The organism is Bacillus sonorensis NBRC 101234 = KCTC 13918 (assembly GCF_001592005.1).
Classification (GTDB): Bacteria; Bacillota; Bacilli; order Bacillales; family Bacillaceae; genus Bacillus; species Bacillus sonorensis.
Map to the genome: position 1 here is coordinate 1 of NZ_BCVZ01000009.1, position 57,671 is coordinate 57,671.

54 protein-coding genes and 2 pseudogenes (1 of these 56 running past the window's edge) are annotated in these 57,671 nt (G+C 44.5%); 25 read left to right on the forward strand and 31 right to left on the reverse strand.

Annotation, left to right across the window (positions count from 1 at the left end):
* Positions 1-190: CotG/ExsB N-terminal domain-containing protein (locus tag BTR1S_RS11780; RefSeq protein WP_439951636.1), on the reverse strand; the 190-nt coding region annotated here is incomplete at its 3' end.
* 164 nt (positions 191-354) lie between these two features.
* Between BTR1S_RS11780 and BTR1S_RS11785 the strand changes: the two genes are divergently transcribed.
* Both BTR1S_RS11785 and BTR1S_RS11790 read left to right on the forward strand, forming a co-directional pair.
* Positions 355-1,437, forward strand: a complete 1,083-nt coding sequence (locus BTR1S_RS11785; RefSeq protein ID WP_006636771.1) for a CotH kinase family protein — start codon at positions 355-357, stop codon at positions 1,435-1,437.
* 181 nt (positions 1,438-1,618) lie between these two features.
* The gene (locus BTR1S_RS11790) at positions 1,619-1,807 is read left to right on the forward strand and encodes an aspartyl-phosphate phosphatase Spo0E family protein (RefSeq protein ID WP_006636770.1); all 189 of its coding nucleotides are present in this window, start codon (positions 1,619-1,621) and stop codon (positions 1,805-1,807) included.
* Positions 1,808-1,902: 95 nt separating this feature from the next.
* On the opposite strand, the gene BTR1S_RS11795 is transcribed toward BTR1S_RS11790, so the two are convergent.
* Entirely contained in the window at positions 1,903-2,196 is a 294-nt protein-coding gene (locus BTR1S_RS11795; RefSeq protein WP_006636769.1) for a DUF3784 domain-containing protein, read from the reverse strand.
* 169 nt (positions 2,197-2,365) lie between these two features.
* Between BTR1S_RS11795 and BTR1S_RS11800 the strand changes: the two genes are divergently transcribed.
* Genes BTR1S_RS11800 through BTR1S_RS11825 form a run of 6 tightly spaced genes read left to right on the forward strand, consistent with a single transcriptional unit; the run spans position 2,366 to position 4,275 of the window.
* A complete protein-coding gene (locus BTR1S_RS11800) occupies positions 2,366-2,587 on the forward strand; it encodes a spore germination protein (protein WP_006636768.1) in 222 nt (73 codons plus the stop codon).
* 11 nt (positions 2,588-2,598) lie between these two features.
* Positions 2,599-2,835: a spore germination protein GerPB gene (locus BTR1S_RS11805; RefSeq protein ID WP_006636767.1), complete on the forward strand. Its 237-nt coding sequence runs from the start codon at positions 2,599-2,601 to the stop codon at positions 2,833-2,835.
* Positions 2,832-3,446, forward strand: a complete 615-nt coding sequence (locus BTR1S_RS11810; protein ID WP_006636766.1) for a spore germination protein GerPC — start codon at positions 2,832-2,834, stop codon at positions 3,444-3,446. The genes BTR1S_RS11805 and BTR1S_RS11810 overlap by 4 nt, the downstream gene beginning before the upstream one ends.
* A complete protein-coding gene (locus BTR1S_RS11815; RefSeq protein ID WP_006636765.1) occupies positions 3,443-3,619 on the forward strand; it encodes a spore germination protein GerPD in 177 nt (58 codons plus the stop codon). The genes BTR1S_RS11810 and BTR1S_RS11815 overlap by 4 nt, the downstream gene beginning before the upstream one ends.
* The gene (locus tag BTR1S_RS11820) at positions 3,619-4,002 is read left to right on the forward strand and encodes a spore germination protein GerPE (protein WP_006636764.1); all 384 of its coding nucleotides are present in this window, start codon (positions 3,619-3,621) and stop codon (positions 4,000-4,002) included. The genes BTR1S_RS11815 and BTR1S_RS11820 overlap by 1 nt, the downstream gene beginning before the upstream one ends.
* Before the next feature lie 54 nt (positions 4,003-4,056).
* Positions 4,057-4,275, forward strand: coding sequence for a spore germination protein (locus tag BTR1S_RS11825; RefSeq protein WP_006636763.1), 219 nt, complete (start codon positions 4,057-4,059; stop codon positions 4,273-4,275).
* Positions 4,276-4,358: 83 nt separating this feature from the next.
* On the opposite strand, the gene sbcC is transcribed toward BTR1S_RS11825, so the two are convergent.
* From sbcC to modA, 6 genes are all read right to left on the reverse strand, one after another.
* Positions 4,359-7,751 carry an exonuclease subunit SbcC gene (gene sbcC / locus BTR1S_RS11830; RefSeq protein ID WP_029419007.1) on the reverse strand — a complete coding sequence of 1,131 codons (3,393 nt, stop codon included), beginning with the start codon at positions 7,749-7,751 and terminating at the stop codon, positions 4,359-4,361.
* Positions 7,748-8,932 (reverse strand): exonuclease subunit SbcD, encoded by a 1,185-nt coding sequence (gene sbcD, locus BTR1S_RS11835; RefSeq protein WP_029419008.1) that lies wholly within the window; start codon positions 8,930-8,932, stop codon positions 7,748-7,750. The genes sbcC and sbcD overlap by 4 nt, the downstream gene beginning before the upstream one ends.
* Before the next feature lie 69 nt (positions 8,933-9,001).
* Positions 9,002-12,691 (reverse strand): helicase-exonuclease AddAB subunit AddA, encoded by a 3,690-nt coding sequence (gene addA, locus BTR1S_RS11840; protein ID WP_006636760.1) that lies wholly within the window; start codon positions 12,689-12,691, stop codon positions 9,002-9,004.
* Positions 12,678-16,178 (reverse strand): helicase-exonuclease AddAB subunit AddB, encoded by a 3,501-nt coding sequence (addB, locus tag BTR1S_RS11845; RefSeq protein ID WP_029419009.1) that lies wholly within the window; start codon positions 16,176-16,178, stop codon positions 12,678-12,680. Before addB ends, addA begins: the two co-directional genes overlap by 14 nt.
* A gap of 109 nt (positions 16,179-16,287) precedes the next feature.
* Entirely contained in the window at positions 16,288-16,944 is a 657-nt protein-coding gene (modB, locus tag BTR1S_RS11850; RefSeq protein ID WP_006636758.1) for a molybdate ABC transporter permease subunit, read from the reverse strand.
* Between the two features lie 8 nt (positions 16,945-16,952).
* Complete coding sequence (modA, locus tag BTR1S_RS11855; protein ID WP_006636757.1) at positions 16,953-17,744, reverse strand: molybdate ABC transporter substrate-binding protein; 792 nt, start codon at positions 17,742-17,744, stop codon at positions 16,953-16,955.
* A 183-nt stretch (positions 17,745-17,927) separates the two neighbouring features.
* Here modA and BTR1S_RS11860 point away from each other — a divergent pair, with 183 nt between their 5' ends.
* The 3 genes from BTR1S_RS11860 (at position 17,928) to BTR1S_RS11870 (ending at position 20,523) form a co-directional block, all read left to right on the forward strand.
* Entirely contained in the window at positions 17,928-18,368 is a 441-nt protein-coding gene (locus BTR1S_RS11860) for a ferritin-like domain-containing protein (RefSeq protein ID WP_006636756.1), read from the forward strand.
* Between the two features lie 114 nt (positions 18,369-18,482).
* Positions 18,483-19,175, forward strand: a complete 693-nt coding sequence (locus BTR1S_RS11865) for a response regulator transcription factor (RefSeq protein ID WP_006636755.1) — start codon at positions 18,483-18,485, stop codon at positions 19,173-19,175.
* The gene (locus BTR1S_RS11870) at positions 19,156-20,523 is read left to right on the forward strand and encodes a sensor histidine kinase (protein ID WP_029419010.1); all 1,368 of its coding nucleotides are present in this window, start codon (positions 19,156-19,158) and stop codon (positions 20,521-20,523) included. The genes BTR1S_RS11865 and BTR1S_RS11870 overlap by 20 nt, the downstream gene beginning before the upstream one ends.
* A 67-nt stretch (positions 20,524-20,590) precedes the next feature.
* Here BTR1S_RS11870 and BTR1S_RS11875 read toward each other — a convergent pair whose 3' ends face one another.
* A complete protein-coding gene (locus BTR1S_RS11875; RefSeq protein WP_029419011.1) occupies positions 20,591-21,523 on the reverse strand; it encodes a VanW family protein in 933 nt (310 codons plus the stop codon).
* A gap of 204 nt (positions 21,524-21,727) precedes the next feature.
* On the opposite strand from BTR1S_RS11875, the gene BTR1S_RS11880 reads away from it, so the two are divergent.
* From BTR1S_RS11880 to BTR1S_RS11890, 4 genes are all read left to right on the forward strand, one after another.
* The gene (locus tag BTR1S_RS11880; protein ID WP_029419012.1) at positions 21,728-22,975 is read left to right on the forward strand and encodes a cell wall-binding repeat-containing protein; all 1,248 of its coding nucleotides are present in this window, start codon (positions 21,728-21,730) and stop codon (positions 22,973-22,975) included.
* Between the two features lie 103 nt (positions 22,976-23,078).
* A complete protein-coding gene (locus BTR1S_RS21970; protein WP_081723740.1) occupies positions 23,079-23,534 on the forward strand; it encodes an MFS transporter in 456 nt (151 codons plus the stop codon).
* The gene (locus tag BTR1S_RS11885; RefSeq protein ID WP_081723741.1) at positions 23,488-23,994 is read left to right on the forward strand and encodes an MFS transporter; all 507 of its coding nucleotides are present in this window, start codon (positions 23,488-23,490) and stop codon (positions 23,992-23,994) included. The genes BTR1S_RS21970 and BTR1S_RS11885 overlap by 47 nt, the downstream gene beginning before the upstream one ends.
* 89 nt (positions 23,995-24,083) lie before the next feature.
* Entirely contained in the window at positions 24,084-25,703 is a 1,620-nt protein-coding gene (locus BTR1S_RS11890; protein WP_029419013.1) for an AMP-binding protein, read from the forward strand.
* 59 nt (positions 25,704-25,762) lie between these two features.
* Here BTR1S_RS11890 and cotJC read toward each other — a convergent pair whose 3' ends face one another.
* Genes cotJC through BTR1S_RS11905 form a run of 3 tightly spaced genes read right to left on the reverse strand, consistent with a single transcriptional unit; the run spans position 25,763 to position 26,856 of the window.
* Positions 25,763-26,332: a spore coat protein CotJC gene (cotJC, locus tag BTR1S_RS11895; RefSeq protein WP_006636749.1), complete on the reverse strand. Its 570-nt coding sequence runs from the start codon at positions 26,330-26,332 to the stop codon at positions 25,763-25,765.
* A gap of 21 nt (positions 26,333-26,353) precedes the next feature.
* Entirely contained in the window at positions 26,354-26,617 is a 264-nt protein-coding gene (locus BTR1S_RS11900) for a spore coat protein CotJB (RefSeq protein WP_006636748.1), read from the reverse strand.
* Positions 26,614-26,856: a spore coat associated protein CotJA gene (locus tag BTR1S_RS11905; RefSeq protein WP_006636747.1), complete on the reverse strand. Its 243-nt coding sequence runs from the start codon at positions 26,854-26,856 to the stop codon at positions 26,614-26,616. The genes BTR1S_RS11900 and BTR1S_RS11905 overlap by 4 nt, the downstream gene beginning before the upstream one ends.
* Positions 26,857-27,076: 220 nt before the next feature.
* On the opposite strand from BTR1S_RS11905, the gene BTR1S_RS11910 reads away from it, so the two are divergent.
* On the forward strand, positions 27,077-28,231 hold the full coding sequence (locus BTR1S_RS11910) for an AbrB family transcriptional regulator (protein ID WP_006636746.1): 1,155 nt from the start codon (positions 27,077-27,079) through the stop codon (positions 28,229-28,231).
* Positions 28,232-28,583: 352 nt separating this feature from the next.
* On the opposite strand, the gene arcC is transcribed toward BTR1S_RS11910, so the two are convergent.
* The 9 genes from arcC to allB form a co-directional block, all read right to left on the reverse strand.
* On the reverse strand, positions 28,584-29,516 hold the full coding sequence (gene arcC, locus BTR1S_RS11915; RefSeq protein WP_029419014.1) for a carbamate kinase: 933 nt from the start codon (positions 29,514-29,516) through the stop codon (positions 28,584-28,586).
* A gap of 5 nt (positions 29,517-29,521) precedes the next feature.
* Entirely contained in the window at positions 29,522-30,292 is a 771-nt protein-coding gene (locus tag BTR1S_RS11920; protein ID WP_029419015.1) for an oxamate carbamoyltransferase subunit AllH family protein, read from the reverse strand.
* Positions 30,289-31,554, reverse strand: a complete 1,266-nt coding sequence (locus BTR1S_RS11925) for a YlbE family protein (RefSeq protein ID WP_029419016.1) — start codon at positions 31,552-31,554, stop codon at positions 30,289-30,291. The genes BTR1S_RS11920 and BTR1S_RS11925 overlap by 4 nt, the downstream gene beginning before the upstream one ends.
* Positions 31,555-31,571: 17 nt before the next feature.
* Positions 31,572-33,311 carry an acyl-CoA synthetase FdrA gene (locus BTR1S_RS11930; protein WP_034326209.1) on the reverse strand — a complete coding sequence of 580 codons (1,740 nt, stop codon included), beginning with the start codon at positions 33,309-33,311 and terminating at the stop codon, positions 31,572-31,574.
* 17 nt (positions 33,312-33,328) lie between these two features.
* A complete protein-coding gene (gene allD / locus BTR1S_RS11935) occupies positions 33,329-34,378 on the reverse strand; it encodes an ureidoglycolate dehydrogenase (protein ID WP_006636741.1) in 1,050 nt (349 codons plus the stop codon).
* Between the two features lie 25 nt (positions 34,379-34,403).
* Positions 34,404-35,432 carry an ureidoglycolate dehydrogenase gene (gene allD / locus BTR1S_RS11940; RefSeq protein ID WP_006636740.1) on the reverse strand — a complete coding sequence of 343 codons (1,029 nt, stop codon included), beginning with the start codon at positions 35,430-35,432 and terminating at the stop codon, positions 34,404-34,406.
* Between the two features lie 15 nt (positions 35,433-35,447).
* Positions 35,448-36,236: a (S)-ureidoglycine aminohydrolase gene (gene allE / locus BTR1S_RS11945; protein ID WP_006636739.1), complete on the reverse strand. Its 789-nt coding sequence runs from the start codon at positions 36,234-36,236 to the stop codon at positions 35,448-35,450.
* A gap of 23 nt (positions 36,237-36,259) precedes the next feature.
* Positions 36,260-37,489, reverse strand: coding sequence for an allantoate deiminase (gene allC, locus BTR1S_RS11950; RefSeq protein WP_029419017.1), 1,230 nt, complete (start codon positions 37,487-37,489; stop codon positions 36,260-36,262).
* A gap of 649 nt (positions 37,490-38,138) precedes the next feature.
* A complete protein-coding gene (gene allB / locus BTR1S_RS11955; RefSeq protein ID WP_029419018.1) occupies positions 38,139-39,503 on the reverse strand; it encodes an allantoinase AllB in 1,365 nt (454 codons plus the stop codon).
* A gap of 834 nt (positions 39,504-40,337) precedes the next feature.
* On the opposite strand from allB, the gene BTR1S_RS11965 reads away from it, so the two are divergent.
* Complete coding sequence (locus BTR1S_RS11965; protein ID WP_006636734.1) at positions 40,338-41,954, forward strand: PucR family transcriptional regulator; 1,617 nt, start codon at positions 40,338-40,340, stop codon at positions 41,952-41,954.
* Between the two features lie 13 nt (positions 41,955-41,967).
* On the opposite strand, the gene BTR1S_RS11970 is transcribed toward BTR1S_RS11965, so the two are convergent.
* From BTR1S_RS11970 to BTR1S_RS11990, 5 genes are all read right to left on the reverse strand, one after another.
* Entirely contained in the window at positions 41,968-43,209 is a 1,242-nt protein-coding gene (locus BTR1S_RS11970; protein WP_029419019.1) for an MFS transporter, read from the reverse strand.
* A gap of 406 nt (positions 43,210-43,615) precedes the next feature.
* Complete coding sequence (locus tag BTR1S_RS11975; RefSeq protein WP_029419020.1) at positions 43,616-43,999, reverse strand: cupin domain-containing protein; 384 nt, start codon at positions 43,997-43,999, stop codon at positions 43,616-43,618.
* 113 nt (positions 44,000-44,112) lie between these two features.
* Positions 44,113-45,072, reverse strand: a complete 960-nt coding sequence (locus BTR1S_RS11980) for a 2-hydroxyacid dehydrogenase (protein WP_029419021.1) — start codon at positions 45,070-45,072, stop codon at positions 44,113-44,115.
* A gap of 361 nt (positions 45,073-45,433) precedes the next feature.
* The gene (gene lepB, locus BTR1S_RS11985) at positions 45,434-45,949 is read right to left on the reverse strand and encodes a signal peptidase I (protein ID WP_006636729.1); all 516 of its coding nucleotides are present in this window, start codon (positions 45,947-45,949) and stop codon (positions 45,434-45,436) included.
* A gap of 12 nt (positions 45,950-45,961) precedes the next feature.
* Positions 45,962-46,570, reverse strand: a complete 609-nt coding sequence (locus BTR1S_RS11990; protein ID WP_006636728.1) for a TVP38/TMEM64 family protein — start codon at positions 46,568-46,570, stop codon at positions 45,962-45,964.
* Positions 46,571-46,800: 230 nt separating this feature from the next.
* Between BTR1S_RS11990 and BTR1S_RS11995 the strand changes: the two genes are divergently transcribed.
* A complete protein-coding gene (locus BTR1S_RS11995) occupies positions 46,801-47,166 on the forward strand; it encodes a YhjD family protein (RefSeq protein WP_006636727.1) in 366 nt (121 codons plus the stop codon).
* On the opposite strand, the gene BTR1S_RS12000 is transcribed toward BTR1S_RS11995, so the two are convergent.
* A complete protein-coding gene (locus BTR1S_RS12000) occupies positions 47,160-47,741 on the reverse strand; it encodes a competence protein ComK (protein ID WP_006636726.1) in 582 nt (193 codons plus the stop codon). The genes BTR1S_RS11995 and BTR1S_RS12000 overlap by 7 nt on opposite strands.
* Before the next feature lie 271 nt (positions 47,742-48,012).
* Between BTR1S_RS12000 and BTR1S_RS12005 the strand changes: the two genes are divergently transcribed.
* The gene (locus tag BTR1S_RS12005) at positions 48,013-48,246 is read left to right on the forward strand and encodes an IDEAL domain-containing protein (protein ID WP_006636725.1); all 234 of its coding nucleotides are present in this window, start codon (positions 48,013-48,015) and stop codon (positions 48,244-48,246) included.
* A 68-nt stretch (positions 48,247-48,314) separates the two neighbouring features.
* On the opposite strand, the gene BTR1S_RS12010 is transcribed toward BTR1S_RS12005, so the two are convergent.
* Positions 48,315-49,172 carry an SDR family oxidoreductase gene (locus tag BTR1S_RS12010; RefSeq protein WP_006636724.1) on the reverse strand — a complete coding sequence of 286 codons (858 nt, stop codon included), beginning with the start codon at positions 49,170-49,172 and terminating at the stop codon, positions 48,315-48,317.
* 134 nt (positions 49,173-49,306) lie between these two features.
* Here BTR1S_RS12010 and BTR1S_RS12015 point away from each other — a divergent pair, with 134 nt between their 5' ends.
* The 5 genes and pseudogenes from BTR1S_RS12015 (at position 49,307) to BTR1S_RS12025 (ending at position 53,139) form a co-directional block, all read left to right on the forward strand.
* Positions 49,307-50,836: an FAD-dependent oxidoreductase gene (locus BTR1S_RS12015; protein ID WP_006636723.1), complete on the forward strand. Its 1,530-nt coding sequence runs from the start codon at positions 49,307-49,309 to the stop codon at positions 50,834-50,836.
* Positions 50,837-50,883: 47 nt separating this feature from the next.
* Positions 50,884-51,474 (forward strand): annotated as a pseudogene (locus BTR1S_RS23725) (protoglobin family protein); the annotation flags it as partial.
* A 129-nt stretch (positions 51,475-51,603) separates the two neighbouring features.
* Positions 51,604-52,233 carry a methyl-accepting chemotaxis protein gene (locus BTR1S_RS23730; protein ID WP_439951637.1) on the forward strand — a complete coding sequence of 210 codons (630 nt, stop codon included), beginning with the start codon at positions 51,604-51,606 and terminating at the stop codon, positions 52,231-52,233.
* A 67-nt stretch (positions 52,234-52,300) separates the two neighbouring features.
* Positions 52,301-52,422: pseudogene (locus BTR1S_RS22815) on the forward strand (acetyl-CoA C-acyltransferase); the annotation flags it as partial.
* A gap of 144 nt (positions 52,423-52,566) precedes the next feature.
* A complete protein-coding gene (locus BTR1S_RS12025) occupies positions 52,567-53,139 on the forward strand; it encodes a histidine phosphatase family protein (RefSeq protein ID WP_006636720.1) in 573 nt (190 codons plus the stop codon).
* Positions 53,140-53,180: 41 nt separating this feature from the next.
* Here the strand turns inward: BTR1S_RS12025 and BTR1S_RS12030 are convergent, their stop codons facing one another.
* From BTR1S_RS12030 to BTR1S_RS12040, 3 genes are all read right to left on the reverse strand, one after another.
* Positions 53,181-54,152: a FecCD family ABC transporter permease gene (locus tag BTR1S_RS12030; protein WP_051056660.1), complete on the reverse strand. Its 972-nt coding sequence runs from the start codon at positions 54,150-54,152 to the stop codon at positions 53,181-53,183.
* A 47-nt stretch (positions 54,153-54,199) separates the two neighbouring features.
* A complete protein-coding gene (locus BTR1S_RS12035) occupies positions 54,200-55,198 on the reverse strand; it encodes a FecCD family ABC transporter permease (RefSeq protein WP_029419023.1) in 999 nt (332 codons plus the stop codon).
* 135 nt (positions 55,199-55,333) lie between these two features.
* Positions 55,334-56,311 (reverse strand): ABC transporter substrate-binding protein, encoded by a 978-nt coding sequence (locus BTR1S_RS12040; RefSeq protein WP_006636717.1) that lies wholly within the window; start codon positions 56,309-56,311, stop codon positions 55,334-55,336.
* A gap of 612 nt (positions 56,312-56,923) precedes the next feature.
* On the opposite strand from BTR1S_RS12040, the gene BTR1S_RS12045 reads away from it, so the two are divergent.
* A protein-coding gene (locus BTR1S_RS12045; RefSeq protein ID WP_006636716.1) for a S8 family peptidase crosses the window boundary here: on the forward strand, positions 56,924-57,671 show its 5' portion. Its footprint extends 389 nt past the window's final position; only the first 748 of its 1,137 coding nucleotides appear in the window; it begins with the start codon at positions 56,924-56,926; the stop codon falls past the right edge of the window.

Consider the following 57,671-nt stretch of genomic DNA (forward strand, 5'->3'; position numbering starts at 1 on the left):
CGCTTTTATCATATTTTTTGCTTTTGTCATGATGCGGTTTTATCCCCCACCACAGATCCCAAATGTTAGAATCTTTCTTATTTTTTCCGCTTCCTGAGGATTCAGGCTCACGGTCCAAATATTGATCTCTTCCCTCGCTCTTCAGCTGGTCTACTGCTTTTTGAATATCATGATCATGGACACCACTCATCTTTATACCTCCTATCCTATCTTTTTATGTCCTGTTTTATCATACTCAAGGGCAGAGACAGGTGTACTGAGGCAAATGACTGTTTTGTTCAAACTTAGGCCGCCCGCTCCCGGGACAGGCTTTTTCCACATATAATATCCCATCTGAAAAAGGAGGAAATGATCATGAATGGTACTGTCTTGCCGGCCTTCAGGCTGTACATTCACCCAAACGAATTGAACAAAATAAAAAAAGACATTTGGAGCGACGAAGCTGTTCCCGGTGCGCTCCAAACCGGTACGGTACGCATTCCGGTCTTCGTTTCCTACAGAGGGGCGCACACCCGCGAATTGCAAAAGAAATCCTATTATATTCAATATCGCAAACAAACAAAAAGAAAAGAGTCCGAATTTCACTTAAACGCTGAGTTCAACGATCCTTCCTACATTCGCAATCGACTTTCTTTTCATTTCTTTGACAAAATCGGGGTGCTCGCCCCATCAGCTTCCCATGTGTTTCTTTCTATCAACGGAAAACAAGAAGGCGTCTATTTAAAAATAGAGTCGGTTGATGATACATTCTTAAAGAAGAGAAATTTAGAAGACGGTGCAATTTATTATGCCGTTGATGACGATGCCAATTTTTCTTTGCTAAGCTCTTTTGACAAACAGGCGAAGAAAAACCTGCTTCAGGGCTATGAAAGAAAATGCGGATCGAGCAGGCACGACAATGTTTTACAAGAATTGATCTACTTTATTAACACCGCAAAAGACGAGACATTCGCAAAGGAGATCAAGCGCTACCTTGATGTCAAACAATATTTGTTGTGGCTGATCGGAGTCGTGTGCACGCAAAACTTCGACGGATTTGTTCATAATTATGCTCTTTACTTCAATGAAAAGACGGGGATATTCCAAATCATCCCTTGGGATTGTGATGCGACATGGGGACGGAATATCAACGGTGAAGATATGAAGCACGACCGCATTCCGGTGACCGGCTATAATACATTATCAGCAAGGCTCCTGGACATTCCATCCTTTAAATCACAATATTTCGCTTTGATGAAACATGTCCTGCAGCATGAATTTACGATCAGCCGGCTTTCGCCCTGTCTGACAAAATGGCATGCCGTCCTAGCCCCTTACCTTGAACAGGACCCTTATACAAACATTACCTCCGCTCAGCTGGAAGATGAACAAAAACAGATTTTCCATTATATCGAAAAAAGAAAACGTTATCTGTTTTTATCACTTTCCAGGCTTTAAAGAGACGGTCTAGTTTATGACTCTTGCTTCAGCGCAGAAAAAAATGTCGCATTTTTTGTCATATTGACGAAAAAAATCCTTTCAACCCAAAATGGAGTATACTATCAGTATCAACTTTTTTAAATTGTGAAAAAGCTGATCCACCGGCTCAAAATACAAGTGAAAGTTGGAGACTGCCATGATGAACAAAAAAATTGAAGCAAAACGATTGGACTTGATTGAAACCGCCGAAAAATTCGGGATCAATTCCAAAGAAGCCATTCGCTGCAGCCAGGAATTGGACAACTTGCTGAATCAAAAAATGCAAAAGCATGAGAGCGGCTTGCAGCTTGAAGATGTCTTTAAAACGAGCGGCCGCCGCTCTTCCTAAAAGCGCCTGCCCGAGCAGTCAGATGGCGCCCATTTCACCGGTAGAGTCTGTCGTATTAGCACCGGTTTTTTCTGATTCACAATTTTCGTTCACGATCAATCAACCAATGTTTTTTGAACGTAGATGATCGTGCAAACGCCGTATGCAATAATTGCCGAAGGTGTAAACGACTCCTGATACGGGATGTGGACTAGACCGTTCAACAATAAGAAAAAACCGCTGTTCAGAAAGAAATATCCAGCCGTTACAGCCAGCTTATCTTTATCTCTGATTCTTGACTGCTGAAAACCTCTCAACATCCAAACTTGTTTTTTTACCCCGACAGCATAGGCAGTCACCATAAAAAGCAAAGCCAGCAAAATGAAATGATATTGAAACTCGACATACATATAAACTTCCGCTCCTCATAACAAACATATACAGTCTTTTTACGCTTTCACACGATAGAAGTTTCATCGTCCCGCTTTTTTATTTAATCACAGGAAGCGCCCAATCCTCATAAGATATGATGTATAGCCCATTAGAGATGTTTGAATCAATGGAAAAGGGTGTGCCTTAATGCCAGCGATTGTCGGAGCTTTTAAAGTAAATGCCGTAGGTTCAAGCGGGGTTGTTCATATCGGGGACTGCATCACGATCTCTCCTTATTCAGAACTGAAAACATTTGCCGGCGCCGGAAGCTTTATTACCGGAGACGGAACCGTCATATACAACCAAAACAGCATCACCCGCACTTTTGACAACGATCTGATCGATCAGCCGGTCGCAGGAAATCTGTAAGGAGTGAGGTCATGAACTTCTATATTAATCAAACGATACAAATCAATTACTTAAGAGTAGAAGGAATCAGCAACTCTTCCGTCTTGCAGATCGGGAGCGCCGGTTCAATTAAAACGCTTTCCAATTTGTATAATACCGGAAGCTATACTGAAGCGGCTCCGCCCGTAACAGGAGAGGTTCCTACCCCATTCTTTGTCCCCCTTCAGTCTCCTTCGGCAACAGGAGTACGCGGAGGTGAAAGCTCATGAACCAGCAGCACCCGCCATATTCACAAAACATTTACAGCTACTTGCAGCAGCAGGCCGCACAAATTCAACAGCTTGAAAGACAGATCTCCGTAATTCAGGCAGAGCTGAACAGCCTGAAGGAAAATCCGGGAACAAGAATTGACCGGGTTGAATACAAATTTGACCAACTAAAAATCGAACGCCTGGAAGGAACCCTCAACATCGGGCTCAATCCGGCGGATCAGGAACATGTCGAAAACTTCGAAATCGGCCAGCATCCGCCGGAAATCGGGATGCTCCAACAGGAAATGAACGGTCAGCTGATCCAGCATGCAAGACAGCTTGTTGACGCTTATTTAAACGAAGAAATCCCCCATCACCTGGAACAGCTGGAAAACCGGTATGACAGCAAGCTGGATGATACAAACCGGCACCATATCATTGAAGACATCCGAAAACAGGTAGACAGCCGCATCCGCTATTATGCCAAGCATGTAAAAACCGAAGAATCCGCTTCACCGAGGGAGCAGGCGGAAAAGCTGGCCGAACATGTGAAGCGCGATATCATCCGGGCGATTGAACATTTTCTAAAAGCGATACCTGATGAAATGAAAGGAAATGAAAACGAATGAATTTTACTGTTGTAAACCGCTGTTTGGACGTAGGCAACATTAAAATCACCGGGGTTTCAAGCTCCTCCGTTTTTTTAATCGGAGATACAGAATCCATTTCGCTCTCATCGATTTTTGATACGCCGCCGGAATCTCTTATCATCGGGGCAATCACCCCGCTGGCGCCTGAATAATGCTGAATAGAACTTCCAAAGTGAAATTCTTAAAATTGCAGTTTGTCGGGGCCGGCAGCACGCTTCAAATCGGTGATTCAGAAGAACTGTTTTTCAGGGAAAAGGTTCTCGCCATCCAACGCTATCTTGCTGATTATCTGGGGAATGAAGGCTCTTTTAAACAGGAAGATTATCAGCTTTTCCAACAGCCTGTCCCCCAACCGCTTCCGGAAACAGGCGTATGTTCCGCGTTTTTCCATGAAAACCCGGTCATTCGCGTGAGAGCCATCAAGATTCAAAGTGTTTCTTCTTCATCAACTGCCCATATAGGATCAACCCGCAGCATAGATACCGACACAAGGATCAAGCATATTCGAAACCTCCCCCCTAGGAATTCACAATAGCGAAAAGGCCCGCATATACTGTCTCGAGACTTCTAAAAAGGGTGTCGATCAATCATGCCAGCAATTGTCGGACCTATCAAGATCAACTCTATATCAGGGGGAGTAGTAAATTTCGGTGATTCCTTTTACCTTTCTCCAAAAAGCACTTCAAAATCCGCACTTGGTTCAGGTGCCGGAAATACAGGAGATTTCCTAATCGTGAACAATGGTTTAAATGCTACAAATTATATAGACCCCGATGTCAGCGACTCGGATGTTGTCGGAAATGCATAAAGCAGCCTCATTCATACAGAAGGAGGCTGCTTTTGAATTGATGCATCCGCTCTATCATTTTAATCTTAGCAGCGAAAAACATGTCAAATCATTTCAAGCGATACGGCAGTTCCTCTGCCGCTCGGCTCTGCCGGCTGGACGATCAATTTTTTCGGCAGTCTAGCCCTGAGCTCCTGGACGTGACTGATCACACCGACTGACAGATTGTCGGATTGGAGTTTTTCCAACGCTGTGATCACCGTATCCAGCAAGTCTTGATCAAGCGTTCCAAACCCTTCATCCAAAAAGAAGAATTGCAGCGGGTATTCTCCGCGAAGCTGGATTTGAGCGGATAAAGCAAGCGCCAGCGCAAGGGAAGTCAGAAAGGTTTCACCGCCGGACAAGCTCGTGACCGGACGCTTGACTCCGCCGTTGGCATCATCCCTCATGACAAATCCGCCTTCCGAATCGACCTCAATCGCATACCGCTGTCTCGTCAGTCCGCCGAGTCTTGCCGACGCATCTCTTGTGACGCTTTCCAGCTGTTCTTCGGCCAAATATTCGACAAAGCTGTTCCCTTTAAATACAGCTTGAAGTTTATCAAGCCGATCGATATGAGTCTGCCACTCTTTCAAGGAAGCTTCAAGCGCCTTAAATCTTTTATGGTTCTCGCGCATTACATTCAGCGCTTTTACCGCCGCTCCTTTTTCCTCAAGCGCCGCGGTGAATGCTTCCTCTGCGCGCTGCTTGCGAATGGCCGATTTTTCCCATTCTTCCTGGGAAAGCGATCTGCCTCCGAGCTTTTCCTCGATCCGCCTGACATTTGATTTGCATTGTTTTGTTTGATCCCAGTACGTTTGGATGTCTTGTTTCAAACGGTCAAGCTCCTCCTGGTCCATGATGTGCTTTTTGACATCGGCGGCATCTTCAAACATTGTGTGTTCAGCCTTTTCCGTCCAGATGCCGGACGCTTTTTTCAGCCTTGCCGAAGCTTCCCGCAATGCGAGCTCACAGCCCTTTGTCCGGGCGCTCAATTGGTTCGCTTGCGACTCTGTCTCCTTCAGCTGATCGTATAGCGTCTGATCGCGTTCATTCAGCTCTTTCAATTGTGTCTTCACATCTTGCAGCCGTTGATCAATGGCGGCTGTGTGAGGGTAATCTTTGAGCTCTTTTTGATATTCGCTTATTTCTTTTTTCAGGCTTTCAATCAGATAATGGAGATCAAGCCGTTCTTTATCGAGCGTATACAAGCGCTCTGCCAGCTCTTCTTTCTGCTGTTCATGTTCTTGCAGAAAGCGGACGCTTGTTTCAATTCTTTTTTCATAATCCTCTGCCGCAAGGTCCTTTTCTTCAATCGATTTTTGCCATTGTTGAGCCTGCTCATATGACAGGCTGTCAAATTGTTCGTGAAAGCTGTTTTCCAGCTCGTCCAGCGAATCGCTGAGCTCGCCGACGCGGCTCTGAAGCCGTTCCCGCTCTTTTTCTTCATAGCTGATCCGTTCGCGAATCTGCTCGCGTTTTTTTGATGCTTCCTTGTAAGCGGTGAGGAGCGTAGACATGCGGCTTTTGATGTCAGCGAGGTCCTGCTTGATTCCCTTCCATTCAAAACCGATGTGGCGGAAGCGTTCGGGTATGTCCGTTTCTTCAAATGCGGCGGCAACTTCCGGCATGCCAGGCTCGCTTCTCATTAAAAATCGGCATTCATTGATAAGATGGTCAGACTGCTGTTCAAGCGCCACTTTTGCTGAAAGAAATTCCTGGGCAAGCCCTGAACCTGCTTCAATCATGCTTTCAACTTGCCGCAATTCCGCTTCCATCTCTTTTATCGAGATGTTTTCCACATTGGTATGGGCGGGTTTTTCATGCAGGATGGAACCGCAGACAGGGCATGGCTCTCCTTTTTTAAGCTGTTTTGATAATTCTCTTGTCAGCTCGTCCGTTCTTGCATGTTCACGTTTGGCAGATAAGTCATCCCGCTGTTTGGCAGCAAGATTGACGGTTTCAGACAGGGCGCGTTCCGTCTCGCAAACCATCGCATAAGCCCGTTCGACCGCGGCAAACACCGCTTGGATATGTTCTTCTTCTGTTTTGATCCCGCGCTCAAGCGTTTCCTGTTCTTTCTGAAGCCGGCTGATCACGGCCTGCTGCTTGTTCAGCCTCTCTTGTTCCGTCTCGGTCTCCTTTTTGCGCTGCCCGATTTGAAATGCAAGCTGATTGGCGTACGTGCAATTTTTTCGCTCTTCACTGGATACCTGAACAGACTTCAGTTCGGCCTTCAGCTGATTCTGCCTCGCTGTCCCCCGCTCCAGCAGATTTTTTACCTTTTCCAGTTCTTCAGTTGTCTTTTTGATGTCTTTTTCTTTTTCCATCTTCTCACGAAGTTTCGCATCGGCTTCTGTTTGGACGGCGAGGCGCTTTTTTTCGATCTCTTTGAGAGCTGTCAATTGCTCCTCTTGCTTCAAAAGCTCTGGTTCTGTTTCCTTTTTGATGCTCCTGAAGGTTTCGTATTCCTGATGCGCTTTCTCATGAAGAACTTCATATTTTTGCAGTTCTTCCCGGGCCTGCTTCTCTTCCTTCTCGGCGCGCGCCGCGTCTTTTTGTGCGTCAAGATATGCATCAGCGTAAGGTTTCAGCGTGTTTGCGGTTTCGGCAAGACGCAGGCTGTTTTCTTTTTCCGCCATCAGGTCCTTTTGTTTCAGGAGTTCTTCTTCCTCTTTGAGATATCCTTCTTTTTCCTTTTGCAGATTCCAAATCTCCTGACATTCGGTAAAATGCTGAATCTCACTGTCCCGTTCAAGCCGTTTGCTTTGCAAAGCGTGTTCAGCTTCTTCAAGATGCTTTTCCGCACGCTTCAGCGCCTCGCTATCGGCTTCTCCAAGGCCCGCTTGTTCGGCAAGCATTTCATTTTTTTTCGCCTGAGCTGCCTGCACCCGTTTTTTAAGTTTTTTCACAAGCCTGTCTCCATACTGCTCAAGATTGAAAAGACGCTGAAGCATCTGTCTGCGGTCTGCTCCTTTTAAAGAAAGAAATTCAGCGAATTTTCCCTGTGGAAGAACGACCGCCCTCGTAAAATCATCGATCGTTAAGCCGAGCAGCTCTTCGACTTTGCGGTTGACTTCATTTGCTTTATCAGCCAACACGATCTGTTCTTCCTTCATTTCAATGAAGCGGCATATGGAGGTTTTCACTTTTGTGGCGTCCGTTCGTTTAAAGACGCGTTCCACTTTATAGGCCGTCTCATGGCCGGTTTGCAGCTTAAACGTGAAGGAAACGGCAAGCTCGTCCTCAGCATGGTTTAAAATGCCGTGCGTGTTATTGGCCGCCCGCTCTACTTTTCCGTATAGAGCCAATGTCATCGCATCCAAAATCGATGATTTTCCGCTTCCGGTCGGCCCGAATATGCCAAATACGCCTGCACCGCACAGGCTTTCGAAATCAATCACCTGTTCCTCCCTGAAACTGTGCAGCCCTTTTATGGACAGGGAAATCGGCTTCATATGTCATCCCCCTCTTCCAATTCCGTTCCTGAGGCAAGCTCCAAAAACAGTTTTACGGTCTCTTCATCGGGAACCGCCCCGCCGGTCTGTCTTTCATAGAACGTTTTAAACCTTTCTTCAATCGGGACATGGCGGGACTGAACCGTTTGTTCGGCTGACGACAAAGTGTCATGAAAAACAGGACGAATGTGAATGATTCCTTGATGCGCTTTTCTCAATCGATGAATCTCTTCAATCGAAAGCTGGTCTGTCAGATGGATTTCAAGGTCGATCCAGGCGTTTTTGTCACGCTCTTCTTCAAGCCATCTGTACACTTGCGAGATCCCTTCCGTCGCCTTCCATTTCACAAGCGGTTTTCCGCTCGACAGGAAAATTTCTTTCCACTCTGCCGGCCCGCCCGGTTCGGCTTCCACAACTGTGACCGATTTAGCATATCCGGCTTCTGAAAAGCTGTAGGCGAGCGGAGAACCGGAATACCTGGCAAGCGTGCGGGCGCGTTTGATCGTCTGCGGGCGATGCAGATGCCCGAGCGCCACATATGCGGCTGTTTCAGGCAGGCTTTCCGCAGCCACCGTATACGCGCCTCCGACTTCGATCGGCCGTTCAGAATCAGTCTGGCTGCCGCCGGCGACATAAATGTGGCTCGCCGCGATCTGAACGGCATCTTTTCTGAACTTTCGGCTCATATGCTGGAAGGTCTGTTTTATTTTTTCGTCGTACTGATCGCGGAGCAGCTTTTCATCAAATGTTTCAGACAGCACTTCATTCAATCTTGATTCAGAAGGATATGCGAGCGCTGCGACAGAAAGAAATTCCCCTGAAGAAGGAATTTCTATGTCTACAGGCTCTGCCTGCGGATATCCGATCAGATGAATCCCGTGGTCTGTCGTTAACGGAGATGCCGCTGAAAGGCGGTCAGGATTGTCATGGTTTCCGGCAATGACCACGACAGGCCGCTTACCTTTATCAGATAAAGCAGAGAGGCTTTCATAGAACAGCTGTTCCGCCAGAGCAGGCGGGTTTACAGTATCAAAAGCGTCCCCGGCCATGACAATGGCATCGATTTTCTCATCTCTTGCGATCATTGCAAGTTCATCAAGAAAGTCCTCCTGCTCTTTCAGGCGGCTTCTTCCTTCAAGCGTCTTTCCTAAATGCCAGTCCGCCGTATGTAAAATTCGCAAGCTTTTTCACCTCTCTTTTGATCAAAAACCTCCCCCGCGCCCTAGGCTTGGGGGGAGCTCAATATGTCGTCAAAACATTAGCACATGGCAGCCGTCAAAAAAGTAAAGGGCCTTTCCTTTCAGAGGCGTCTTCAACATCGTTTCGACGGCCCGCGCATAGAGATTGATCTGTGTTTCATAGCGTTTTCTCAGTATCGGCTCCGCTCCTTCAAAGCCGCTTCTAAATTTGCCGTGTATCCGGTCTGTTTTGTAATCGAGCAAATAAAATCCATCATCCGTCTCAAACAAACAGTCAATAATCCCCTGAATCAATACAGGTTCATCCGCTGTGTTCATGCCGGGATATACGTCCTGGGCGGGCAGCGTCATATTGAAGGGAACTTCCCGTTCAACCCGCCGGGCGCTCAGCAGTTTTTCACCTATGTCCGTTTCGAAAAACGCGAGAATATCGTCTTCTTCGATCGCCGCACGCTGATCTTCTGTTAAAAGCTCTTTCTCGACAAGCCTGTCAAGCAGGCGGCCAAGCTCATCCGCTTGCGGGGCATGGGTCAACGGGAGGTGCTGCATGACCGTATGCATCGCCGTTCCCCGTTCGGCAGCCGTCAGCCCTTTCGCCATCATAAAGGAAGGCCTTTTGAACAATACAGTCTCTTGTGCCGGGCGAATCAATGATCGGTCGCCATATTCATCCTCATATTCCTTCTGCCTTTTGATTTCGGAGACAGACTGTTTTGTGCGGATGCGGGACGCGTCTTGATAAGGGTATGACCATGTCAGCCTCTCGCGCACTTCCTCCTCATAATCAAATGGTCCATCGATCGGCAGCCCTTTTTTAATCAGTGACAGCCGGTCATGCTTTTCCTCCTCGGTGTGAGCCTGATCTTCAGCTTCAAGCTCTGCGGAAGAGATCCAGCTGATCGTAAAACGGGACGGATGATGATAGATTTCATCATTCGGCGACGGTAAATCGTCAGACATATCCCTGTGCCGCATTAATGCGGGCCCGATAAAATCGAGATAGGATTTGGCCTGAAAACGTTCAAAATCAGGCAGCAGCCATTCGGATCGGGAAGCGGAAGACCGCCATTTTGCCAATAGCTTTTCCTTGTCCTTCGCCGTACCGACCAAAAACAGCTTTTCCTTTGCCCGGGTTAGGGCGACATACAGGACGCGGAGCTCTTCTGATAAAAGCTCGCGGCGCATTTTTTTCTTCATTGCGATAAGCGGCAGCGTCGGATAACTGATCCGCCATTTTGGATGGATAAACTTTGTCCCGAAACCGAGCTCTTTATCAAGCAGATATGATTTGTTTAAGTCCATCATGTTAAAATTCCGGCCAAGTCCTGCCGTAAATACGACTGGAAACTCAAGCCCTTTGCTTGAATGAATCGTCATCAGCCGGACGACGTCTTCCTGTTCGCTCAAAGCTCTTGCGGTTCCGAGATCATCGCCCCGCTCCTGCATTCGTTCTATAAATCTCAAAAAGCGGAACAAGCCGCGAAAGGATGTCGATTCATATGATCTGGCCCTGTCGTAAAGCGCGCGCAAGTTGGCCTGCCGCTGCTTTCCGCCCGGCATTCCGCCGACATAATCCAAATACTTCGTATCCCGGTAAATTTCCCAGATCAGCTCAGCCACTGAATGATGTTTTGCATATGTCCTCCACTTTTTGAGGAGCCGGTCAAAGCGGCTCAGCTTTTCATTAAGGGTGTCATCCGGGTCGGACGAGGCGATATACGCTTTCAGCGCTTCATAAAAAGGAGCTTTTTTATCCCTGATTCTGATCAGGGACAGCTCATTTTCATCAAGGCCGACAATCGGCGATCTGAGAACGGATGCCAGCGGGATATCCTGGTATGCATTATCGATTATCTTCAGCAGCGAAAGCGTGACTGCGACTTCTGTCGCTTCAAAATAGCCTGTTGACAAATTCGCGTAAACCGGAATTCCCTGCTGTTTGAATTCATCCATGATCTGCGGCGCCCACGGCATTGACCGCAATAAAATCACGATGTCGCGGTACTCGATGTTTCTCGTTGTTTTCGTTTTGCCGTCATACACTTGGAATTTCCCGGATATCAGCTCGCGGATCCGTCCTGCCATGGCCCTCGCCTCAAGCTGAACCGTTTCCAGCTCTTCCGCCTCTTCATCCGCGCTGTTTTCCTGATTTTCAATCATCAGCACTTCCGTTTTTGTGCTGTCATTTGGAGGATATGACGCGCCGAGCTTTAATTCTGCCTGCTCGTCATAGTCAACTTCGCCGACCTTTCCCCCCATAAGCTGCTTAAACAGAAAGTTGGTGCTGTCTAAAATGTCGGAACGGCTTCTGAAGTTTTTATTTAAATCGATTTTCTGTCCGGCGCCTGATCCATCATCTGTAAACCGTTTATATTTTGAGAGGAATAACAGCGGCTCAGCCAGGCGGAATCGGTAGATCGACTGCTTGACATCGCCCACCATAAAGAGATTTCCCTCATGCTCCTCCTTGGCGACCAGCTTTAAGATGGCCTCCTGGACAAGGTTTGTATCCTGGTACTCATCGACAAGCACTTCATGGAACTGATGCCGGTAATGGGCCGCAGCTTCGCTCGGGACCGTTTCCCCCGCTTCATTTTTCTTTGTCAAAATCGCCAGACAGTCGTGTTCAAGATCGGAGAAATCGACGATGGCCTTTTCTTTTTTCACCGCCTTAAAGCGTCTGCCGAATTCGATGACAAGCTTGACAAGCGTCTTGATGACGGGCTTCATCTCCTTCAAACTTGCCAAATGCTGATCAGGAGTCCGCGTGAAATAATCGGTTTTCAGCTTTTCCAGCTGTTTTTTCGCACTGTTTCGCAGCTCTGTCGCTTCTTCGATTAAAGACGGCTCGAATTCATCTCCTTTGCACGGCTTTGCCCGTTGAAATGAAACGGCGGACACAAGCTTATAAAGCGCCGCGAAATCATCCTGATGCCTGATCAGATTGTCGATCTGCGCCAAATCATCGAGAAAGTTTTCCGCGCGCGGCGCAGGGCCTCCCGGCTGTTTTGCCAGCTCAAGCGCACGGGCCAGCTTTTCCCGCACACCTTTCAGAGCGAGTTCGACATCTTCCTTGATATAAGGATAAAACGGCAGTGCTTCTACCTTCGCGTCAGCATCTGCGTCATACAGCTCGACAAACTTTTCAAGCCAGGATTCCGGATCGGGATGAGAGCGGGAAAACTCATAGACCCGCTTCACCAGGTACTGCAAATCCAGATCATGGCGGTCTGTCGTATATCGATCAACCAGTTCAAAAAAAGCCGGATCGCCTTTTTGATATTCTTCCTCAAACAGCTCGTCAAGCACTTCATCGCCAAGCAGCTCTCCTTCTGTCTGGTCGGCGATCCGAAAGGCCGGATCAACGTCGATCATATAATAATATTTGCGAACGACCTGAAGGCAAAAAGAGTGCAAGGTTGAAATGCTTGCCTTGTTCAGCAAGGAAAGCTGCCTGCGCAAATGAAGGGAGCCGGGATGTTCGGCAAGCTCCCTTTCAAGCGCTTCACCTATCCTGTGCTTCATTTCGGCTGCGGATGCGTTTGTAAATGTGACGACAAGCAGCCGGTCGACATCGATCGGGTTATCCTCGGCCGTAATTTTCCGGATGATCCGCTCGACAAGGACAGCCGTTTTTCCGGAACCGGCGGCCGCCGCGACAAGAATGTCCCGTCCGGATGAGACAATCGCTTTCCATTGATCATCCGTCCATGTGCTGTTCTTCGGCTTAGCCATCTCCATTTGCCTCATCCTCCTTTTTCAGCCAATCCAATATCACATTGTCTTTTTCCGGCTTCAATACCCGGTACTCATTCTCCTCAAGCGATTCGTCAAACTGGCAGAATGATTTGAAAGAACAAAATGTGCACGGGGTCCTGTCTTTTAATTTATAAGGCTCGATCGCCACTTTACCGTCTGTAATCTCCTCGCCGGCTTTTTGAAACGTCCGGCGGATGTGGTGTCTTAATAAGTGAAAATCTTCTTCTCTGACGACCGCAGAATCCGAACGGAGCGAACCGTCTTTTTTCAAGCCTGCGCTGATGATGTCGGACCTGCCCTGTTCAAGGGTGGTGTCCATCAGCTTGATGGCTTCCTGGTCTCCCAGCAGAAGCCCTTTCATCTTAAATTTCTTAAATATTTCTTTTTCAATCTCATCCAGGCCGAGCGGTGCGGAGGCCTGAATCATCGGATCGTGCACATGAAAATAAAGAACTCCGGCCGGCGAGGCCTTCATCCCGAGCCAATCCGCCGAATGGGTGATGGACAAATCAAGATATGTCAGCATTTGCAGCGCAAGGCCGTAATACACTTCAGCCAGATCAAGGCCTTTATCGCTTGATTTGTAATCCACGATTCGCAGCAGCAGCCCTTTTGAGCTCTCGGCTTTATCCACCCGGTCAATCCGGCCGACAAGCTCCATTGTGCAGCCGTTTTTAAGAGTAAACCGCATCGGAGGAAGCGGACCTTTTCCGCCGAAGCCAAGCTCGAGACCGACGGGAGCAAACCCGCTCGCTTTCGCATGCTCGCTTAAAATGCCGGATACCCGCGCGATAATTTTTTGCAGCTTTTGCTTCACATAGTGGTGACGGTTTGAGCTGAGCAAAATCTCTTTTTGCAGTTTCGGCGCGAGCCGTTCTACCGCATCGCTTGATAGTGCATCACATTGTTCTTTCGTCAAGTCGCGCCAATCGAGCTTCAGTTCATGAAGACGGTCTGAGATCAGCTTCAGCGCTGAATGAAACAGCTGGCCGATATCCGGAGCTTCAAGTTTGAAAAATTGGCGTTCCTTCAGCTTTAAGCCATGGGAAGCAAAGTGGGAAAACGGACAGGCTTTGTACATTTCCATCCGCGACACGCTCCCCTGGATGTGCTCCCCGTACAGTTCCCGGCTTACCCGCTGATTGAGAGTGTGAACTTTGTTTCGGAAAAACAAGCTCGACAGGACATTTTGTGAAAATCGCCGATCAGGCTCATCCATCAAAAAGTTGTATGTACTCCACCATACATCGCTGATCGCGTACTGTCTCGACCAGATCCCGAGCTGCCCCGCCAAATAGCTTAAAGCAGTGCTTTTATTGACGAGAAATTCAAGCTGTGCCTCATCATCCAGCTGTTCCGGTTCGTTGGCGAGCATCTTCTCGGCATGATCCGGAAACAGTTCGTTTAACCGCTTCACAATAGTTGAGGGAAGCAGCGTTTTCCCTTCGGCATCTGCGATCGGATATGAAACATAGAGCTGATGAGAAGGGCTTGAGAGCGCCATGTAGATCAAATAATTTTCATCAAGCAGCTGTTCTCTTCCCGTTGCCGCAAGCGCCGCCCCGTTTCTTTTCAGCCACTCCCTGTCGTCATCTGTCAAAACCCCGTCATCGGTCGGCCTTGCCGGCAGGATGCCGTCGTTTGCCCCGATGAGAAACGTGCATTTGATACCGTACATTCTGGATAAATCCATATTGCCGATAAACACCTGATCAAGCGCAGGCGGAATCAGCGAGAATGTTAACGACTCCAAACCGGTTTCGATCATTTGCTGAAACAAGGAAAACGATATGCGCTCGTCCCCCATCATTTCCACAAACTCGTCCAATAATTGAATGACGGCGTCCCAGACCTGTTCATGCTGTCTTGATTCCTCGATCCGGCCGCTTTCTTCGGCAATCCGCCTTTCCTCTTCAAGCTTCAGCGGAATATCGGCCTCTTCAAGATAGAGATAAACGGCTTCAGCCATTTCCCTCACCGATCCCGCTTTTTTCAGGCGTTTTTGCAGGCGGTGAACAGGCGGCACAATCCAGTCCTTTAATTCATTGAGCATGTTCTCAGTCTCAATTTCCCGGTCGGTCTGTGCAAAGTCCTCATCCAATGAAGTATATCTTCTGTAAACAAACGGTTCACTGCTTGTCCACCTGTTCCCTTGAATACCATAAGCAATGCAATAGTTTTCTAGCTGGTCTACCTGTTCCCGCACCCGTTCCTTCGGCTTGTCCCCGGGGAATAAAAGCTCTGTTTTGATGCAGCGGAATACCGCTTCATATCTCCAGTTTCCTTTAATGATATCAAGTGTTGAACGAATCAGTTCGATCAGCGGATGGTTCCGCATGGACTCTTTGCCGTCTATGAAAAACGCAAGTCCGTAATCTGTAAACACTTCTTTGATCGCGTCTTGATAATCTTCAAGATTGCGGGCGATCACCGCGATATCTTTCAGCCTGAACGCGCCGCTGCGGACCAGGGAGCGGATTTCCCTGGCGATCCCTTCAATCTCGGTTCTTCTGTTAGCCGCCTGCATGATGCGGAAAGACTCTATTTTTCCTGTGTACGCGTTTGCCGGCCTTTCATCAAAATAACGCTCCACATGTTGCAGCTCCGGCGCGTGCTTATGCCGTTTCGCTTCTTCCAGGCGGATTTCTGACACATCAAGGCCGAGCTCCCGTGCTTTTTGGTGAAGATCAAAATATGCCTTTCCCGTCATCCGGAAAAGATGCAATTCATGCGGTATGTTTCCTGTAAAGGGCCGATCCGCCGTCAAAGAAAATGTAATCTCCGGCGCATGTGCCATCAGCTGTTCAAGGACGAGCATCTCCTGCGGGGTGAATTGGTGAAAACCGTCCACATAAATGGAAGCTTCCCTGATCTCTTCGGCATGCGGAATCTGTTCCGCCAAGAGTGTCAAATAATCTTCTGACTGAACATATTGATCTTTGAGGCTTTCTTCCATCTTGCTGTACAAAATATAGAGGTCGTGGAGCTTGTCGGAAAGAATCCGTTCATCCTCATATTCCGACGTCCCGCTTCCCTGCATAATCTCGCGAATGCTATCTGGCGTCAGGCAGTGCCGTTTAAACTCGGTCAGCATTCGTTCAACCTGCTCCGTAAAACCGCTTTTGTCACTCGCGTTTTGATACACTTTAAACTCATCCTTATGCTCTTCGATCAATTTGCGAAGCAGCATTTGAATGCCGGTTCCCGTCAGAAACGGACGGTTCATGCCTCCCGTGCGCTGGAGGATTCGCCAGGCAAGCCTTGAAAAACTGTAAACCTGGGCGCGGATCGTCCCGCCCAAATCAGGAGTTTTACTAAGCTCATATTCCATTAAAAACGTCATCTGATCCGGGACTAGAAAAATGATCGGTTTCCCGAGCGGGTCATGGCGAAGCTTTTCTCTGATGTCATCCAAGATAAAGGTCGTTTTCCCACTCCCGGACCTGCCTGATAAAAAAACTGCTCCCACTATGTCCGTCTCCTTTCTGTCTTCATTACCTTTCTATTCTATCGAATCATCTAGAAAATAACCATTCTTCAAAACTGGAAAAAACCGTATGAGCGCTATTCCCATACGGTTATTTTTGTTTAAACTGTACAAAAAACAGCATCAAGAACGAGATTACCGCAATTGAGGCCACCCACAGCCATGCCATCGTCATATTCCCCGAATCAATCGCCAAATAGATTGCCGTTGGAACGGTTTCCGTCACTCCGGGAATAATGCCGGCAAACATAAGCGTCGCCCCAAACTCGCCCAGCGCCCTGGCAAAACTGAGCACGCTGCCTGTGATCATCGCGTTTGACGCAAGCGGCAGGGTAACGAATAAAAACACCTTCCATTCATTTGCGCCATCAACCCTTGCCGCATCTTCTATTTCACGGTCAACACCCAAAAAACCCGATTTCGCCGACTGGTACATCAGCGGAAAAGCGACGACTGCCGCTGCGATCACCGCCGCCCACCATGTGAAAATCACCGGCGCCTGAAACACTTTTTCAATCAAGCGGCCGATCACGCTCTGTCTGCCGAATATCACGATTAAGAAGAAGCCGACGACGGTCGGCGGTAAGACGAGCGGCAGCATCAAAACCGTTTCGATGACAGATTTGCCTTTGAACCTTTTATGCGCCAGCATTCTCGCCGCAACCGCGCCGGTTATGACGGCAATGACGCCCGCCGCGGCAGCCACCTGGACGGAAATCCTGATCGGGGAAAGAAATTCCTCAAACATCCCGGTGATCAGCCCTTCTTAAATCCGTACTTTTCCATCTTCTGAATCGCCTGATCGCTTTGCAAAAATTTGTAGAACGCTTCAGCTTGCTCTCTATGCTTCGTTTGTTTCACAATGCCGAGCGGGTAAATGATCGGAGTGTGCAGCTTAGAAGCGGCGGTTTCCGCTACCTCCACCTGATCGGAAGTGAGGGCATCCGTCCGGTACACGACACCTGCGTCCGCATTGCCCGTTTCAATGTAGGAAAGCACTTGTCTTACATCCTTGCCGTAAACGATTTTAGATTGAACCTTTGACCAGAGATGAAGGTTTGTCAATGTTTCCTTCGCATATTTTCCGGCGGGAACTGATTCAGGCGTGCCAATCGCAAGCTTTTCGACTCCGCTTTTCGTCAAATCTTCGAAGCCGCTGACCTGCTGGGCTTTCCCTTTTGGAACGATCAGCACCAATGTGTTTTCAAGCAGCTTGACGGAATCAATCTTTGAAATTAAACCTTTTTCAACCAGTCTATCAAATTTGTCTTCCGCAGCCGAAAAAAACAGATCTGCCGGAGCTCCCTGTTCAATCTGCTGCTGGAGTGCTCCTGATGAACCAAAGTTAAACTTAACGCTGACATTTGGGTGATCCTTCTTATAGTCAGCCGCAAGCTCAGTCATCACGTCCTTCAGACTCGCGGCCGCAGAGACCGTAAGCTGAACATCTTCAGACTTTCCTTTTCCTGATGCGTCTTTTTCAGCCTGGCAGCCGAAAAGCAAAAACGCTAAAATCATGGTCATTCCCAGTAAAAACGCCTTTTTCATCAATCTCACTCCAATTTGTATGTAAGTACTTCGACGCTAAAATCCATTTTACGTCAATCTTCATTTTTTTTAAATAGATTCAATTCATCTGACATAATTGACACTTTTTCTCCGGCACATGCAGACGCTTCCGCTCATATACTGACAGGGCGATAACCATGAAAAAGCATGAGGTGATGCAGGATGTGGCATGTTCCACCGTATAATCCCGCCTTCCCCGCCAGGCAAAACAGCCGGCTGATTAAAGATATTGGGAAAGCGATAAACGGCGAACACAGCGCGGTCATATGCTACCAAAAACTCGCGCAAATGGCGGCAAATCCCGAAATTAAAAAACAAATATTAGAGATCAGACAAGACGAAATCCGTCATTTTAATACGTTTCTAGCGTTTTATACTTCTCTGGCCGGCAGAAAACCGGATATTAAAATAACCGAACCCTGTCCAGCTCAATACCAAGCAGGTTTGGAATTCGCTTTTAAAGATGAACAGGAAACGGTCGACTTCTATTTAGAGACGTCAGATCACGCACAAGACCGGAAGATCAAAGAGGCATTCAAACGTGCGGCTGCCGATGAACAAAACCACGCTGTCTGGTTTTTGTATTTTATGACAAAACAGTAGAGCGTACTCCTTTTCAACTGACTGCGGTGAACTTGATCAATATACCCTTATAGGGTATATTTTAACAATATGACAATCTTTTTTCACTTCAGTCAGTAAAGAGGTGCTGAAACATTGAACGTTTTATTGGTAGATGACGAAATCCGGATGCTTGATCTGCTTGAGCTTTTTTTGGAAAACTTTACATGCACGAAAGCCGCTTCCGGTAAAGAAGCGCTTGCTCTGATTGAACAGCACGCTTTTGATTTGGTCATCCTCGATGTGATGATGCCTGAGATGGACGGCTGGACAACCTGTGCGAAAATCAGGAAGATCACAAACGTTCCGATTATCATGCTCACCGCAAAAAACGGACAGGACGACATCGTCAGGGGGTTGACCGGGGGTGCCGACGATTATTTAACAAAGCCGTTCAGTGAAAAAGTTCTTCTCGCCAGAATTGAAGCTGTATTAAGAAGAACAAAGCGGCAGACTGAGATTCACTTTCACGGGTTAATCTGGAATAAAGAAAGACATACGCTCCATATCAACGATCGGGAAACCGGCATCACGCCAAGTGAATTTGAATTGCTCGGCGTCCTCCTGAATCATCAGGATCAGGTGCTGGCGAGAGACCAATTGATAGAAAAGATTTGGGGATTTGACGCCGATATTGATACACGAACGGTCGATTCACATATGAGAAATCTGCGAAACCGCCTGAAAAAAGCGGGCTTTCCCGTGCAGAATTATCTCCAGACCGTCTACGGTGTCGGCTATAAATGGTCGAGCAAAGGAATCAGGTATCATGAAAAGCATTTCGTTTAAGCTGGCGGGGGCCTTCTTCATCTTCACCCTCTTTATCGAGTCCATCCTGTTTGTCACTTTGTATTCCTCAATTGTCAATACAAGAATAAACGATGAAATTCACGCCTTGCAAAAAAGGGGCAACAGCCACAGGGACGTCTTGGAAAAGCATTTTGACCAAAGGACGGTCGAACATGTCGCCTTGATGGAAACAGAAGCTGAGACGAACGTCATCATCACGGACAAAAACAGACACATTCTTGCCCAGTCCGTCCCGGGGGATATGACAGAGCACCTTCATTTCGAAGAAAAGAACATCCCCAGATCCGGCACCGCCTTGTCATCACATTGGAATACAGCAAAATACATCTGTGCGATCAGCCCTATAATGAAAGATGGAAAAACGATCGGCTATGTGTTTATGTATTTGGAGACGTCTTCCATACAGACTTTAGTACAGAGCATCACAAAGCGCTTTATCATCTGTTTCGGTTTAACAGGTATTTTTACGGTCATCGCCATCTTTCTGTTCAGCCGGTTTTTGACAAGACCGATTATCATGATCAAAGAAACGACCGAAAGCATCATGAACGGCCAACATGATATTTCACTCGATATCAAAAGGAATGATGAACTGGGGGAACTCGCCGCTTCGATCGAAAACCTTTCCTCCGGCCTGAACCGGCTGCAAAAAGAACGAAATGACTTTCTATCAAGCGTTGCCCATGAACTGAGGACGCCGATTACGTATATTAAAGGCTACACTGATATTGCAATGAGGGATAAGCTTGACGATGCCGCCAGACATCAGTATTTATCCATTATTAAGGAAGAGACGGACAACCTTGCCCGGCTGGTCGATGATTTATTTTTGCTGACAAAGCTGAAACAGCCGAGCTTTACCATCCAAAAAAAGCGGGTTCACCTTCATACATTTATTAAAAAAGAAGTGCAAAAATCGCAAATCGCTTTTTCCGAAAAACAAATCGGCCTTTCTTTTTACATTCCGAAGAATTTGTATGTATCACTTGATGAAAAACGATTCTCTCAAGTGATGACAAATCTCTTGAATAATGCCCGCCATTATTCAGATCCTGATACGGAAGTCACTGTCACAGCATGGAAATCAAAAGACGAGATCATCATTACGGTTGCTGATGAGGGCTGCGGGATTCCCGAAGAAGAACGCAGCTATATATTCGAACGCTTCTATCGCATAGAAAAGTCAAGGTCGAGACAAACCGGCGGAACAGGGATGGGACTCGCCATCGTAAAAGAAATGGTTGAGCACCACGGCGGCTTGATCACAGTGAACGGCAGATATCCGAAAGGAAGCGAATTTATGATCAGGCTGCCTGCAGAGAAATAAGCCGGCCATTGTACTCTGCATATTAACCGATGCATGAAAGAGCTCTGCACAAACAAGCAGGGTCTGTTCAATCAGCGGATGATTCATGATATGGATCATCTTTTTTCTCCGTTGGCAACCGGGATGGAGCCTTTGGAACATCCCGCATCTCGTTCTTAATCACGTCTGAGGAGTAAAGCATAACGGCCATGCTTCCTCCATATTGTTTGGCCCGAATCAATACCGGCTGATTATATTTGTTTTGGAAGCGAAAATCTGGTCCGTTCCAGCTTACCGTAGCATCACGACCGGGCGGAACATACGGGACACGCCTGCTGTGGGAATAGCGCTGAACGATTTTCAGTCCTGCACGATCGACTGCATTATACAAAGTTGAGGATACTTGGCAAATGCCTCCCCCGACCCCTTCGGACAATTCACCTTTAACGATAATAGGAGCACTCATGTACCCCTTTTCCTCGGTTCTCTTTCCTACAACCCGGTTAAAGGAGAATGTCTCACCAGGGAAAACAACGTGATTGTCAATGGCCTTGGCGGCAAGTGAGATATTGTGTGAACGGCTCTTATTGCCCGAATTAAAATAAGTCACATATCGACCAATCTGCTGCACTCGGATGTGAGCAAGCAGCTCACTGTCAACTTTCGGATAAATATTCAACTCCGGGACTTCCACTTTAGAGGGACCGCTCCCGAAGAAATAGGTATAAAACTGCTCTTTAAACGCCTGTCGATAAAGCTTGTAGCCCCCCTTTCCCGGGACGATTCTTCCCTTGTCGTTGATGATGGCATTTATAGGGGCCCGGTAAATTTGTTGATCCAGCTGATCGATAAACGCACCGTATTTTTTGTCATCAATGATTGGAGTTCCTGGAAAAGGCATTGTAAAGTTTTCACGGTTCACTACGGCAATCGGCCGTCCTTGTTGGGTGATCGTCAAACTGTCAGGCGGATCAGCAGGCTGCGCCAATAGCAAAAGACCGGTTATCCATATTTTCATCATAAGTCGGTATCCCTCCCGACAATAGTATGAACAGTAGCCTATCCATTCATGTATCTCCTCCCTTCAAATAGCGGATCAACAGAACATTCACCATTTCAATACGTAACCTAAATCTTTAAATATCATTCAGGCTTCTGCACCGGTTTTGCACATTTTGCGGTTATACTATGGGACATATGCTGAATCAAGAAGGAGGTAATCCAGGTGAAAAAGACATCCGGCTTTCTGTTGATCATGCTGATCACCGCAATCGTGCTGGCAGCATGTCAAAATTCAGAAACTGGCCACGAGAAAAACCATCATGAGCATCAAATGAATGCCCATTCCGTAAAAGAAGACAAAACAGCCGCTTCCCTCCCAACGGAATTCAACAATCAAGCGGCCGAAGGATTAATCGTGAAAGACACAAAAAACACGACAAGACTGAACGCCAATACACCTGAAGAATTAAGCATCATGACATCGCAAACAGTCTGGCCCGCCACCCATAGACAGAATCGTCCTGGAGCGGTTATTTTGGTTTCCGGAGATTCCTGGCAGACCGTTCTTGCAGCGGCGGATCTGATTCATCACCCGAATAACGGACCAATGTTAATCACAGACCATGACAAAATTTCAGACAACATCCGCAAGGAAATAAAGCGGTTAAATCCGACCGGCGCCTCTGACGGCACCCAAATCATGGCCATTGGAAATATTGACAAAAAAGCTCTTCAGAAGCTTGATTCTTATAAAGTAAAACAGCTGAAGGGCAACAATCCGGCTGAACTGGCAAAAGAAATTGACAAAGAATATGCGGGCGCAGGGGATGAATACCCAAAGAGCGTCATCATCGGCTCGTCAGAGAATGATGCAGAGCTTTATACACTGCCGGCGGTAAACTGGATCGCTCATATGCCTGAACCGATATTGTATGTGGATAAGAGCGGCATCCCCGAAGAAACGGCAAAGGCATTAAAGAAAAGAAACGGTAAAGCAAACATTTACATTCTTGGACCGGAAACAGCGGTTTCTAAAAAAACGGAAAAAGCATTAAAAGAATACGGAACAGTCAAAAGAATCTCGGGAAGCAATCCTGTGGCCAATTCGATTGCCTTTGCAAAATATAAAGATAAAAGCACCAATTTCGGCTGGGGCATCACTGCTCCCGGACACGGTTTATCTTTTGCGTCGACAGAGACGCCTGACCTTGCTCTCGCAGGTGCTCCTTTTTCTCATTTAGGAAAACATGCGCCTTTGCTTGTATTGAAAAATGGACAGGCTGACCGCTCTATTTACAGCTTTTTGTCGGACATTCAGCCGTCCTTTCAGAATGACCCGCAGGACGGGCCTTACAATCATGCCTTTATTCTCGGAACTGAAAACGAGATCTCTTTTCAGACCCAGGGAATACTTGACGACATACTGGAAATTAAATCGGCTGAAGGCGGACATTCCGGCCATTCATCTTAAAAAGAGAAGGCTCTTCAAAAGGGCCGTCTCTTGTTTTTTGCCTATCTAAAACCAAATACCGTAAAAATTGATCCATCCTTCTTCATTCTCGGCGGCCGGATTTATGATCGCTGACAATGTATGGCTTTTTGCCCTTTTTTATATGTTGAACGGAATCGGGGGAGCGCTGTACATTCCCGCACAGCGCGCGCAAATTTCAGACTGCACTGAAAGCGCGATGCGGACGGAAGTGTTTGCCGCGCTTCATGTCATTGAGGGCTTTGGTGCGGCGGTCGGCCCGATCTCAGGTCTTGCCGTTTATTCGTATCATCCCGCCTTGCTTTTCGGTTTTCAGGTTTGCGCGTTTTCACTTTATTGGCTTGTCGTATATTTTAGGCTGCCTGAGACGCTTCCGTCAAAAAGCCAAAAAGAGATTTTACAAAAAGAAAAACCCGTTTTCATCCAGGACATGCTCCTTCATCATCGTTCCGTCCTGCTTCTGATGCTGTTTACGATCCCGGTCAGTCTCCTATATGCTCAGCTTGACAAATTACCGGCTTTATTTGGCAGAGCTTTTTGAAAACTTCTTATTTATTCTTGCTTCTTTTACAGTCTGTCACGCCCTGCTTGGCATTGTCCTGCAAATTCCGCTCGTGAAATGGACGGAAAAGCTGAAAATGAACACGGTTGTTATCATCTCATACGGCTGCTTTGCTCTTTCGGCAATCGGCTTTGCTTTTGCTTCTTCTCCGGCTTGGCTGCTCTTGACCACAATCGTTTTTACGGCTGGAGAAAGCGTGCTGTTCAATCACGTTCAAGCCTTCGTCTCAAAGATCGCACCTTCCCATATGCGCGGCAGATATTTCGCGTTTTACGGGCTTCACTGGGATATTTCCCGGACAATAGGACCTTTTTTAGGCGGGGTGGTCCTCATCCGCTGCGGCGGAGCTGTTCTTTTTCTATCGTCCTGTGCAGTTGTGGCAGCCGGAGGAGCCGCTCAATACTTTGCTGTCAAGAAATTGGAGAAAGCGGCCGAATGAAGTTGAAAAAACCGGGTATTTTATAGTACCTGGTACTAGTATAAAGTGCTATAATAAGGGCGATATTCTTCTTTAAATTAGGAGGCATTATGGATACGTTAAAAAGGCAAACAATCGGAAGCCTGTTAAAATCAGCTGCAGACCGGTTTCCGCATCGAGAAGCGGTGGTCTATTCAGAGCTTGATTTGCGGTATTCCTATCAGGAGCTTTTTGAAGAAACAGCAAAAATAGCGAAGGGACTGATGGCGCTCGGCATCCAGAAAAGTGAGCATGTCGCCATTTGGGCTTCCAATATTCCGGAATGGATTCTCCTTCAGTTCGCAACGGCGAGAATCGGCGCTGTGCTCGTCACTGTGAACACAAGCTATCAGGCAAGAGAGCTTGAATATTTACTGGAGCATTCCGATTCGACGACACTCTTTTTAATGGACGGCTATAAGGGGACTTCCTATATTGACATGATTCATTCGATTACCGGAAATCAGGAGGCATTGCCAAAGCTTGAACGCCTTGTCTATCTCGGACACGGAGAGACACCGGAAAACATGATTTCATTTGCAGATCTATCGAAAAAAGGCGAATTCATATCTGATGATGCCCTTTTTGAAAGAGAGCGGTCATTATCGCCCGATGATGTCATTAATATGCAGTACACGTCGGGTACGACCGGATTTCCAAAAGGCGTGATGCTGACGCATTATAATATTGTCAACAATGCGGCGATCGTCGCCGACAGAATGGGGCTCACCAATAGAGACAGATTGTGCATCCCGGTTCCGCTTTTCCACTGTTTCGGCTGCGTGTTAAGCACGCTTGCCTGCGTGTCGGCGGGGGCGGCCATGCTGCCGATCATCGAGTTCAAAGCGGAAACGGTTTTGCAAACGGTTGAACAAGAAAGATGCACAGGTCTGCAGGGCGTGCCGACAATGTTTATCGCCGAGCTCTCGCATCCACATTTTGCAGATTATGATCTTTCTTCATTACGGACTGGTATTATGGCCGGCTCACCATGTCCGAAAGAAGTCATGAAAAAAGTCATGAAGCAAATGAACCTGACAGACATCACAATTGCATACGGACAGACAGAGTCATCACCGGTTATTACACAGACAACCATTACCGATACAATTGAACGCCGTGTTGAAACAGTCGGCAAAGTCCATCCTCACGTGGAAATCAAAATCATCGACCCTGAGACCGGCCGGGCGCTCGGCCCCCATGAACAGGGCGAACTGTGCACAAGGGGATATCTCGTCATGAAGGGATATTACAAGATGGAGGAGGCCACCAGAAAGGCCATTGATAAAGATGGCTGGCTCCATACAGGCGACCTCGCAGAGATGGATCAGGACGGTTATGTCAGAATTACCGGACGTCTAAAAGATATGATTGTCCGCGGCGGAGAAAACATTTATCCGCGCGAAATCGAAGAATTCCTGTATGAGCATGAAGATATTGTCGATGTTCAGGTCGTCGGTGTTCCGGATGAAAAGTACGGAGAAAAAACGGCAGCCTTTATTAAATGCAAACCAGGCAAAACGCTGTCACTTGAGGATGTCAGGACATTTTGCAAAGGGCAGCTTTCCTACTATAAAATTCCTGAGTATGTGTTTCAGCTTGATGAATACCCGCTGACTGCCTCCGGCAAAGTGCAGAAATATATTTTAAGAGACTGGGCGACAGACATGCTGGCCGCCACTGCCGAATAGATTGATATAAAAAGCCGAAAATCCCAGGACACCCCTGGAATTTTCGGCTTTTCGCACAGTTAAAACACCTTTTTGCGGTCGCGCTCTTCCTTCAAAATTTCGACGGCTTCGCGGAACCGCTGTGAATGGACGATTTCCCTTTCCCTTAAAAACGCCAGCCCGTCATTTAAGTCAGGATCATCTGACATATCGATCAGCCATTGGTATGTCGCCCTCGCTTTTTCTTCCGCTGCAATATCTTCATATAAGTCGGCAATTGGGTCGCCCTTTGCTTGAATATATGTAGCTGTGAATGGAACGCCTGCCGCGTTATGATAAAACAGGGCTTTGTCATGGTCTGCGTAATGATCGCCAAGCCCGGCGTCCCTCAGCTGCTCAGGCGTCGCGTCTTTCGTTAATTTGTAAACCATTGTCGCGATCATTTCCAAATGGGCGAATTCTTCTGTACCGATATCGGTCAGAAGGCCGACGACTTTATCAGGAATGCTGTAGCGCTGATTCAAATAGCGGAGCGCGGCTGCCAATTCTCCATCGGCTCCGCCGTATTGCTCGATTAAGAATTTAGCCAGCCTTGGATTGCATTCCCTCACTTTCACGGGGTATTGCAGTTTTTTCTCATAAAGCCACATGAACCTGACTCCCTTCCTTCATTAAACTTGCCATGGCCAAGGACTTCTTTTCCAGCTCCAGTACGATTCCGTCCGATCGGGACTCCCCTGTACGAGGGGACCATATTTAGATTCAAATTTCGCTTTCAGTCTTTTAGAGTACACGGCATACTGGTTATATTGTTTGATCGCATCGATATCATCCGGATGTGTATCAAGGTACAGCATGAGCTCGATAATGACAAAATCGACCGCCTGAATCTCGTGAAGCCTTTGATAATAGTCTTGCGGCAACGTGTGTGTCATCCCCCCTTACCTCCCATCTCATACGGATTTTCATAAGGATCGTAAAAAACGGGCCAAAGCGTCCCTTTTTTTAAAGCCTCCATAGGCGAGAACTGCGGCAGGCCGCGCGGCTGAAAGCCTAAATATAAATTCGGAGGTGTTCTGTAATACCTCTTGCCCAGCGGCGGACACGGGTCAAAAGCGCTGTGGAACGGACGATACGATTTAACTTTGGTGAATGATTCCTGGTCATGCTTCACATGGGTTCACCTCTATTTGTGATGAATCTAATTTATTTGTATTCATCCGCTCTGCCCGTTATGTTTTGAAATGCCCTGTTTTCCAATGATCAGTTTTACTTATTAATCTTTTAAATAAATTCGTATTTTACGAATCGCTAAAATTATATTATAGTTATCAATAGAAAATACTTTACCTAGTGAACAAAAAGGCTTTCAATACAGGAAGAAGGGTTTTAATTTGAGAATAAAACATGATTTCCTTCGGGATATCATATTAATATTGATCAGCAGCCTGGGAGGGTTTCTTCTTTCATTGACAGGAATGACGATCGGATGGATGGTCGGTACAATGGCGGCCGCCGCCTGTCTGTCGTTGTTTCAGCCGGCTCCGCTGAAACAAGCAATCAGCCAAAAAGGCATCCATAAAGGATGGCTCAGCTTTGGACAAATGCTTCTGGGAATTGAACTCGGACAGAAAATGAATATGTCCGTGATTTTCATTTTTAAAGAAAACTGGCTGATCATCGGGGTGATGCTGATCCTTTCCGTCATCTTCGCGCTGCTCTCCGGGTTTGTTTTATGGCGGTTCAGCAATGCGGATATGCTGACGAGTTTTGTAGGAACGGCCCCGGGCGGACTATCCGCCATGCCCGGCGTCGCTCAGGAAGTGGGAGCCAACACGGCCATCGTCAGCCTCGTACAGATGATCCGGGTGCTGCTGGTAGTCATGACGATACCTTTTTTCGTCGTTTTCATTCATTCCCAATATCCCGAATCACAGTCCGCCACCCACCAGATGCTCGCCGCCGGAACATCCGAATTCGGAACAGCTTATATTGCTTGGACAGCCGTCATTGTATTGGCCGCTTTTTTGGCTTGCAAGGCGATTGCATTATTGCGCTTTCCAGCGCCTTGGCTGCTCGGAAGCATGGTTGGCGTCGCCGCCATTCAAATCGCCGGCAGTTCGTTGTCCGGCCTCAGCCTGACTGCATGGTGGCCCCACGGATTTTCGGTGCTGTCGCAAATCTGCCTTGGTGCAACGATCGGCTCAAAAATCAATAAAGAGATGTTCATCGGCGTCAAGCGGACACTGATTGTCGCCTTCCTCGGCTCCGTCGGCCTGATCATTGCGATGATTTTGAGCGCCGCCGTGACTGCCCATGTAGCGGGCATTTCTTTGACGACGGCCATTTTGGCGTTTTCACCGGGGGGAATCGCGGAAATGGCGACGACATCCGTTACCCTTCACGCCGATTCGACATTTGTCGTCGCTGTTCAAGTGTTAAGGGTCGTTCTCGTCATCGCCATGCTGCCGCCGTTCTTTCGGCTGCTGCATCACAAATCGGAAAAAACGGCGCACCCGCATATGAAAAAAGCCGGAACTGAGGGGTAACCCTTTCGTTCCGGTTTTTTATTTCAACCCCATACTGCATCCATCCTCCAATTTCGCCAAACATTAACTAAAGACGCCACTGTAAAAGATTTCATTAAAAAAAGCATTTAAAGAAGTAATAAGCTTTTACTAACTAATGATATTTAGCTACTTAACCAACAGATGGAAAATATCCATTTTTTCACTCATCCTTTGACTTTCGATCCTAGACTTCATAGATTGTTTCTTTTCGAAATCTGTCTGCGCAGCATAAAGAGAAAGTTTTGAAGTAAATGACGCATCAAATGTGGTCATATCTAAAAAAGGCGGAATTTTGGCTTTTTATCCTCCTTATGAACATATGCGGATTGTCTTATTTTGTTATGCGCGTCCCCGCTTTTCCATCTAGTGCAGCTGCCGCTTGATCCAATGAACAAATAATTGCCTCTTTACCTAACTTTGCAAATTCTATAGCCGCTTGCATCTTTGGCAGCATACTGCCAGCAGGAAATTGCCCTTCTGCCACATATTGTTCTGCTTCTTCTACTGTAATTCGGCTTAGTTTTTGCTCATTTTCTTTGCCAAAATTGATAAATACATTTGGTACGTCTGTCAACATCATGAAAACATCAGCATTTATTTGTTGTGCAAGCTTTAATCCTGAACGATCTTTGTCTATTACTGCTTCAAGACCATGTAATAGACCGCTGTCGTCACGATATACAGGTATACCGCCGCCGCCAGAGGAAATAACAATAGTTTCATCAATTAAACGCCGAATCTCTTCTATCCCATGGATCACTTTCGGTTCCGGGGAAGGCACAACTCGTCTATAGCCACGCCCTGCATCTTCTGACATAGTAAATCCTTTTTCTTCTAATTGCTTCGCTTCTTCCTCTGAATAAAATACTCCTATTGGTTTCGTTGGTTTTTCAAATGCTTTATCATACTTGTCCACTTCAACCATTGTTAGAAATGTAGCTACATTCGCGGTAATGCCCCGTTTTTTAATATGGTTTTTCAAAGCTTTTTCCAGCATATAACCAATGAATCCCTGTGATTCTGCGTTACAAGCATAGATTGGCAGCGGTTCAACGACATTTTTGGCAGCTTCATTTTGAGCAATAATATTCCCAACTTGCGGACCATTGCCGTGTGTAATCACAATTTTATGTCCTGCTTCTTTAATTTCAATCATATGACGTGTTGCAGAGATTACATTTTTGAATTGATTAGCATAAGTTGCTTCTTGTTTTGGCTGTAAAATTGCATTACCTCCTAGAGCGATTACTACACTTTTCCCCATTTCTTTCACTCCTTTGTTAAAGCCATATAAATTCCATATAAAGTATCCATCCCAGAAGAAGAACCTACTTTTATAAGGCTTTTCATACTTTTTAAAGATGAATCATGTTGTAATTTTGTGATTTTTGAACTAAATAAACCTTCTATAGCACAAGTTAAAAAGCGCGTGCTGACAAGGGTTGTTAAGGGTTTTCTGATTAGACTTCCCAATGTTTCAAGGTGTTTTTCGGCGATAAAAGAGTTGATGAAATGTCCATACAATATACCGACCAGTATATCGTCACCCGTCGGCGTTAAACCTTGGCCGCGTCCGATAAAGTAACGAAACTCTTTCTCCAAATTTTCAGTTGGATCGTGTAATTTATTTATCAAGTCCGACACGCGAGCTGATTCAAAATCAGTAGATTCATACGATTTAAATGAAATTTGTTTCACGTTTTCTTTCAATTTATTTATATTTGCATGTTTAAAATCCGTATATAACGGAAGTATTTTCGCATTAAAATTGAGCTCAAAACGGTTGTGGGAAAGATGGTTATTGCGAACGTGAAATGTATCTCCCACCTCAAGATCGGCTTTTAGTGCTTGCTTCGTTTGTGAGTCAAGCAAGATTCCAAATGGAAAGGTCCCATTTTCATTTGTGCCGATAAATATCAATTCATCATTCCGATCAACAATATTCAAACCTTTTTCAAAAATGCTGTGTACAGTAAACGTTTTTCCCTCAATTAATAGCTGAAGTGCGATTGAACCAATCGCACTTGCCTGTAAAATCATCCTTGAAAACCTAGCTTTTCAGCATATGCTGTGATTGCTTTCTCAAAACATTCGATTGGAGGATGAACTGTACCAGCACCAATTTGCCCATATCCGGCAATTTTATGTGCAATACCTGTGTTAATTACCGGCGTGATGCCTGTTTCAACAACTTTACGTGCATCAATACCTAAACACGCACCTTTGAAGTCCCACGTCGGAATAACAAAGTTCGGATTTTCTCCAACACAGATTTCAGCCATTTGATTGCTTGTTTCAAGCGCATCATTAAATCCGCCTGTTCCAACAAAACGTGTTACTGCAGGGGCAGCAATCATTGCTACGCCGCCAACACCGATTGTTTCTGTAATCGCTGAATCACCGATATCTGGGTTTGCATCTTCCGCTGAGTAGCCAGTAAAATATAACCCTTGCGGTGTATGAACAGGTGCTGTAAACCACTCATCTCCCATACCAGCAATACGAATGCCAAAGTTTTCACCGTTTCGGCACATTGCAGTAACGACTGTACCATGTTTGATTGTACGCGCTGCATCCATTATTGCTTTTCCAGTCGCCATGGCAATGTTTAAGAAAAATTGGTCTGTATCAGCTAAAAATTGGATAACTTCTGCACTTTGTTCGTTTTCAACATCATCTAATGCCGCAATTACTGGAGCAACTTCTTTTAAAAACACCAATGATGCCGCAATATTGCGCTGGTGAAATTCATCCCCCATTGCAATAGCTTTAGCCATCAACACATTAACGTTTATGCCTCCATCAATTTTTCTTAAGGCCTTACTTAACACTGGACCCAACACATCTTTCATCCAGTGCAGGCGATTGATTACCTGCTCATGATAAGCACCGAAGCGTAATACTGCACCGATGCCTTCGTTCATTTGACAGTACGCCTCATTGCCGCTCTCTTTGTTCATAACAACAAGAACCGGCATATTAGGTGATGTAATGCCTCCCATTGGTCCAACTGCATTCACATGATGACATGGAATAAATGTAATCTTATTGTTTTCAAGCAGACCGCGCGCTCCCTCTTCATCTTCTGCCCATCCTTCAAAAAGAATCGCTCCAACACAAGAGCCTTGCATAGGATCTGTCATATTTTCATATTTAATTGGAGGCCCGGCATGTAATAACACATAATCTTCTAATTCAGGAATCACAGACTTGGCAGGTACAACATCCGTTAAGAATGGTTCAGCTGCTATGATCTTCTGGATAACAGCTTCGTTCGCTTCATTTATTGTTTTGTACCCCATTAGATTGTCTCTCCTTCTTAGTAGTTTAGAAATTGAAGTACTTTCATTAACTTTTCATCACCGCCAGCAATTGGACGCCAGTTAAATTGAACACACTCTGATCCGCTCTTCTGAACAGCTGTTGTAAAACTTTTCAGCCCAATATTGATCACACTTGGCTTCTTATTGATTAAGGACACAATTTTTTCGTCTACTGTTAAGTCTTCTTGGGTATGTTCAAATTTTTGTATATCAAGGACTGGCTGTTCAACTTTTCCTCCTGCCAGTTTAATCGCTGTACGAACCATTTGGTCGTTTGTCTCACAAATCATTGCACCACTTTCTTTTAATGTTTCAATTTGCTTTTCGTAACCTTGAGGATCTCGAGCTGTACCTACAACTGTTACAAGCACTGCAAGTTCACGCCCACCCTGATGTGCATTGGCTAAAATACGTTTAATGGCTGGTGCTAATTCATTTGCCATATCATCATGACTGCCATAGCCAATGACGTTATCAATCATGATGACTGCTGTTGCAGGATCGTTTCCAGATGTTTCAAGCATTTCGATGCGTTTTTCAGGATCAATCATCGGGTGCGGCTTCCCTTGGGTATAAATATCATCGCCTAAGTCAATAATTTCATGATGGTTTGTTTTTAGGATATAGGCATCTTTCTTCTCTTCAGGCACTTCCTCTTTGAATGCCTCTTTCACTAACATAGCTGCTTCAGATGCCAAGGTGCCGCCTGAGTAATAACCTTTAATACCAACTTGTGAATCTCTTAACGACACGTTTACATTTTCAGCCACTGTCGGCTCAAAATTCGGTTTGTCGCCATTGGATAATTGAACAGATACAACCGCTGCTTCTTCAAGTGTATACGCATGATAAATATTTTCTTCCTGATATGTTGGTTTATCTCCTAAAAATAACGTAACAACCGGTTTTTCAATATTTCTTAAGACGTTCAATACTTTTTGCTGCACTTCCTTTGCAGGCGGTTTAGAAATTACTGTAATCACTTTTACTTGTGGATCTTGATTTAATGCTTTGATACTATCTAAAACCGTGGTAGCACCAACCTCTGTTGATAAATCCCGACCACCTGTACCAATTGCGTTTGTTACACCTTTACCAAGATGGTCAATGATGCATGTCACTTCCTGAATCCCTGTACCTGATGCACCCACAATGCCAATATCTCCTTTATTGACGATATTTGTAAATGCCAGTGGCACGCCGTGAATAATTCCCGTACCGCAGTCTGGTCCCATGACTAATAATCCTTTTTCATGCGCCTTTTGTTTCAACTTAACCTCATCTTCTTTAGATACATTGTCGCTGAATAGAAATACATGTAACCCTTCATTCAATGCATTTTCCGCTTCCATTGCTGCATACTGACCAGGAATGGAGATCAATGCCAAATTAGGGTTGTTCGCAAGCTCCATTGCACGCTTCCAGTTATGTGCTTCTTGGTCTTTAGCTGTGCCTTGTGAAGCAGAGTCTCCTTTTAAAGCTGCTTCTACTTCTTCTTTCACTTCCGATACCTTTTCTTCTTGGTTTGTATCTATAACGATGACGATATCATTTGGGTTTGCTTTTTCCAATTCATCTGTGCCCAAACCTGAAGATTTAAAAATGTCTTTGTTAGCTGGTGTTCCCATCATGATAGAAACTTTGTTTATACCATCTATTGCAGATAACTTGTTTGATAAAAGCATTAACACGATAGAATCTTGATAGGTGTTTTCTTTTATAATTGTGTATAACATAATGATCCTCCATTTTGTTATTCTGCAAATCTATTCTTTCCATGATAGCGATTGTAATGAACATCGCCTGAAACGAGGTAGTTATAAATATCGTCTACAATTTCAATTCCTTCTTTATCATATTTTGCACTTCTTAATTTACCGCGCTCACCCGGATAATAAATTTCTCCATAGCCTTCTGCTGCCGGCTGTGCTTTTAACTCATCAAGCATCGTCGAAATCTGTTGTTTAAAAGCAGTTAAATCTGTGAAGTATGCTGGGTTGATCACAATATGAATTTGCCCTAAATCGCGGCCTTTTGTCAGGTCTTGATACATGGAAGATACATGTACGCCATGAGGTACTCCAAGAAGGCTGCCTGATAAGATATCCACCATCATCATCAATCCATAACCTTTTGGACCGGCAATTGGCACAAGTGCATGGACATCTCTTGCATTCGTTGTTGGTTTGCCGGCTGCATCTACTGCCCATGTTTCCGGGATCGATTCATTTTTACTTCTTGCATCCAATACTTTTCCCCATGCCTGAACAGTTGTCGCCATATCAAATGTGATCATGCGTTCATCAGCCGATGGTGCACTAAAAGCAATTGGATTGGTGCCAAAGTATGGTTCTGTTCCTCCAAACGGTACGACCATTGGATCTGATTGGCACATGCTTAAAGCAACCATGTCTTGTTCTGCTGCCATTTCAACAAAATAACCCAATGCACCACTATGCGAGATATTCTTCATGCCTACAACAGCAACACCTGAATTTTTTGCCATTTCGATTGCTTTTTCCATCGCTTGTTTCGCCGCTTGGTGACCTGGACCATTATCTCCGCTAAAGACAGCGGATGCAGGTCCTGTTTGTTCAAATGTGTAGTTTGGGTTTGCTGTAATACCGCCTTTTGCGATTCGTTCGGCATAGTATTCCACACGTACTGCACCATGGGAATGGATCCCTCTATGATCGGCGAATGTCAATACATCTGAAACATCGTGTGCGGCTCCTTCATTTAATCCAGCTTTGATTAGCTTCTGTTTGATTAAATGAAACAGCTCCTGCTTAGATACACGCATCTGATTCCCCCCTTCCATTACATGATTAGTAAATTTTGTCTGACTCTAAATAATCTAAAATTTCCTTTGTAACTGGGATACCTGTTTTTTTATACTGTTTCATCACATCTATTTGAATTTCACCGGGATAATACACTTTGTCAAATCCTTCAGCAGGTGGGTTGTCGTGTAATTCTTCAACCATTTGAGATATTTTTTCCAGGAATTGCTCCTTCCCACCAAAGTATTCAGGATTGATTACGAGATGAAGCTGCCCTAATCGACGGTACTCTGATAAATCTTTATACATGGAAGTGACATGCTTGCCAAATGGCAAGCCGAGTAAACTCCCCGATAAAATATCAACCATCATCGCTAACCCGTATCCTTTAGGTCCAGCCATTGGTAATAATGCATTTACCTTAAACGGGTCTGTTGTTGGCGCTCCATTTTTATCCACTGCCCATGAGTCTGGGATAGATTTGTTTTTACTTCTTGCATCTAAGATTTTCCCCCAGGCTTGTACCGTTGTTGCCATATCAAAAAGTATTGGACTACCATCTTTTCTAGGCGCACTAAAAGCAATTGGGTTGGTGCCAAAGTATGGTTCGGTGCCACCAAATGGCACGACCATGGGATCAGATTGACATACTGTTAATGCCGCCATGCCTTCTAATGCTGCTTGACGTGCATAATAACCAATAGCACCGCTGTGTCCCATTTCTTTTACACCGACAACACCGATACCTGATGTTTTTGCTAATTCGATTGCCTTTTTCATTGCTTGATAACTCACATAATGCCCTAACGCATTATCCCCGTGATAAATCCCTGAGGCAGGGCCCGTTTTTTCGAAGCTTAGCTTTGGTTTCAGGTTATATCCACCTTTTAATGCACGTTCCGAATAGTATTGCATTCTCACTGCACCATGTGAGTGAACACCTCGTTCATCTGCAAAAATGAGTAAGTCAGCTGTTTTATCCGCTTGTTCTTCAGGTAAACCTGCTTTCACTAATTTATCTTTCATTAGCTGCCTGAGACGATTACGTTCTATATACACTAATGGTTCACTCATTAACATTGCCCCTCTTTATAGATTAATATCTCTATTCGCATCCTTAGAATAAATATACGAGAATGGTTCATCCAAACCAATTGCATAGGTTGCTTGCGGCGTATAAGCTCCCATAAAAATATAGTCACCTTTGTCAACTGGCATCCACTCGTTGTCCAAGTTGTAAACACCTCGTCCACTTAATATATAAGCACCATGTTCTTGAACGTGCGTTTCAATGTAACCATGCGAAGCACCTGGCTTAAATGAAAGAATATGAATGTTCATGTCATATGCGATTTCTTTTGGCAGTAAATCTTGAATTAATACTTCTTTCATACCTTCATAGGCTTCTTGTTTGATGTTATTCACATTACCTGTAACAATTTCTGGTGTATGTCCTTTAAGCGGCTGATAACGCTTTTTGTATAAAAACAAACGGCTGTCCTCACCATTATTATTATTTTCAAAAGTCAATTGTAAGTGTGGAGGCACATATAAGAATCCGCCTTTTGCTAATTCGTATTTTTCACCGTCCGCAAAAGCGTTGATTTTACCATATTCAACGTACACAAATGATTGGATACCATCACCGGCAAAACCGGTTTTGTTTCCGCCCTTGTTTTTAACTGTTACCAAATAATCTACAAACCTTGCACCTAAACGCGGGGATCCTAAAATCGTTACATCACAATCTTCAAAGCCAGGTACAACATTATTAACCAAGCCATCAGGTGTGATTACCGCATAATTATCCTTTTTTATTACTGAACGTGTTTCTAATAAACCTTCTCTGTATCCTTGATTATGATTTAAGTAACTCATGAGTATCTGGCTCCTTTTCATTATTATTCCTTATAAGCTAGTTCAAACAATACATCTTTCAATACTTCAATCCCCTTCACAAGGTCTTCTATCCTCGTTTCTTCATTGGTATTGTGGCTAATTCCGCCAATAGAAGGTACAAACAACATTGCTGTTGGGACAAAATCGGCAAAAATTTGCGCATCATGACCTGCACCAGATGGCATCAATTTATAGCGGTCCCCCACATTGGCCTTAGCTGCTTTTTCAATTATTTGAATGATTTCTTTATCCATCAATGACGGTGCTTCATCCATCCATAAATTAATGTCATAAGTCATGCTGTTTGCTTCTGCAACCGCTTTAACTTTATCTTCAATTTCTCTCGCAAAATTATTTAATAGTTGTTGATCAATATGACGACAGTCTATCGAAAAAGTAATTTCTCCAGGGACGACATTTACCGTGTTTGGAACAGGAGCGACATGTCCAAACGTTAATACAAGAGGCTCCCCAATTTGTCTAGCTCGTTTCGTTAAGTCTGTTACAATTTCACTATATGCAACAACTGTATCTCTTCGTAATGACATCGGTGTTGTCCCAGCGTGATTTGCCTCACCTTTCAAGTTAATTGTGTAACGTTTTTGACCAACAATCCCAGTCACAACACCAATCGCTTTATTTTCCGCCTCTAATACTTTCCCTTGTTCAATATGTACTTCAACAAATGCTTTAATATCGCCACGAACATCATCTGTTTTACGGTAATCAAAACCAGATTCGTGCATAGCATCTTCGAATTTAATTCCTTCAGCATCTTCTATTGTGTCAACATCCGCTTTTTTGGCTAAGTTAAAGAAGTTTTTGCTTCCCCAAAATGTATATGGGAATCGACTGCCTTCTTCTTCTGCGAGCGATAGTACTTCTATTGTTCGTAATGGTTGACCATGTTTTTCTTTTAAATATTTCACAGCAACCAATGCAGATAAGATACCGAATTGTCCATCCAGATGACCGCCTTCTACAACTGTGTCGATATGTGATCCTGTTAAAATAGTTTCTTCAGGATATTTACTTCCAACAAGACGACCAGATAAGTTTCCAACATCATCAAAGCTTACTTCTAAACCTTCTTCCTTGAATGTCGCTTCCAGTTCGCGAACTGCAGCAATCCATTCAGGGGAGTATAACAGACGCGTAATACCCCCTTGTTCTAAACCGCCAAAACTTGTGAATTTCTTATCTAACGTTTCAAAGGTTGATTGAATATCCATTCTTTTTCTCCTCCTTTCTCTTATTTACTTTCATCATAGAACCCTGTTTACAACCATTCATTGACATAACCAACAATAATGGAAGAGCATTTTATGCACTTTCAACAAAGACACCTTTTAATCAATTTACGGTATCTAAATAATGGGCTAATGCCAGAGATAAAAAGAAACTGTTGGCTTTCGATTACATAAAAACTTGAAAAATAACAAATTAAATTTGCATCGAATTTCTCCTAAAGAAAATCACAGATCGCTCGCTTAAAAATTTATAGATGGGAGCGACACATCCCTCTTACCCATTAATAAATAAGGTGCAAATAAAAAAACTACCCTATAAATCAATAAAAAACATTGATTTATAGGGTAGTTTAAAATGATATGCCAAGAGTCAGGATACATACGAGCAGCAGCAATTCTAGGCTGTACCTTAATGTATATTGAAAATTTTTGACTCGTTTTAATTTGATTAACAGCTGCTGCTGTAATCGCGAGAGATTGTGGTGAAGTCAACTTTACCATGCTCACTTCAGCTGTATTAGCCGCCATAAGAAATGCTGATGACACACTGATTTGCGAGTGTAACACAATCTCAGGTCGCCTTCACATCTTCCTATGCCTCAAATTCCTGACGGGGCAGCTGTCCCGTCGCTCAAGGAATAAATCTTCCTACTTTTTCATTTGAAATTCCTTTTTCTTCATCATAGATTTCGACACCGCGAAGGATTGTTTTCACTACCTGAGCACCAATTTTGCGGCCAATATACGGACTAATTTTGTGTCGATATGCTAAGTCCCCAGCTTTTAATTCATAAGGTGCATCTTTCTTAATAAATACGAAATCTGCATCTTTCCCTACTGCAATACTGCCTTTTGATGCGAGATTAAAACGTTTCGCAGGGTTTGTAGCAATAATGGCTGCAAATTTGGATAATGGCATATTACGTTTTTGCACACCTTCATCAAATAATACATCGACATTATTTTGTAAACCTGCGATACCTCCCCAAGCTTCAAATGCATTATCCGTAGCTTTTAAGTCCGGGGTACATGGTGAATGGTCTGATGTTACGAATGAAATATCTCCGTTTAATACCCGATTCCACATGCCTTCTAAGCGTGATTGCTCACGGATTGGCGGAGAGCATTTTACAACCGGTCCGATATTATCTAGTTCTTCTTTATAGAAATATAAATAGTGTGTACATGTTTCGCATGTAATATCGACCCCTTCCTGTTGTGCTTTGACAATTTCGTCTACGCCCTCTTCACAAGCTATATGAACGATGTGTACACGACATCCCGTTTCTTTCGCAAATAGAATAATTTTTCTAATCGGTTCTACTTCAGTAAATACGGGTCGAGAATCTACATAAGCACGCAATGAAGTTTCCCCATTTTTAGATGCTATTTCCCCTAACTTATCGGTGATTGCGGCATTTTCAGCGTGTATAGATAATATTTTGCCTGTCTTCGCAATTTGTTTCATGCCTTCGTAGAGGGAATAGTCATCCACGTTCATGAAATCTCCTTCTATAGAACGGTCGCCACATGTTGCTAAAAAACATTTATATGCAACAACACCATTGCTATCCAATTCTTGAATACCCCCATCCAAGTTAAATGGTACTAAACCGCCGTAACTCGCAACGTCTACTGATAATTTTCCTTTTCCGGCTTTAAATTTTTCTTGAATAGATTCCTCATCTACCGTTGCTGGCACTTGATTTAATGGCATTTCAATAATCGTCGTTACACCGCCTTTTGCAGCGGCACGTGTTCCTGTGTCATAGCCCTCCCATTCATCACGATAGCCGCCGCCCGGCTCTGTGATATGCACATGTGCATCAATCATACCTGGAGATACAATAGATCCTTTTGCATCGATAATTTTTGCACTTGTACCCAAATCCTTACCGATTGCTGCGATTTTGCCATCTTTGATCCCTACTTCGACTTCTTGTTCACCATTTTCTAGAATGACTAATCCATTTTTGATAATTGAATCAAAATTCATCAAAATCATCCTCCTCTTTTTTAAGCTGCAAGAATCATATTACTTGCTGCATTGATAGAGATTGCTGTAAATAGAAGTACACCTGTAGCAAGGAAACCGCCAATATATATCCTATTGATTAACAACATTCAGTATATTCCGTTCTTGTTGACCCAATAGAGCAGCCAATTAAAATGGTTACAGTTGAAAAGGCAAATAAAACGTGAGCAGCAACAATACCGGAAACTTGTCCAATAATTTATGTTTTTGCTGATTTTATTTGTGTGGAGCCGGAAACACTCAATAAAGCTTGTAAACCAGCAAATGTCTGCAATCAAACCGAGGAGATCCAATCCGCAGCACCACGTAATACACCTTGCAGTTAGCACCTATATCACCATAGGTATATCTTAAATGCATAAAACCGGGATGCTGTTTTGAACCCTTGTATCCGCTTACGGCGAGTCGTAAGGCTATCTAAGAAGGAACTTATAATAAGGGATACCATTAATTTTAGCGGTGATGATCCCAGTTTTAAAAAGACCACCAACGGCTATATCATTCTGAATATTACGCCCTGCTCCCACTGCAACGTTAAATGAGGATGAATTTCTTTGTTCAAGTGATCTTCGGCATGATATCTTTATAATAACCACACTTTTCAAAAAACGAAGAATCCTGTTGAATACCTTGATTTTGTTCAAGCATAATGATTCTCCTTTAATATTTTTAACTAAAGGATTATACGTATAATTACCTTCAAAAACAGTGTACTATCAGAGTTAGAAGTTATCCTTGTAACATCTTACATATTTTATTTTATCTTTTTCTAACATAGATAAGGAGGTAGCCTTTTTGACAACTTTAAAAGAAATATTATCTGTACTGCAATTTTCAGATTTAACATTGCTGAATGAGCAGGGCGATTTGGAACGAGTGGTAGAAATGGTTGATATTACAGAAACGCCTGATATTAAAAATTTTACAACGCCACGCTCACTTATCGTCACAACAGGAATGAGCTATCAGGATGACCAATCCGGACTAATCAGTCTTATTAGTGAGTTAAATGATATACAAGTTGCTGGTCTAGGTATCAAGCTATCCCGATTTTTAAAAAAATTAGATGATGAGGTTATTGCATTTGCAAACAAATTAAAATTCCCAATTATTGAAATTCCGGAAAGTTGGAATTTGGGATCCATTACTCATCATATATCTTCATTTATCTTGGATGAAGAAACAGAAAAATTACACTTCGCATTAGATATCCAACAAGAGTTAAATGCTATGCTGATGCAAGGGTTAAGCCTGAACATGATGATTGAGCGTTTAAGTAGACTTATAAAGGTTCCTGTCATGCTGCTAAATTCTTTTCATCAAGTTGAATCATCGAGTCATCACTTTCATCAAAACTCAGAACATGTTCAAAAAAACCTTAATTATTTCAGGAGATATTTATTAAATTCAGAGCAAATCGAACCAAATCATAATGGTGTTTTCCAGGAAGAATATGCTGTATTTAAGGTTCCTGCATTTAAATATTTTCCGTATTATCTTATGATTTCAAATGTTAATTTGCTCAACTATCCGATTAGTTTATTAACAATAGAACAAGCAGTCAACACACTTAGCCTCGCAATTTATAAAAATAGTAAAATCAAGGAAGCAGAGCAGCAGGACGTGAACCATTTTTTCACAACACTTATGTCCGAACATCCTGATAACCTTGTTTCACTGGCACAACACACTGACCTTTTAAAAAAATATCACATTCAACCTTCTACATTCTATCAAGTGATTATTTGCGGGATTGACAAAGAAAAGAATGTAGAAAATAGCGCCTACATAAATGAGCGTTATCAGATGACTTTTGAGTGGCTGACGCATAAGTTTACTGGGATTGACCCTTCCATTAGCATATATATGTCTCAGGGTGAACGCAGATTTACGATACTTTTACAAAGAAGACATCATTATTATTTGGAATACTGCAGATATATCCAAAAAGAGTATCAGCTATTTTTTAATAGCTCCCTTTCATTTGGCATTGGCAATGAAGTCTCCGAGCTTTCACAATTACCACTGTCTTTTTTCGAAGCAAATGAGGCTTATGATAATAAATATGAACAAGGCGAAATGGAATTTATAGAGTCCTACAAATCCAAAAGCGTAGAAGAATTATTACAGCTCATTCCAACGAATAAATTAAAGCCATTTATCATTTATACACTCGGTCCTTTAGCCTATCCTCAGACAACGAAGGAAAAAGAACTACGATTCACATTAAGTGTCTATATGGCAAACCAATGTGATCTTACAAAGACCTCAGAAGATATTTTTATTCACCGTAATACTGTGAAATATCGCATTAAAAAATGCGAAGAAATATTAGGTCAATCTGTAGAGTCTCCTGATACATCACTGAGCATTCGATTGGCATTATTTGCTTCAGAGAAAATATCGTTGTAAATAAAATACTTATTTAGTTAGCTGCTGCTTTATTCTGTCTTAACATAACCACAAGGAAAAATAGCAACGCTGCAGCTGCAAGGAGGATGGTTGCAATATAGAATGCTAATACTTGCGAGCCGGTTACATCACCAATATAGCCAGTAAGTGTCGGTGCAATAACAGATGAGCTCATTCCAAAGAAGTTAAAGAGAGTTAATGCTCTGGCAACTCTGTCTCCTGATACGGAATCAGATACATAGGTTATTAAAACTGGATCAATCGCAAGTTTGCCTAATAAGCCATATAAAATTAACGCAATATACAGCACTGCAGGATTTGGTGCAAATACTGTCAAACTAATTGTTACTGCTGCAGCAATTAATAGAAATAAAATTAAACGCAGACGCAAATGTGCATTTTTGTCTATATATTTAGTAAATATCAAAGCGCCAGGTACTGCAGTGACCGCAACTAGTGCAGCTGCATATCCTACTGAACCTTGATTAAATCCTTTTTCTGCTACAAGGAATGATGGCAGCCAAGTTACAATCATATAATAGCCATAGCATGTTGCAAAATATACAAAATATACAACTAATTGTCTTGGAGAAAATAAGCTTTCATTTTGAATATCCATGCTTAGTGCGGCGTCTTTCTTCTCTTCAGCCACTTCCTTATCTGATGTTTTATCTTGTTTAATAAACAACACAAACACAAATGTTACAGCTACGATGACGATAGCTGTTATAACAAGCATATAATTCCATTGAATATCAAAACCGCCTACTAATACCGATGATCCGATTAGTCCAATTACCATCCCTAATGCTGAACCGCTGTTTATAATCGCATTGGAAAAACTTTTTTTATCTTTTGGCGTATGTTTGGCTGACAAGGAAAAGGCTGCACCGTAATATGAACCGGTCGAAATACCAGCCAATAACGAACCAATGTATACTTGCATGATGGTTGAACTTGTGCCAATTACAAATGCAGCCAGCGCAAAAACGATAAATGCAGGAATTAAAACCTTTTTTTGTCCAAATTTATCGACAAGGGCTCCTGACGGAATTTGCATACCTGTATATGCAAAGAAATAAATAGAAGCAACCAACCCCATCTGTGTGTCACTAATATTTCCTAATGATTCTTGAATCTGCGGATATATTGGCGTAAGTATTGTGCGATAAATCCAAATAGCTACCCACCCTAAACACAATGCAATAATGATCTTTTTGTAATAATTGGGGTCATGTTTAATTGTTTTTTCCACGGTATGACACGCTCCCTTCTTATTATTTAATCTATTTTTTATTTAATTAAATTGTAGGTTGTAAGCCAGCCAATAACATTGTTCACTTTCAACAAAAACAAAAGCAACATTATACATTTTAGACAAAAGGCGTCTGCTTAAAAATATCGATGGAATGATTCATCGATAGAAGCTAGTCTTATTTTTCCCAGCTCTCTCATTTCTATAAAAGTAATAATAGTAATGCCTTTTCCCTCTTTCATTATTACTTCTATGAGCAAACACTATTTTGCAAAATATAAAAAAATCATCTTTAGACAAACAAGAAATAAGCCCAAATAACTCTATAGTTATCGAGCCTATTCTATCTATAACAAGATTGAGCGTGTCCTTACAGACTAAGAGCCTAACGTCTGCTTTATTTAGATTAATCATGCTTATGCGGAATGAAACCAATAGGCGTCGGCCCCGCTATTCCAATCATAACGAAATTTTTATCGGAATTATTTGTCATTCCATGCTTTTCCCCTGCACGTGCAACAACGACATCACCAGCTTGAATCGGAACCTTTTCGCCACATTCCGGATAAAAATCTGCTGTTCCTTCGATGACAATCCATATATCGTCAGCATTCTCATGCGAATGGATTGGCAAAGTTTGCCCTGGGCGCATACACCATACAGCTCCTACAGTATTAGATGTTTCATAGAAAATATGTTTTGTTGCTTCTTCTTCTCTAAACTTCTGAATGTCTGGCCAATGGAAAATACGATTTTTTAAATCTTCTCTTGCTACTTCTTTCAGTGTCATTGTATTTTCTCCTCGCTTCATTTTCCAAAATACCACAACTCTATTGTTCAATTATTCACATATTATTTTACAAGCAAAACACTTATCTGATCTGTAAGAAAAGCTCCTCTATATTATCTTTGAATAATATTCTGAGGTCTACCTTCCAGGAATGCAATGGTATTATTGAATGCAATTTCAGCACGTAATTCCATTGCCTCATCCGTAAAGAAACCTACATGTGGTGTTAAAATGACATTTTTGGCATGTAATAGTTTATAGTCAGTTGGAATAGGAGGCTCCATATCAAACACGTCAATACCAGCTCCAGCAATTCTTCCCTCATTTAACGCATCAGCCAATGCGTCATTATCAATAATTGGACCTCGTGCACAGTTGATTAAAATGGCTGATTCTTTCATTAGCCCTAATTTTTCTTTGGAAATCAAACCTTTTGTGCTTGGTAGTAATGGTACATGTAATGACACAATATCGGATTGTATTAATAATTCATCTAACTCCATGTACTCGATGCCCAAATCTGTCACTTCTGGATTTTTTCGAGATTGGTCTGAAGCTACCAATTTTGCACCAAATGCTTTAAACAATTGAGCAGTCATCATACCAATTTTACCTGTACCAATCAAACCAACTGTTTTTCCCTTAATTTCACTACCTCGGAATGCCCCGGGATAATTATCAGCACGAATTTCTTTATCCCCCCGCGCGATGCGGCGATATAAATCTAATACTAAACCAATTGTTAATTCTGCAACTGCTTGATTCGCATATCCAGCTGCATTACATATCATAATATCCCGGTTCTTAGCCTGAGCATACTCTACATGATCGACACCTGTAAAAGCAACATTGATTAATTTTAAGTTATTATTTTGATCAATTGCTTCTGAAGGATAAGGATTATTCGCAATCATAATAACATCTGCACCTTCACTACGTTTTGCCAATTCTGCCGAATCCGTTGTTTTCTCATTGTAGTAAACAAATTCATGGCCTTGCTGTTTGATGGGTTCTGCTAATTTCTCAATGAGCGAATCTGAAACATTTAATGGTTCTAATAATTTAACTAACAATTCATCCATTCCTCTCCATTATTTTTTAATCATTTACCACTTGCAGCTTATATATTAGTTTGTGAATAAATTCACAAATTAATTTTTACAATAGCCCATTTCATATATACTGTCAATCCATTCACAAAATTAAAATAAATTTAATGATCAATAGCTTATGAAGGTGGGGCTTCAATAGAAGAAATCTCACGTGCCCTAACGCATTCTGATACAAAAACAACGCAGGCCTATGTAAATACACCAGCGGTTAAATTGAAGTAGGCCGAAACAGATATGAGGCAAGCCTGAGGTTGTGTTCATATTGGAATTGCACCGTTGTCAAAAAGGGAAGGACACTTCCTTCCCTTTTTGAGCATCCTGCTCACTTTTTATCAATTCTTTCTGTCACAATCCCGACGATGTCCCGATCTGAAACAAAGCCGAAATGGCGGCTGTCATAACTGTGAATTCGGTTGTCCCCAAGGACAAAGTAATGGTTTGCCGGAACTTTTTTCTCTCCCGTTACCTCTTCAAGCGTAAAATCCCCTGTCAGGTCGCCTCCGGCGGTAACAGCCTTTAATTCATCCAAATAAGGCTCTTTTACCGGTTTGTTATTAATAAACAGCTGATCATCTTCATATTTCAGCGTTTCACCCGGAAGTCCGATGATCCGTTTAATGAATACATCTTTCTCAGGCCCTTTAAACAGGAGGATGTCAAAGCGATTGATCGTTTGAAAATGATGGGCAAAGCGGTTGATCAAAAGTGTATTGCCCTCCTGAAAGGTTGGATTCATGCTGACCCCTTCTACTTTATATTCAATAAAAATGGCGTTTTTCACCTGAATTCCAAGGACGATCAACAACACTGCGGCAATGACCATATAGCGCTTTTTCACATCAATGCCCCCCTAGTCATTCTCTCTCTGGCTGATTTTCACGTTCAAACGATGTTCAATGCGTTTTCCGGCGTACCATAAAATCAAAATGACGATAATGGCGGCTGCTGTCCGCAAAGGCTGCGTAAAGAGCGCATTCAGGTCATGGCCGATAAAACTGACGATAAAAATCATCACGAACTTTCCGCAAAGAACCGCAAGTGAAAAAGGCAGCAGGCTGATTCTCGAGAGCCCTGCCACAACATTCACCGCCGCCGAAGGGGTGAAGGGAAAACAAAGCAGCAGAAACAGCGGGCCGAAGCCGCGTTTTTCGAGCCAGATCATCAGCCTTTTCACCGACTGGTGCCTGCGTATAAAAGCCAAGGCCTTTTGCTGGCCGAAATGGCGGATAAAAAGAAAGACCGAAATCGACCCCGCTGAAGCCCCGATCCACGTCAAAAGGAACCCCTCCCACAAACCGAACGAATTAACATTTGCAACGATAAACACGATGAGGGGAAGAAACGGAAGAAGGGCTTCAATGAACGGCAGCAAGATAGCGGCAAAAGGACCAAAAGCCCGATAGCTTTGAAAAAATTCTGTTAGATTCTCTTCTGTAAAATAACTGAAAAATTGCTCCAACTTTATTCTCCTCATACAGTTGTCTACTTCTATTCTACACGTTAAACCTAAAACTTTAAATGATCGGCCTCCAAGGTTTTCAAGAATCGGCAGAACAGCACTTCCTTATTATTCTGAAACAACCCGGTCATTTTAGTCTTTTTTTCCCGTTCTTGAAAAAAGAACGGACTTTCGTGTAAAATAAAAACAGAACAAACGTTCCCAAACAGAAAGAAATGAGGAGAAAAGCCATGACGAGAATTCCTGCAGATGTCAGGGACACGATTGAAAAGGCTATTTATCTTCCGATGACCATCAGCATTTTAAACAGGGATATCAGCATAATTCAGCAAAGTCCGTTTAAGCTGAAGGACCCTTATCTGCGCCTGATCGAACAGGCGCTGAAGCTGGCCCAGCGCGATTTATACGATGTAAAAACCGATTTACGCAGGCGGAAAGTCAAAATTCACGAAGTGTCCCGTGACGAAGCATTTACGATGTATTGCTTTATTTATGAAGGATACGAAGAAGAGCACAACTACTTTAATCCCCGTATCCGCAACCAGGTCGCCGCGCTTTTGGAGCATTATTTATTCGCGGCAGAGCCCGGTCAATAGCGTTTTTTCAGCTCCCTGAGGATGAATTCATATATCAGCTGGTTCCGGTCTTCCTTTGGATACAGCATAAATTCCTGTTTTTTCTGCACGGCGCTTCCTTCAATCCGATCGAGAAACTTGGTTCTCAGCCATGCCGTGCGGTAAACCTGATTTTCAAAAGATGAGATGGAAACCGGCAGCTCCAAAGATTCGCCATTTACAAACGTGACGAATGTGTTGTCATACTTTGCCGCACGGAATTCATGAACGTGCGCATGTGAAAGCCACCCGCATTGAGGCCTTGTTGAGGAGAATGTGGGAAAAAGAAAAATATTGTTTGAATGATCCACCATGATCGGCGGTTTATGGGAAACTTTAATGACTTCATATGTGCCGGCTTTTCTTCCCGCATAGCTTGAGCCGAAATAGCGGCAGCTTCTCTCTATAATTTGGAAGGGCCTCATATTGACCCGAAATGTCCTGTCGGTTTCAATTACTTTTGAAGCGGGCTTTTTCCCCTCATCAAGAGGCAGCACGGCCATTGTCGAACTGTTTACTTCATAAGAATCTCTTGTCATATCTTCGGTATTGCTCATCATGATCCTCCCAATCATTAGTCATATTATACTACTAATCTAACATTATCCTTTACAAAACGACAGGATTTTTTCCAATTAATTTGAAAATATGTTTTTTAATTGCAATTTTTATTTTTTATCCGGCAAAACACAAATTTTTTGTCCGAATCTATACCCTTTTATTCTTATAAAGATGCTTTTTCGAATAATTATCTAAAAATTATAAATACTTATTGATTTTTTCATTCGCAATCCATATACTATAAAAAAGGCATCAGGGGGAATCTTTATGAAAGAGAAAAAGTCGTACGCTGAGCTCATGAAGTCCCGCAATACCCAAAAGGTTAAAGAACTTGATGTAACCATTACGGATATCTACATCCAGATGGTCCTTGATGAATCGTTGTTTAAACGGCGTTTGAACATGCTGTGCGAGAAGATTAACGAAGCATTAGACAAAGGGGATAAACAATCTTTCCTTGAGCTTTCAAGAGAATATACCGCGCTCAAAAAGCACGCTTAACGGCCGATCCTACAAAGGATTGGCTTTTTTATATGAAAAAAGGCCAAGCGCTGTTCGTCCCGGCCTTTTTATCCGTTTATGATGGTTCCCCCATTGACATGGAGCACCTGTCCGGTCATGTAAGAAGAATCTTCACTGGCCAGAAACAGATAGCTCGGCGCTACTTCGGCAGGTTGTCCCGGCCGTCCCATCGGTGTCGTTGAGCCGAACACCTCGACTTCTTTTTCCGTAAACGTCGACGGGATCAGCGGCGTCCAAATCGGACCCGGGGCCACACCGTTGACGCGGATGCCCTGATCTACGAGCGATAAAGCAAGCGAACGCGTGAATGCGGTAATCGCCCCTTTTGTCGATGAATAATCGATCAGCCTTTCATTGCCGGCATACGCCGTAATCGATGTGGTGTTAATGATTGAGCTGCCTGTTTTCAAATGAGGCAGCACCGCTTTCGTCAAATAAAACATCGAAAAAATGTTGGTTTGAAACGTTCTGATCAGCTGATGGCTTGTGATCTTTTCGATTCCTTTTTGCGGATGCTGTTCAGCCGCATTATTCACGAGAATATCGATGGTCGGAAAAGCTTCTTTTGCCTGGCGGACCACCTCATTGCAAAAAGCCTCATCCCCGATGTCCCCGGCGATCAGCTGGCACCCTACACCCTCTTTTTCGACATAAGCCTTTGTTTCTTCTGCATCGCGGTGCTCATTCAGATAAACGATCACCACGTTTGCGCCTTCCTTCGCAAATAAAACGGCTACCGCACGGCCGATTCCGCTGTCTCCCCCGGTAATAATCGCCGTTTTTCCGGCCAGCTTTTTATCCTTTTTCGGCCTGTCAAAAACAGGACGGGGATCCATCACATACTCCAATCCGGGCTGCTGCGTCTGGTGCTGGGGAGGCAGTACTTTTTTCTTCGGTTTACTCAAGACGATTCCTCCTTAACATCAATTAAACCTTACTATTTTATGGGAAAAAGCCGTTTTTTATGACAAGCCGTCTCACGTGCATGAATATTTCTGGATTGGAAAATTTAAGAGAAAACAGAACTGGAGGGAACGAAGTGACAAACAATGAACAAAAACTGCCGGACTCGCCTGAATCTTTTTGGAGAGACAGCACCGAACTTCCATCATTTCAGGAGCTGACAGAAGACGTGAAGACAGATGTCGCGATTATCGGCGGCGGAATGACAGGGATTACGACGGCATACATGCTGACGCAAAAAGGGTACAGCGTCGTTTTGATTGAAGCCGGACGCCTTCTGAACGGAACGACGGGACATACGACCGCGAAAATCACCGCACAGCATGACTTGATTTATGATGAGCTGATTCAGCATATCGGAATGCCGCGGGCTCGTCTTTATTATGAGGCAAATCTCCAGGCCCTTTCCTTCATCAAAAATCTCGTCCATGAACAAAACATCTCCTGTGATTTTAAAGAGCAGGACGCCTGTATTTATACGACGGAAGAACAATCGGTCCAAAAAATCAGAAAAGAGCATGAAGCCTATCAAAAACTGGGAATCGAAAGGGAACTCATCAAAGATCTTCCCGTCGCCATCGATATAAAAGCGGGCCTGGTGATGAAAAATCAAGCGCAGTTTCACCCGCTCCACTACTTAAAACACCTTGCCGATGCCGTCCAAAAAGCTGGCGGAAACATGTTCGAAAACACGGTGGCAAAGGAAATCAAAGAAGGAGACCATCCAAAGGTCCTAACGAAAAACGGGCATATGATCATCAGCGATTATGTGGTGTGCTGTACGCATTTCCCGTTTCATGATAAAAAAGGATTTTATTTTGCAAGGCTTGAGCCGAGCCGTTCATACGTATTGGCCGTCAAGCCGAAAACCCCGTACCCTGACGGCATGTATTTAAGCATAGACCAGCCATCCCGGTCACTGCGTTCCGTCACGATAAACGGGGAAAAGATGGTGCTTGTCGGCGGAGAAAGCCATAAAACCGGACAGGGAAAAGATACGATGGAACACTATAAAGCCCTTGAATCATTCGCGGAAGGCGTGCTCGGCATCGAAGACATTCCCTACCGCTGGTCAACTCAGGATTTAATCACCCTCGATAAAATCCCTTATATCGGGCCGATTTATCCGAAAGAAAAACGGATCCTTGTCGCGACCGGATTCCGAAAATGGGGCATGACATCAAGCACGCTCGCCGCTCAGCTCATAACGGATCATATCACAAACGAAAGCAATCCATACCAGGAAGTCTTCTCCCCTTCCCGCTTTCATCCGGACCCGAGCATCAAAAAAGCGATTTCCTATAACACCGATGTCGCCAGACACTTTGTTGAAGGAAAGCTGGAACAGCCGCTCAGAACGCCGGATGAGCTTGTCAGCGGAGAAGGAGCGGTTGTCAGAGTGGGCGGAAAACGGGCAGGGGCTTATCGCGATGAAAACGGACAGCTGCACATGGTTGATACGACCTGCACCCATATGGGCTGTGAAGTCGAATGGAATGACGGCGAAAAGACATGGGACTGTCCATGCCACGGCTCAAGATTTTCGATTGACGGCGAAGTGATCGAAGGGCCCGCCGTCATGCCGCTAAAAGATCCTGAAAGCTAAGCGGTTTTCTGTTAAAAAACAGCAAAAATCAGCCGATAAAAAGAGAAATGCCGGAAATTCAAAAAACCGGCATTTTTCATTATCGATTACAGGGGGATACGATCGTGTTATTCAAAAAGGATAGAAAGACAGAACGATCATTTTTTGCTGAAGAGAGCCGTGACAATACAAACCGGATCAGGCTTGAAAAGCATACCGAATTTAAAAAACAGCTCGCCATGGTTGATTTGACTGATGAGGATCTCTGGGTGTTAAGCAAGCTGAAGCCTTTGGTTTCAGAACATCTTGAGCCGATCGTCAGCCGTTTTTATAAAAACCTTGAACACGAAAACTCGCTCATGGATATCATTCACGACAACAGTTCGGTCGACCGCTTAAAGAAGACCTTGAGCATTCATATAAGCGAAATGTTTTCCGGCATCATTGACGAAGCTTTTTTAGAAAAACGCATCCGGATCGCCCATGTTCATTTGAAAATCGGGCTTCTTCCTAAATGGTACCTGGGTGCTTTTCAGGACCTTCTTCTGTCAATGCTGAAGATTTTTGAAACCGCCTTAGCGACAGAAGAATACATGCGGGCCGTCAGAGCGGTTACGAAAATTCTGAACATTGAACAGCAGATCGTTCTCGAAGCTTATGAAGAGGAGCATGCCAGAATACGCGCCCTCGAAGAAGAACGAAAGGCTGCGCTTCACAGGCAAATCAAAGATACTTCAGGCTCGTTGGCCACATTATTTGCGGAAACGACGGGCGCGGTTCAGGAATTGGTGGATAAATCAGCAGACATCGCCGAAACTTCAAAATCGGGAACAAAGACGGCGACTTCTGTCGAAGAAAAATCAATCGGCGGCAAAAAGGAGCTTGAGAATCAGGCACAGCAGCTGAACCAGATGGGCAACAGCATGACCGAGATCGAGCAGGAGATTAAAAAACTCGAAGAAATTGCAAGCCAGATCGAAAAGATTTTTGGAATCGTAACAGGCATTGCCGAGCAGACAAACCTGCTGTCGCTCAACGCTTCGATCGAATCAGCCAGGGCCGGAGAACATGGAAAGGGATTCGCCGTTGTCGCCAACGAAGTCAGAAAGCTTTCCGATGATACGAAAAAAACCGTCTCAACGGTATCTGAGCTGGTCAACAACACAAACGCGCAAATCAGCATCGTGACAAAGCACATTACAGCGGTGAATCAGCTTGTGATTGAAAGCAAGGATAAAATGGCGCAGATCAATCATTTATTCGACGATATTGTCGGCAGCATGAAGCTCAGCAAACATCAAAGCGGCAAGATTGAAGAAGATCTGCAATCCTTCTTAAACGGCCTTCAAGAAGTAAACGGAGCCGTATCGCAAGTCGCCGCATCAGTGGATTCCCTTGTCGAACTGACAAAAAAATAAGGACAAACCTGCACAAATGTCAGCCGGCGCTCACCTGCAGCCGATCCCGCTGTCCCGCAGATTTCTGTTTAAAATCAATGAAACGTTTGCGGCAAAAATCGCGGCATGCGCCCAAGAACTTGGGATTTCTCATCATAAACTGAATGTCAGGGAGGCGCTTCAGGCGTCGTGTTGGTAACCCGCTTATTTGCGATCGGCAGCTCTAGGCGGAAACGGAACAGCTGAGTGATAGCATAATGCCGGTCAAATTAGTGAGTACCCGTTTTTCATTTTAGTATAATGGTGGTACAGCAAAAAAACGTGCACTCATGTTTGAAAGGGGATTTATTTTAAATGACTGCTATTTGTTTAATCCGGCACGGAGAAACCGATTGGAACGCTTTAGGAAAACTTCAGGGAAGAACCGATATCCCTTTAAATGAAACCGGAAAAAGACAGGCGAAAGAAACCGGGGAATATTTGAAACATACATCCTGGGATGTCATCATTTCGAGCCCATTAAAAAGAGCGAGGGAAACGGCGGACATCATCAACCAGTATCTCGGTCTTGATATTGTTGAAATGGAGGATTTCATCGAAAGAAATTACGGAGATGCGGAAGGCATGCCATTTGAGGAAAGAATGAAGCTGTACCCGGATAAAAATTATCCGAATCAAGAATCAAAAGAAGCGCTGGCTGAACGTCTGATGGCGGGCATTCAAAAGGTTGGCGTCCAATACCCGGATCACAAGGTGCTGATTGTCGCCCACGGAGCGGCGATTCATGCGCTCCTGTCCAAGATTTCCAACGGCGATGCCGATCTTGAAAATACAAAACTCGTCAATGCCTGCCTGAGCAACATCAGCTTCCTGGAAAACAAATGGCATATTCAAGACTATAACGTGTCAGATCATCTATCTGATTAATACCTGTAAAAATGCGGACGGCATGATCAGCCCGTCCGCATTTACGTTCTGCCGCGTGTTGCTTCCCGCCGCAGCAAATAAATAAAATAAGGCCCTCCGATCACGGCTGCGATCAAGCCGGCCGGGATTTCGATCGGCGGAATCAACCCTCTTCCCGCCGCATCCGCCAAAAGCAGGATGATGGCGCCGACCATTCCGGAGACGGGTATCAGGATGCGCGACTCAAAGCCTGCCAGCTTTTTCGCGATATGCGGGGCCATCAGCCCGATAAAACCGATCGTCCCAACAGCGGTTACGGCCGCCGCCGTCAGCATTACCGCAGCGGCAAGCAGCAAAAACCGCGTCTTTTCAAGGCTGATGCCAAGACCTGCGGCAATCCCGTCTCCCGATTTGATGATATCAAGCGGCTTCCCCGCCAACCATACGGGCGGAATCAGCAGACAGCACCAGATGAAAAGAGAGAGAACATCATCCCAGCTTCTTCCCCATAAGCTTCCGTTCAGCCATATTAAGGCGCTGTTTACATTCGGGCTCGCTCTTGAAATCAACAGCTGAATTCCGGAATGGCAGAAAGCGTTGACGGCAATCCCGACAAGCGCCAGCCGAACCGGGGATATACCGTTTCGGTAAGCCAATGAATAAACAAGCACCGCGGCCAGGATGCTGCCTGAAAAAGCGGCCCCTGTCAAAAATATCGTGCTTTGCTGCGAAAACAGCACAGTCACAAGCACCGCACCCAGCCCTGCACCCCCTGTTATACCGAGCGTGTCAGGGGCGGCGAGCGGATTTCTCATCAGCGACTGGGCGATCACGCCTGCCACAGCTAAAGCGCCTCCCGCAAGGATCGCCAGGATGACCCGCGGCATTCTAAATTCCATCACCATGAACCGAGTTCCCGGATCGCCCTGTCCGGCCAAAGATTTGATTATATCACCAAGCGGAATGTTCTCATCGCCGATCGCTACATTGATCAGCGCGAAGAGAAATAGACAAGCAAGAAGAACGAACAGCATGCCTGCCGATTTTTTCCGCCGCCTTTTTGTTTTGTCCGTTTTGATGTTCACGATGCCGATCCCTCTTTTCGTCTCCTTGCCAAATAAATGAAAAAGGGTGTTCCGATAAATGCCGTCACAACGCCAACCGGCGTCTGATATGGATAGTATACAAAGCGCGAAGCGATGTCCGCCAATAAAAGCAGCACCGCGCCAAGCACTGCCGAATACGGGATCACCGTCCGGTAATCGGCCCCCATCACATACCGGATCATATGGGGAACCATCAAACCGACAAAGCCGATCGGACCTGCCGCTGATACGGAAGCCCCCGCGAGCGCGACGACAGTGACTCCTATCAGCACCCGGCTGAGCCATACTTTTTGCCCCAGCCCCTGTGAAATGTCGTCACCAAGGCTGAGAACGGAAGCCGTTCCCCCCAAGGCAAAAGCAAACAATAAACCGGCGAGGCTGACGGGAAGCAGAAAATTCAGCTTATCCCATGAGCTTCCGGCTAAAGAACCTGAAAGCCAAAACAAAATCGTCTCTGTCGATTCTTCATGAAAAATCAGCAGCATCTGCGTAATCGACGCAAGGATCGCCTGAATGACGACGCCGACCAGCGCAAAGCTGATATCCCGGCTGTGTTCACTGAAAACAGATGCAATCGCATATACGATAACAGCAGCCATGGTTCCTCCGGCAAAAGCCGCCCCCATCGTGACCTGCGGAATGGCGGCAGCCGGAAACATCACCGTCAGAAAAACGACTGCCGCCGAGGCTCCGGCGTTAATGCCAAAAATGCTTGGCGATGCGAGGGGATTTCTCGTGACCGCCTGCATGAGCGCGCCGGCGGCGCCCAAACTTGCGCCGATGACAGCCGCTTCCAAAGCGCGCGGAATCCTGATGGACAGAATAATAGAATGCAATTTTGAATCGCTGTATGAAAATACGGCCGACCATATATCAGAAAGTGCAATATGAGTCGAACCGATCGACACGGAAAGCATGAAACTCACGATCAACAGGGTGAACAACGCGATGCGGACCAGCAGCATGTGTTTCATTAAGCAGATCACCTCCTTGGAAAAAAACAAGCGCATGCTTCTGAAAAAGCATGCGTGAAAACGCCGGGAAAAGCCGGGATCTTCGAATGAACGGCTCATTAAACCGCAGCAAATTCGTGCGGTAAACCTGCAAAATTACTCAGTCTTTCCGGTTTTTAAAATATCTTTATTGATTTGATCGATCACGGCATTTGCCCCGTCTATACTGCGGCGAAGCGACCATGCGAACCTGTCGACCTCATATACCTTGTGATGCTTGACAGCGCTGAGCTTGTTCCATAGCGGATCTTTTTCAATCGGCCGTTTTCCGTTTTGATCAACTTTGTCCTTTTCTCCCGTCATTAATATGATGATATCAGGGTCCTTCTCCAGAAGCTGCTCAACGGTCATTTTAATATTGACGGACTCTCCGTTTTCAGCATCGTTTTTTTGGCTGTCTCCCACACCGTATGTGTAGCCGATTTTCGTTAGCAGCTGGGAGGTGAAGAAATTTTCATCACGGACGGTGATTGCGTCATTCGTATTTCCGAGCAGAAGAATGCTTTGTTTTTGATCAGGAAGCTTCTCTTTCAGCTGATTCAGCTTTTCTTTATGTTCTGTCAGCTTTTTCTCCATTTCGCTTTCTTTGCCGACCGCTTTCGCTATCGTGAGAGATGCGTCCATCGTATCTTGATAATCGGCATTTAAATTTTTCAAAGCAATCGTCGGCGCAATTTTTGACAATTTATCGTATACACCGCTATGTCTGCTTGAGTCGGCGATGATCAGATCGGGCTTTAACGCCGCAATTTTTTCAAAGCTTGGCTGCGCCCGGGTGCCGAGCGATGTATAGCCTTTTATTTCTTCTCTCACTTTTTCATTAATAAACTTCGGCTTTCCGTCATCTGCGACGCCGACGGGTTTGATGCCCACATCGAGCAGGGCGTCAATAAATCCGAGTTCAAGGACAACAACCTTTTTCGGATGCCTCGGCACTTTCGTTTCGCCGAGATCATGCTTCACCGCTACAGGATTTTGGGCGGAGCCGCCGGCGCTTCCTCCTGTACCGGAGCACGCCGCCAACGCTGAAATCATGAGGATAAAAGATAGAATCATAACATATCTAAGCTTCATATGTATCTCCTTTTTTCGTAATAGACGAAATTATTATAGCAACACAGCAGCTTAATGACAACGATAATCATTATCATTTAAGTAAAAAAAACCCTCCATCCCCTTTAAAGCGGCCCATTTGCGGCACTGCCTCCATTTCTCCTTTCCTGTGAGTGAGCGCCAAATGACTGTGATGATAATAGAGCGATATTGCATGCACAGTACCAAATAAACAATCTCCGCCGATCAGCATACCCCAGATGAATGATTGAAGAGGATGACCATTCGTCCGGCATTCAGGAGCACGACCCTAGTATAAAACGGATCGTTTTCTGTAAAGCAAATAATATTTTCATAAAGTTAGCGGCTCGATGGCGTCTTGCCGTTGTTGGTCAATACGACATTTTTCATATAACCAGGCATTGAAACCCCTTCTTTTTTCATTACTTTAGCATGTGATATATTTTCTAAAGTGGGAAATGAAACTTAAAAAAACAAAAATATTTTTTCAAAAAAATAGGCCTACCATATATTTCATTTTTTTTCTATAATAAATTAACAGAATAATTCGAATAGGGTTTATTATAACTCTTTTTGGATTATTCTGAATAAAACGGAGGAGAGTGAGCAAAGGTGAAAAAGAAAAGTTTATGGCTTAGTGTGCTGACGGCCCTTCTGCTGGTTCTGTCAACGGCCTTCAGCAGTCCCGCTTCTGCTGCCCAGCCGGCGAAAGATGTGGAAAAGGATTATATTGTCGGATTTAAGTCTTCAGTGAAAACGGCAGCCGTGAAAAAGGATGTCATCAAAGAGAACGGCGGAAAAGTGGACAAGCAGTTTAAAATCATCAACGCCGCAAAAGCGACACTTGATCAGGAAGAGGTAAAAGCCCTCAAAAAAGATCCTAGCGTTGCTTACGTAGAAGAAGACCATATCGCCCATGCGATGGCCCAAACAGTTCCTTACGGCATCCCGCTCATCAAGGCTGACAAAGTGCAGGCCCAAGGTTATAAAGGGGCAAATGTCAAAGTCGGTATCATTGATACGGGAATCGCTTCGTCTCATACAGACTTGAAGGTAGTCGGCGGAGCAAGCTTTGTATCTGGTGAAAGTTATAATACGGACGGTAACGGACACGGCACACATGTTGCCGGAACAGTGGCGGCGCTTGACAATACAACAGGCGTTTTAGGCGTTGCACCGAACGTCTCCCTCTACGCGATTAAGGTGTTGAATTCAAGCGGAAGCGGAACATACAGCGCAATCGTCAGCGGAATTGAGTGGGCCACACAAAACGGCCTGGATGTCATCAACATGAGCCTCGGCGGACCATCCGGCTCAACTGCGCTGAAACAGGCTGTGGATAAAGCATATGCCAGCGGAA

Excerpts from the sequence above, each read along its gene's own strand:
- BTR1S_RS21970 (WP_081723740.1), top strand. The coding sequence starts at position 23,079 with ATGATCGCTGACAATGTATGGCTTTTTGCCCTTTTTTATATGTTGAAC.
- BTR1S_RS11785 (WP_006636771.1), top strand. The coding sequence starts at position 355 with ATGAATGGTACTGTCTTGCCGGCCTTCAGGCTGTACATTCACCCAAAC.
- BTR1S_RS11790 (WP_006636770.1), top strand. The coding sequence starts at position 1,619 with ATGAACAAAAAAATTGAAGCAAAACGATTGGACTTGATTGAAACCGCC.
- BTR1S_RS11995 (WP_006636727.1), top strand. The coding sequence starts at position 46,801 with ATGACGAGAATTCCTGCAGATGTCAGGGACACGATTGAAAAGGCTATT.
- cotJC (WP_006636749.1), bottom strand. The coding sequence starts at position 26,332 with ATGTGGCTTTATGAGAAAAAACTGCAATACCCCGTGAAAGTGAGGGAA.
- BTR1S_RS11860 (WP_006636756.1), top strand. The coding sequence starts at position 17,928 with ATGTGGCATGTTCCACCGTATAATCCCGCCTTCCCCGCCAGGCAAAAC.
- BTR1S_RS12035 (WP_029419023.1), bottom strand. The coding sequence starts at position 55,198 with ATGAAACACATGCTGCTGGTCCGCATCGCGTTGTTCACCCTGTTGATC.
- BTR1S_RS11795 (WP_006636769.1), bottom strand. The coding sequence starts at position 2,196 with ATGTATGTCGAGTTTCAATATCATTTCATTTTGCTGGCTTTGCTTTTT.
- BTR1S_RS11805 (WP_006636767.1), top strand. The coding sequence starts at position 2,599 with ATGAACTTCTATATTAATCAAACGATACAAATCAATTACTTAAGAGTA.
- BTR1S_RS12040 (WP_006636717.1), bottom strand. The coding sequence starts at position 56,311 with ATGAAGCTTAGATATGTTATGATTCTATCTTTTATCCTCATGATTTCA.
- allD (WP_006636741.1), bottom strand. The coding sequence starts at position 34,378 with ATGCGTGTATCTAAGCAGGAGCTGTTTCATTTAATCAAACAGAAGCTA.
- BTR1S_RS11800 (WP_006636768.1), top strand. The coding sequence starts at position 2,366 with ATGCCAGCGATTGTCGGAGCTTTTAAAGTAAATGCCGTAGGTTCAAGC.
- BTR1S_RS12025 (WP_006636720.1), top strand. The coding sequence starts at position 52,567 with ATGACTGCTATTTGTTTAATCCGGCACGGAGAAACCGATTGGAACGCT.
- BTR1S_RS11870 (WP_029419010.1), top strand. The coding sequence starts at position 19,156 with ATGAAAAGCATTTCGTTTAAGCTGGCGGGGGCCTTCTTCATCTTCACC.
- BTR1S_RS11930 (WP_034326209.1), bottom strand. The coding sequence starts at position 33,311 with ATGTTATACACAATTATAAAAGAAAACACCTATCAAGATTCTATCGTG.
- BTR1S_RS11825 (WP_006636763.1), top strand. The coding sequence starts at position 4,057 with ATGCCAGCAATTGTCGGACCTATCAAGATCAACTCTATATCAGGGGGA.
- allB (WP_029419018.1), bottom strand. The coding sequence starts at position 39,503 with ATGAATTTTGATTCAATTATCAAAAATGGATTAGTCATTCTAGAAAAT.
- BTR1S_RS11820 (WP_006636764.1), top strand. The coding sequence starts at position 3,619 with ATGCTGAATAGAACTTCCAAAGTGAAATTCTTAAAATTGCAGTTTGTC.
- BTR1S_RS11920 (WP_029419015.1), bottom strand. The coding sequence starts at position 30,292 with ATGATTTTACAGGCAAGTGCGATTGGTTCAATCGCACTTCAGCTATTA.
- BTR1S_RS11890 (WP_029419013.1), top strand. The coding sequence starts at position 24,084 with ATGGATACGTTAAAAAGGCAAACAATCGGAAGCCTGTTAAAATCAGCT.
- addA (WP_006636760.1), bottom strand. The coding sequence starts at position 12,691 with ATGGAGATGGCTAAGCCGAAGAACAGCACATGGACGGATGATCAATGG.
- BTR1S_RS11815 (WP_006636765.1), top strand. The coding sequence starts at position 3,443 with ATGAATTTTACTGTTGTAAACCGCTGTTTGGACGTAGGCAACATTAAA.
- BTR1S_RS11900 (WP_006636748.1), bottom strand. The coding sequence starts at position 26,617 with ATGACACACACGTTGCCGCAAGACTATTATCAAAGGCTTCACGAGATT.
- BTR1S_RS11810 (WP_006636766.1), top strand. The coding sequence starts at position 2,832 with ATGAACCAGCAGCACCCGCCATATTCACAAAACATTTACAGCTACTTG.
- BTR1S_RS12005 (WP_006636725.1), top strand. The coding sequence starts at position 48,013 with ATGAAAGAGAAAAAGTCGTACGCTGAGCTCATGAAGTCCCGCAATACC.
- modA (WP_006636757.1), bottom strand. The coding sequence starts at position 17,744 with ATGAAAAAGGCGTTTTTACTGGGAATGACCATGATTTTAGCGTTTTTG.
- allD (WP_006636740.1), bottom strand. The coding sequence starts at position 35,432 with ATGAGTGAACCATTAGTGTATATAGAACGTAATCGTCTCAGGCAGCTA.
- BTR1S_RS12030 (WP_051056660.1), bottom strand. The coding sequence starts at position 54,152 with ATGCTGTTCGTTCTTCTTGCTTGTCTATTTCTCTTCGCGCTGATCAAT.
- sbcC (WP_029419007.1), bottom strand. The coding sequence starts at position 7,751 with ATGAAGCCGATTTCCCTGTCCATAAAAGGGCTGCACAGTTTCAGGGAG.
- BTR1S_RS11875 (WP_029419011.1), bottom strand. The coding sequence starts at position 21,523 with ATGATGAAAATATGGATAACCGGTCTTTTGCTATTGGCGCAGCCTGCT.
- BTR1S_RS11885 (WP_081723741.1), top strand. The coding sequence starts at position 23,488 with ATGCTCAGCTTGACAAATTACCGGCTTTATTTGGCAGAGCTTTTTGAA.
- allC (WP_029419017.1), bottom strand. The coding sequence starts at position 37,489 with ATGGATATTCAATCAACCTTTGAAACGTTAGATAAGAAATTCACAAGT.
- BTR1S_RS11925 (WP_029419016.1), bottom strand. The coding sequence starts at position 31,554 with ATGGGGTACAAAACAATAAATGAAGCGAACGAAGCTGTTATCCAGAAG.
- modB (WP_006636758.1), bottom strand. The coding sequence starts at position 16,944 with ATGTTTGAGGAATTTCTTTCCCCGATCAGGATTTCCGTCCAGGTGGCT.
- BTR1S_RS12000 (WP_006636726.1), bottom strand. The coding sequence starts at position 47,741 with ATGAGCAATACCGAAGATATGACAAGAGATTCTTATGAAGTAAACAGT.
- BTR1S_RS11975 (WP_029419020.1), bottom strand. The coding sequence starts at position 43,999 with ATGACACTGAAAGAAGTAGCAAGAGAAGATTTAAAAAATCGTATTTTC.
- allE (WP_006636739.1), bottom strand. The coding sequence starts at position 36,236 with ATGAGTTACTTAAATCATAATCAAGGATACAGAGAAGGTTTATTAGAA.
- arcC (WP_029419014.1), bottom strand. The coding sequence starts at position 29,516 with ATGGGGAAAAGTGTAGTAATCGCTCTAGGAGGTAATGCAATTTTACAG.